General features: G+C 56.5%; 56 protein-coding genes (1 of these 56 running past the window's edge). 27 read left to right on the top strand and 29 right to left on the bottom strand.

All coding sequences use genetic code 11. The features are described from left to right. From BR48_RS0102100 to BR48_RS23595, 4 genes are all read right to left on the bottom strand, one after another. Positions 1-596, bottom strand: the 5' portion of a protein-coding gene (locus tag BR48_RS0102100) for a peptidylprolyl isomerase (RefSeq protein WP_027229795.1). 358 nt of this gene lie to the left of the window's left edge; 596 of the gene's 954 nt are visible here — the first part of the coding sequence; its start codon is at positions 594-596; the stop codon falls past the left edge of the window. Positions 597-728: 132 nt separating this feature from the next. Further along, positions 729-3,089, bottom strand: coding sequence for an LPS-assembly protein LptD (locus tag BR48_RS0102095; RefSeq protein ID WP_027229794.1), 2,361 nt, complete (start codon positions 3,087-3,089; stop codon positions 729-731). Between the two features lies 1 nt (position 3,090). Next, on the bottom strand, positions 3,091-4,179 hold the full coding sequence (lptG, locus tag BR48_RS0102090; protein ID WP_027229793.1) for an LPS export ABC transporter permease LptG: 1,089 nt from the start codon (positions 4,177-4,179) through the stop codon (positions 3,091-3,093). After that, a complete protein-coding gene (locus BR48_RS23595) occupies positions 4,176-5,378 on the bottom strand; it encodes an LptF/LptG family permease (protein WP_036813177.1) in 1,203 nt (400 codons plus the stop codon). The genes lptG and BR48_RS23595 overlap by 4 nt, the downstream gene beginning before the upstream one ends. A gap of 286 nt (positions 5,379-5,664) precedes the next feature. On the opposite strand from BR48_RS23595, the gene BR48_RS0102080 reads away from it, so the two are divergent. Genes BR48_RS0102080 through BR48_RS0102060 form a run of 5 tightly spaced genes read left to right on the top strand, consistent with a single transcriptional unit; the run spans position 5,665 to position 9,392 of the window. After that, complete coding sequence (locus BR48_RS0102080; protein ID WP_027229792.1) at positions 5,665-7,161, top strand: leucyl aminopeptidase; 1,497 nt, start codon at positions 5,665-5,667, stop codon at positions 7,159-7,161. A gap of 4 nt (positions 7,162-7,165) precedes the next feature. Further along, positions 7,166-7,792, top strand: coding sequence for a glutathione S-transferase family protein (locus BR48_RS23590; protein ID WP_051614483.1), 627 nt, complete (start codon positions 7,166-7,168; stop codon positions 7,790-7,792). A 13-nt stretch (positions 7,793-7,805) separates the two neighbouring features. Beyond that, positions 7,806-8,255, top strand: a complete 450-nt coding sequence (locus BR48_RS0102070; RefSeq protein ID WP_027229791.1) for a DNA polymerase III subunit chi — start codon at positions 7,806-7,808, stop codon at positions 8,253-8,255. 10 nt (positions 8,256-8,265) lie between these two features. Further along, positions 8,266-8,853 carry a hypothetical protein gene (locus BR48_RS0102065; RefSeq protein ID WP_027229790.1) on the top strand — a complete coding sequence of 196 codons (588 nt, stop codon included), beginning with the start codon at positions 8,266-8,268 and terminating at the stop codon, positions 8,851-8,853. After that, a complete protein-coding gene (locus BR48_RS0102060; protein WP_036813738.1) occupies positions 8,853-9,392 on the top strand; it encodes a GNAT family N-acetyltransferase in 540 nt (179 codons plus the stop codon). The genes BR48_RS0102065 and BR48_RS0102060 overlap by 1 nt, the downstream gene beginning before the upstream one ends. Here BR48_RS0102060 and BR48_RS0102055 read toward each other — a convergent pair. Further along, positions 9,371-10,000 (bottom strand): metalloregulator ArsR/SmtB family transcription factor, encoded by a 630-nt coding sequence (locus BR48_RS0102055; RefSeq protein WP_234576077.1) that lies wholly within the window; start codon positions 9,998-10,000, stop codon positions 9,371-9,373. The two genes, BR48_RS0102060 and BR48_RS0102055, sit on opposite strands and share 22 nt — an antisense overlap. Before the next feature lie 116 nt (positions 10,001-10,116). Here BR48_RS0102055 and BR48_RS0102050 point away from each other — a divergent pair, with 116 nt between their 5' ends. Together BR48_RS0102050 and BR48_RS23585 are read left to right on the top strand one after the other, a co-directional pair. After that, on the top strand, positions 10,117-11,553 hold the full coding sequence (locus BR48_RS0102050) for an MFS transporter (RefSeq protein ID WP_027229787.1): 1,437 nt from the start codon (positions 10,117-10,119) through the stop codon (positions 11,551-11,553). Positions 11,554-11,560: 7 nt separating this feature from the next. Continuing rightward, complete coding sequence (locus BR48_RS23585) at positions 11,561-12,223, top strand: GNAT family N-acetyltransferase (RefSeq protein ID WP_051614481.1); 663 nt, start codon at positions 11,561-11,563, stop codon at positions 12,221-12,223. Between the two features lie 7 nt (positions 12,224-12,230). Here the strand turns inward: BR48_RS23585 and BR48_RS0102040 are convergent, their stop codons facing one another. Further along, positions 12,231-14,135: an ABC-F family ATP-binding cassette domain-containing protein gene (locus BR48_RS0102040; RefSeq protein ID WP_027229786.1), complete on the bottom strand. Its 1,905-nt coding sequence runs from the start codon at positions 14,133-14,135 to the stop codon at positions 12,231-12,233. 81 nt (positions 14,136-14,216) lie between these two features. Then, complete coding sequence (locus BR48_RS0102035) at positions 14,217-14,729, bottom strand: DinB family protein (protein ID WP_027229785.1); 513 nt, start codon at positions 14,727-14,729, stop codon at positions 14,217-14,219. A gap of 223 nt (positions 14,730-14,952) precedes the next feature. Here BR48_RS0102035 and ndk point away from each other — a divergent pair, with 223 nt between their 5' ends. Next, positions 14,953-15,375 (top strand): nucleoside-diphosphate kinase, encoded by a 423-nt coding sequence (ndk, locus tag BR48_RS0102030; RefSeq protein WP_027229784.1) that lies wholly within the window; start codon positions 14,953-14,955, stop codon positions 15,373-15,375. 59 nt (positions 15,376-15,434) lie between these two features. On the opposite strand, the gene BR48_RS23580 is transcribed toward ndk, so the two are convergent. The 6 genes from BR48_RS23580 to BR48_RS0102000 all read right to left on the bottom strand — a co-directional run bounded on the left by BR48_RS23580 (position 15,435) and on the right by BR48_RS0102000 (position 20,166). After that, positions 15,435-15,866: an META domain-containing protein gene (locus BR48_RS23580; protein ID WP_051614479.1), complete on the bottom strand. Its 432-nt coding sequence runs from the start codon at positions 15,864-15,866 to the stop codon at positions 15,435-15,437. Beyond that, complete coding sequence (locus tag BR48_RS0102020) at positions 15,863-16,342, bottom strand: molybdenum cofactor biosynthesis protein MoaE (RefSeq protein WP_027229783.1); 480 nt, start codon at positions 16,340-16,342, stop codon at positions 15,863-15,865. Before BR48_RS0102020 ends, BR48_RS23580 begins: the two co-directional genes overlap by 4 nt. A 1-nt stretch (position 16,343) precedes the next feature. Beyond that, positions 16,344-16,598, bottom strand: coding sequence for a molybdopterin converting factor subunit 1 (gene moaD, locus BR48_RS0102015; RefSeq protein ID WP_027229782.1), 255 nt, complete (start codon positions 16,596-16,598; stop codon positions 16,344-16,346). Between the two features lie 12 nt (positions 16,599-16,610). Further along, complete coding sequence (pgsA, locus tag BR48_RS0102010; RefSeq protein WP_027229781.1) at positions 16,611-17,195, bottom strand: CDP-diacylglycerol--glycerol-3-phosphate 3-phosphatidyltransferase; 585 nt, start codon at positions 17,193-17,195, stop codon at positions 16,611-16,613. A 98-nt stretch (positions 17,196-17,293) separates the two neighbouring features. After that, a complete protein-coding gene (gene uvrC / locus BR48_RS0102005; protein WP_348625683.1) occupies positions 17,294-19,324 on the bottom strand; it encodes an excinuclease ABC subunit UvrC in 2,031 nt (676 codons plus the stop codon). Between the two features lie 62 nt (positions 19,325-19,386). Next, positions 19,387-20,166 (bottom strand): SDR family oxidoreductase, encoded by a 780-nt coding sequence (locus BR48_RS0102000; RefSeq protein WP_051614477.1) that lies wholly within the window; start codon positions 20,164-20,166, stop codon positions 19,387-19,389. A 479-nt stretch (positions 20,167-20,645) separates the two neighbouring features. Between BR48_RS0102000 and BR48_RS0101995 the strand changes: the two genes are divergently transcribed. Next, the gene (locus BR48_RS0101995; RefSeq protein ID WP_027229778.1) at positions 20,646-21,290 is read left to right on the top strand and encodes an outer membrane protein; all 645 of its coding nucleotides are present in this window, start codon (positions 20,646-20,648) and stop codon (positions 21,288-21,290) included. Positions 21,291-21,345: 55 nt separating this feature from the next. Here the strand turns inward: BR48_RS0101995 and BR48_RS0101990 are convergent, their stop codons facing one another. The 4 genes from BR48_RS0101990 to BR48_RS0101975 form a co-directional block, all read right to left on the bottom strand. After that, the gene (locus BR48_RS0101990) at positions 21,346-21,942 is read right to left on the bottom strand and encodes a glutathione S-transferase (protein ID WP_027229777.1); all 597 of its coding nucleotides are present in this window, start codon (positions 21,940-21,942) and stop codon (positions 21,346-21,348) included. Positions 21,943-22,015: 73 nt separating this feature from the next. Then, a complete protein-coding gene (locus BR48_RS0101985; protein WP_027229776.1) occupies positions 22,016-22,762 on the bottom strand; it encodes a ribonuclease in 747 nt (248 codons plus the stop codon). A gap of 22 nt (positions 22,763-22,784) precedes the next feature. Next, entirely contained in the window at positions 22,785-23,222 is a 438-nt protein-coding gene (locus BR48_RS0101980) for a hypothetical protein (protein WP_027229775.1), read from the bottom strand. A 53-nt stretch (positions 23,223-23,275) separates the two neighbouring features. Continuing rightward, entirely contained in the window at positions 23,276-24,136 is an 861-nt protein-coding gene (locus BR48_RS0101975) for a 23S rRNA (adenine(2030)-N(6))-methyltransferase RlmJ (RefSeq protein WP_027229774.1), read from the bottom strand. A 305-nt stretch (positions 24,137-24,441) separates the two neighbouring features. On the opposite strand from BR48_RS0101975, the gene BR48_RS0101970 reads away from it, so the two are divergent. Next, the gene (locus BR48_RS0101970) at positions 24,442-25,284 is read left to right on the top strand and encodes an EamA family transporter (protein ID WP_027229773.1); all 843 of its coding nucleotides are present in this window, start codon (positions 24,442-24,444) and stop codon (positions 25,282-25,284) included. A 1-nt stretch (position 25,285) separates the two neighbouring features. Here BR48_RS0101970 and BR48_RS0101965 read toward each other — a convergent pair whose 3' ends face one another. Further along, positions 25,286-25,933, bottom strand: a complete 648-nt coding sequence (locus BR48_RS0101965; protein ID WP_027229772.1) for a glutathione S-transferase family protein — start codon at positions 25,931-25,933, stop codon at positions 25,286-25,288. A gap of 128 nt (positions 25,934-26,061) precedes the next feature. Here BR48_RS0101965 and BR48_RS0101960 point away from each other — a divergent pair, with 128 nt between their 5' ends. Next, positions 26,062-28,167, top strand: a complete 2,106-nt coding sequence (locus BR48_RS0101960) for a molybdopterin oxidoreductase family protein (RefSeq protein ID WP_027229771.1) — start codon at positions 26,062-26,064, stop codon at positions 28,165-28,167. 30 nt (positions 28,168-28,197) lie between these two features. Here the strand turns inward: BR48_RS0101960 and purN are convergent, their stop codons facing one another. Together purN and purM are read right to left on the bottom strand one after the other, a co-directional pair. Continuing rightward, positions 28,198-28,809: a phosphoribosylglycinamide formyltransferase gene (purN, locus tag BR48_RS0101955; protein ID WP_027229770.1), complete on the bottom strand. Its 612-nt coding sequence runs from the start codon at positions 28,807-28,809 to the stop codon at positions 28,198-28,200. Positions 28,810-28,817: 8 nt separating this feature from the next. Beyond that, on the bottom strand, positions 28,818-29,894 hold the full coding sequence (purM, locus tag BR48_RS0101950; protein ID WP_036813171.1) for a phosphoribosylformylglycinamidine cyclo-ligase: 1,077 nt from the start codon (positions 29,892-29,894) through the stop codon (positions 28,818-28,820). A 173-nt stretch (positions 29,895-30,067) separates the two neighbouring features. On the opposite strand from purM, the gene BR48_RS0101945 reads away from it, so the two are divergent. Genes BR48_RS0101945 through hdaA form a run of 3 tightly spaced genes read left to right on the top strand, consistent with a single transcriptional unit; the run spans position 30,068 to position 32,521 of the window. Next, positions 30,068-30,610 carry a CDP-alcohol phosphatidyltransferase family protein gene (locus BR48_RS0101945; protein WP_027229768.1) on the top strand — a complete coding sequence of 181 codons (543 nt, stop codon included), beginning with the start codon at positions 30,068-30,070 and terminating at the stop codon, positions 30,608-30,610. Continuing rightward, on the top strand, positions 30,597-31,796 hold the full coding sequence (locus BR48_RS0101940) for an AI-2E family transporter (protein WP_027229767.1): 1,200 nt from the start codon (positions 30,597-30,599) through the stop codon (positions 31,794-31,796). The genes BR48_RS0101945 and BR48_RS0101940 overlap by 14 nt, the downstream gene beginning before the upstream one ends. A 32-nt stretch (positions 31,797-31,828) precedes the next feature. After that, entirely contained in the window at positions 31,829-32,521 is a 693-nt protein-coding gene (gene hdaA / locus BR48_RS0101935; RefSeq protein WP_027229766.1) for a DnaA regulatory inactivator HdaA, read from the top strand. 65 nt (positions 32,522-32,586) lie between these two features. Here the strand turns inward: hdaA and BR48_RS0101930 are convergent, their stop codons facing one another. Next, positions 32,587-32,988 carry a hypothetical protein gene (locus tag BR48_RS0101930; RefSeq protein WP_027229765.1) on the bottom strand — a complete coding sequence of 134 codons (402 nt, stop codon included), beginning with the start codon at positions 32,986-32,988 and terminating at the stop codon, positions 32,587-32,589. An 18-nt stretch (positions 32,989-33,006) separates the two neighbouring features. Then, positions 33,007-35,454, bottom strand: a complete 2,448-nt coding sequence (locus BR48_RS0101925; RefSeq protein ID WP_036813168.1) for an arylsulfatase — start codon at positions 35,452-35,454, stop codon at positions 33,007-33,009. A gap of 612 nt (positions 35,455-36,066) precedes the next feature. On the opposite strand from BR48_RS0101925, the gene BR48_RS25370 reads away from it, so the two are divergent. From BR48_RS25370 to BR48_RS0101880, 8 genes are all read left to right on the top strand, one after another. Beyond that, a complete protein-coding gene (locus BR48_RS25370) occupies positions 36,067-36,753 on the top strand; it encodes a hypothetical protein (RefSeq protein WP_155810790.1) in 687 nt (228 codons plus the stop codon). Further along, a complete protein-coding gene (locus tag BR48_RS26560; RefSeq protein ID WP_245273342.1) occupies positions 36,753-37,208 on the top strand; it encodes a hypothetical protein in 456 nt (151 codons plus the stop codon). The genes BR48_RS25370 and BR48_RS26560 overlap by 1 nt, the downstream gene beginning before the upstream one ends. Before the next feature lie 368 nt (positions 37,209-37,576). Continuing rightward, positions 37,577-38,002: a hypothetical protein gene (locus tag BR48_RS23570; RefSeq protein ID WP_036813164.1), complete on the top strand. Its 426-nt coding sequence runs from the start codon at positions 37,577-37,579 to the stop codon at positions 38,000-38,002. A gap of 2 nt (positions 38,003-38,004) precedes the next feature. Further along, positions 38,005-38,301: a hypothetical protein gene (locus BR48_RS0101905; protein ID WP_197030325.1), complete on the top strand. Its 297-nt coding sequence runs from the start codon at positions 38,005-38,007 to the stop codon at positions 38,299-38,301. Continuing rightward, positions 38,298-38,657, top strand: coding sequence for a hypothetical protein (locus tag BR48_RS23565; RefSeq protein ID WP_051614475.1), 360 nt, complete (start codon positions 38,298-38,300; stop codon positions 38,655-38,657). Before BR48_RS0101905 ends, BR48_RS23565 begins: the two co-directional genes overlap by 4 nt. A gap of 7 nt (positions 38,658-38,664) precedes the next feature. Then, positions 38,665-38,883, top strand: a complete 219-nt coding sequence (locus BR48_RS26525; protein WP_036813721.1) for a hypothetical protein — start codon at positions 38,665-38,667, stop codon at positions 38,881-38,883. Next, entirely contained in the window at positions 38,883-39,248 is a 366-nt protein-coding gene (locus tag BR48_RS0101890; protein ID WP_197030324.1) for a DUF1515 family protein, read from the top strand. The genes BR48_RS26525 and BR48_RS0101890 overlap by 1 nt, the downstream gene beginning before the upstream one ends. A 588-nt stretch (positions 39,249-39,836) precedes the next feature. After that, positions 39,837-40,697, top strand: a complete 861-nt coding sequence (locus tag BR48_RS0101880) for an NAD(P)-dependent oxidoreductase (RefSeq protein WP_348625681.1) — start codon at positions 39,837-39,839, stop codon at positions 40,695-40,697. Here BR48_RS0101880 and BR48_RS23560 read toward each other — a convergent pair. From BR48_RS23560 to BR48_RS25700, 3 genes are read right to left on the bottom strand one after another with little or no spacing between them, the layout of a single operon-like run. Next, positions 40,694-42,538 (bottom strand): methyltransferase domain-containing protein, encoded by a 1,845-nt coding sequence (locus BR48_RS23560; protein ID WP_081815730.1) that lies wholly within the window; start codon positions 42,536-42,538, stop codon positions 40,694-40,696. The genes BR48_RS0101880 and BR48_RS23560 overlap by 4 nt on opposite strands. After that, entirely contained in the window at positions 42,535-43,425 is an 891-nt protein-coding gene (locus tag BR48_RS0101870; protein WP_027229756.1) for a glycosyltransferase family 2 protein, read from the bottom strand. Before BR48_RS0101870 ends, BR48_RS23560 begins: the two co-directional genes overlap by 4 nt. Positions 43,426-43,476: 51 nt before the next feature. After that, the gene (locus BR48_RS25700; protein WP_027229755.1) at positions 43,477-44,532 is read right to left on the bottom strand and encodes an acyltransferase; all 1,056 of its coding nucleotides are present in this window, start codon (positions 44,530-44,532) and stop codon (positions 43,477-43,479) included. Between the two features lie 456 nt (positions 44,533-44,988). On the opposite strand from BR48_RS25700, the gene BR48_RS0101860 reads away from it, so the two are divergent. The 4 genes from BR48_RS0101860 to BR48_RS0101845 all read left to right on the top strand — a co-directional run bounded on the left by BR48_RS0101860 (position 44,989) and on the right by BR48_RS0101845 (position 51,839). Further along, complete coding sequence (locus BR48_RS0101860; protein WP_245273341.1) at positions 44,989-46,386, top strand: class I SAM-dependent methyltransferase; 1,398 nt, start codon at positions 44,989-44,991, stop codon at positions 46,384-46,386. After that, the gene (locus BR48_RS0101855) at positions 46,383-48,239 is read left to right on the top strand and encodes a sulfatase-like hydrolase/transferase (protein ID WP_027229753.1); all 1,857 of its coding nucleotides are present in this window, start codon (positions 46,383-46,385) and stop codon (positions 48,237-48,239) included. Before BR48_RS0101860 ends, BR48_RS0101855 begins: the two co-directional genes overlap by 4 nt. Before the next feature lie 466 nt (positions 48,240-48,705). Beyond that, positions 48,706-50,817, top strand: a complete 2,112-nt coding sequence (locus BR48_RS0101850) for a sulfatase-like hydrolase/transferase (protein WP_027229752.1) — start codon at positions 48,706-48,708, stop codon at positions 50,815-50,817. Further along, positions 50,817-51,839 (top strand): class I SAM-dependent methyltransferase, encoded by a 1,023-nt coding sequence (locus BR48_RS0101845; protein ID WP_245273340.1) that lies wholly within the window; start codon positions 50,817-50,819, stop codon positions 51,837-51,839. The genes BR48_RS0101850 and BR48_RS0101845 overlap by 1 nt, the downstream gene beginning before the upstream one ends. 476 nt (positions 51,840-52,315) lie before the next feature. On the opposite strand, the gene BR48_RS25360 is transcribed toward BR48_RS0101845, so the two are convergent. Further along, the gene (locus tag BR48_RS25360; protein WP_197030323.1) at positions 52,316-52,612 is read right to left on the bottom strand and encodes a helix-turn-helix transcriptional regulator; all 297 of its coding nucleotides are present in this window, start codon (positions 52,610-52,612) and stop codon (positions 52,316-52,318) included. A gap of 338 nt (positions 52,613-52,950) precedes the next feature. Between BR48_RS25360 and BR48_RS0101830 the strand changes: the two genes are divergently transcribed. Next, complete coding sequence (locus tag BR48_RS0101830) at positions 52,951-55,698, top strand: autotransporter domain-containing protein (RefSeq protein ID WP_027229750.1); 2,748 nt, start codon at positions 52,951-52,953, stop codon at positions 55,696-55,698. 103 nt (positions 55,699-55,801) lie between these two features. Here the strand turns inward: BR48_RS0101830 and BR48_RS23545 are convergent, their stop codons facing one another. The 3 genes from BR48_RS23545 to BR48_RS0101805 form a co-directional block, all read right to left on the bottom strand. Next, positions 55,802-56,044 carry a hypothetical protein gene (locus BR48_RS23545; protein ID WP_036813160.1) on the bottom strand — a complete coding sequence of 81 codons (243 nt, stop codon included), beginning with the start codon at positions 56,042-56,044 and terminating at the stop codon, positions 55,802-55,804. A gap of 143 nt (positions 56,045-56,187) precedes the next feature. Further along, positions 56,188-56,457, bottom strand: a complete 270-nt coding sequence (locus BR48_RS23540; protein WP_051614461.1) for a helix-turn-helix transcriptional regulator — start codon at positions 56,455-56,457, stop codon at positions 56,188-56,190. Between the two features lie 679 nt (positions 56,458-57,136). After that, positions 57,137-57,425, bottom strand: a 289-nt coding sequence (locus tag BR48_RS0101805) for an SOS response-associated peptidase family protein (protein ID WP_027229748.1), incomplete at its 5' end; no start/stop codon positions are given.

Genomic DNA, 57,425 nt, shown 5'->3' with positions numbered 1-57,425 from the left:
GCGTTGGCTTCCGCCCGCCGTTTCGCGAGTATGCCGCGATTATTCGCCGGCACGACGAAGATGACTTGCTGCAACTTGTACTCGGTCGAAACCGGTTTCTTGCCGCCATCCTTCAACATGCGTTGGACGGCTTCCTGCTCCGATACGCGAACGCCGCCCTGGGATTTATTGCGCGTGGAAAGCGCGCGGCCCCAGCTCATTTGAATGCGGATATATTCCTTGAAGTGAGTGGAAGTGACGCCAGACTTATCGAGAATAGTATTGAGCTGATCGAGCGACATCTTGTTGTTGGTGGCAAACCGCGCATAGGCGTCGTTGACTTCACCGTCTGAAACGAGAAGATTGAGCCGCTTCAGTTCCTGGCGCTTGAGCGCTTCGGTTGTCAATTCGTCCCGGGCTTCCTGGTTGAGGTTGCCCTTTTTCTTCTGCAGTTTGAGGAATGCGGCCCGCTTGGTGATGTCGTAATCGGTGATCGGATTACCGTTGACGATGACCTTGACCTCGCTCGCCGCGGCAGGCAGGGCCAATCCGCCCAGGAGCGTAGAGGTCAAAGCGGTAGCAATAAGTGCTACAAGTAGATGTTTCCTCGCCATCATGTTCCACTATATCCGATCATAGGCCATTCTTGACGAATGGATGGTAGTCTTATGGGTTCTCGTGACACTCTATTGTCGCTCTAGTAAGGCAAAAGCATGACTGGCTGCAAGTACAGCCCGTCATGCGAGCGATCAGATACCGCCGATATCAACCGGCTTGCCGAATTCCCACAACGTCCGGAACGAAATATTGAAGCCGAACTTCGTCGTTTCGTCGCCCTTATCACCCGTCGAGGTGATCGGTTGTTCCTGCTGGTAATACATCATGTAGGTGAAGCATTCGTCGTCATAGGCGAGGGCCGCCGTACGCTTGACCAGCGCTTCATGGAAGATGTCGTACGTGCCGGATCCGAGAACCCGCCAGTTCGGTGTCATCTTCAACGATCCACCGACGGTTGCCTCATGCCTGTCGTCAGTGAAGCCATAGGTCGGCTGCGCGTCGATGAAAGCATATTTGACGAAGAGCGAGCCGTATTTACCCGTTTCGGTGCTGGCAACTTCAGCGCGCCGAACTGCAAACGAGTCCTTGTCGAAACGGCCGCCGGTTGTCAGCGTGAAGCCACCGCGATTGGCGCCGATCATTGCCACGTAGTCGGAGCGCGCCGAATCAAGTCCGGATTCGGCACCTGCATTGACAAAATCGGGCCCGGCAAAGGAATTCAGGCCACCAAGCTGGAAGGATTGGCCGGCGATACCGTTGAGCGACCAGCCATTGTTGAACGTGCCGGAATAACGGAAACCGAGATTGGCGCGTGTGCCGCCTTCGATGCGGTCATAACCGGAATATTTGTCGCGGTCGAAAAGGCTGGAGGCGTCGAAGACGAAGCTCTGCGCGTCCTCGTTCGGCATCTCGCCATTATAGGGCTCGTCGTTGCGCACGAAGAGCTGCGCAGTGGGCTCGAGAATATGCGTCGAACTCGTCGTGGAGAAGAGTATCGGCCATTTGGTTTCCATGCCGGCTGTCGCCATGCCCCGGAAGGCCTCGGATCGCGTCACGCCGATCGAGTCGGAATCGACGTACATGCCATCGGCGCGCAAAGCGAGAATTGGGGTGATCACCAGGCCGTTATCGGCGATGAATGTGCGTTTCCATTCAGCTTCGCCAGTAATGCGGCCGTCATTGCCCTCGATACCGGAGAGATAACCGGCACGGTTCAAGCCGATGGGCGTCGTGCCGTCCTCTTCATCGCGATGCAGATTCTGCAAGTTCACGTCGAAACTAAGTTCGCCGCCGGCCACTGATTGTGGCAGGTAATAGGCATAGTCGACGACGGGCAGGACGTATGGCTGCTTCGGCTGCGAGGAACCATTCGGCGTTCCGTCGGGGTTCTGGTCCGGAATGCTTTCCTGGACGTGGAAGCGATAGAGCCGCGCATCGAAATAGTTACGATCGTTAAGTCCAGTCAGATAAATCTGGTCGGTGATGTTGTAACCCGAATAGCCTTCGATGCCATAGCGGTACGCGAACGACTTGTCCGACTGGGCCATGAGATTCCAGCCGTAGGACCAGCGTGGATTGATCTGGAACGCGCCCGTCGACCCGATCATGCCGCGATTCGTTTTTTGATCTTCGGGCTCGCTGTCGGAGAATGTACCTGGATCCTGCTGGCTGATGCCGGCGAGCCTTAACGTATAGGCGCCGTTGGCCAGCCTGTGCCGCCACTCAACATCGCCCAGAAAGCCCTGCTTGGTATAGTAGGTGCCAGTCGTCGTCAGGTCGTAGTTCGGCGCAAGGGCCCAGAAATAGGGAACAGAAATGCCCGAGCCAAGCTCGGTTTCATGCTGATAACTCGGCATGAGGAAGCCGCTCTTGCGCTTCACGGTCGGGTCGGCAATTTCGAATGATGGCAGATAAGCCAGGGGCATGCCGAACATTTCGAAGCGGCCGCGTTCGAAGCGGATGGTTTTCTTCTTACCGTTCCATACGATCTTCTGGGCGCGAACCTGCCAGATCGGCGCACGATCGGGCTTGGCGCGGCACGGTTCGCACGCCGTATAGATACCATTGTTGAAGACGGTTAGCTCACCGCCGATACGTTCGGCGCTCTCCGCTGCAAAACGGGTATTGTCGGCTGCTTCAACGCGCAAGGCATTGACGAAGCCTTCGCGAAAATCGTCGGTGACGTCGAGATTTTCGGCATAGATGCGATTGCCGTCTTTTTCGACGAGTTCGACCTTGCCCATCGCCTTGAGGCGCCCGGTCTTCTGGTCATAGGTGACCTGACGCGCAACTAGCCTGTTGCCGTCATAATCGATCTGTACACCGCCGACTGCGGAGATGGTCTTGGCGTTGATGTCATAGACGAGTTCGTCCGATTCCAGCAGAAGCTGGGCATTCGGGTTGGTCTGGACATTTGCGGTAAGCGCATCAGCGCCGCCCATCTGGGCATAGGCTGGGAGTGAAATCCCGCCCGCAAGGCATAGAACCGCCGTCCCGCACGCCAGCCGTGCGAACCACGTCGGCAACACCGAGCGCGTTACATTCAATCCCACTCTAACCATCCTCCTTGTGCAACAGAAAGGAGACCCCAAAAAATGTTGCAATCAGCACGGGTGTCCATGCGGCGACGAAAGGCGGGACGAATCCTGCGTTCCCGAATGCCTTGACCACAACAGTGACGACATAAAGCACGAAGCCTGCGAGGACGCCACCCAGAATCATCGTCCCCGATTGTCCGAAACGAACAAATTTCAACGAAACGGTTGCAGCGATTAAAGTCATCGCCATCAGAAGAGCCGGCAAAGCCAGCAAAGACTGGAAATGCATGTCAAAAGCGTTGGCCGGATAGCCAAATGAGCGGGCTGCGGCAATTTTGTTACGCAGCTCAAAAAAAGGAATGGTCTCGGGCCGAGCGAGGCTTTCTTCAACAAATTCAGGGCGAAGATGCGTCGGGATCCGAACCTCGTCCTGCGCGACAGGGGTCGAGCCAAGGACGAATTTGGTAACGTCGGCGAGCTTCCAGTAGCCCTCTTCAAGGTCGGCGACCTTGGCGTCGAGCCGCTCGAGAATATCCTGATTCTTGTCGAGCCTGATGAAGGTCGCATCGACCAGCCGCAACCCACGATTGACCACTGACTTTGCACCGATAATGGTCTCGCCATCTTCCGTCTTTTGCCGCAGCCAGGGCACCCGATCGGCCTGCACGTCATTGGCCTTGCCGGCACGCCAGTTTGCCGTGATCTGCTCGCTGCGGTCGAAGCCCCAGGCGGCGAGGGGATTGACGACCAAAATAGCGACGAGGCCGAACAGGAGTGCGCCGGTGCAGGCGGGCAGCAGGAACTGCCAGGCGGAAACGCCGACCGAACGCGCGACGACCAACTCATATTTGCGATTGAGCGAAATCAGCGTCGCCATTGCCGAGAACAAGGCGAGGAAGGGAAACACCTGCTGCATGATGTAGGGAACGCGCATCACCGAAAGGCCAAAGGCTTGGATTGCCGAATAGTCGGGGAGCGACGAGAGCTTGCCCGAGAGTTCGGTGAAGTCGAGAATCAACGCCAGTGCGAAGCTGCCGAAAAGGAAATACATCGTGATCTGCACATAGCGCAGGAAGAAGTAGCGCCCGAGGGTCCAGCCGATCATGAGCGTCCTCCGCGTCCGCGACGGAAGAGCCTGGCGCCGGCCCCGGCAAAGGCGGTCTGCGGCGTCGCAAAGGCATCGCGAACCCAGTTGCTCCATTTTACCGGCACGCCGATCTGGCGGTTGGTAACAAGTGCATAGGTCGCCAGCAAGGCCGCGCCGATCGGGAATGCAAAGAGCAGGGGCAATACCGAGGCATTCTTGTCGCTGCTCTGCCCGGCGGAATAGCCGAGCCAGAACACGATCAGGCTAAGCGTGATCGCCGTAAACGATGCCGATACCCGGGCTTCGCGGTGCGAGCGCGAATCCGCCGCGGCTGCGAGCGAGATCAACGCAAAAACAATGGGATACATCCAGTCGGTCAGCCGCTTGTACAGTTCGGACTGGTAGCGCAGCGGGTTCTGCTGGAAATATTTGTCGTTGGGATCCGGGCTGAGGAGATAGGTCAGCGGCCGGTCCTTCGGAAACAGCGTGACATTGTCGTCGTCTGCCGGCAGCATTGCTGCAAGATCAAGCGCGTAAGTGTTGAACTTGATTATGGAGACGTTGCCCGTCTGGACGTCGCGGCGATCGATCTCGCCATCCTTCATGATCAAAAGGTTCTGCTCGCCCGTATCGAACACCAGGCCGTCCTTGGCGTAGTAGATGAGGTCGGTCGTCTTGTCGCGTGAATCGGAAACGAAAAGCCCCTTTATCGCGCCATTCGCGTCGCGGTTTTCGATCTGCAGATAGAGGTCCGTGTCGATCTCCTTGAACGTGCCCTGTTGCACGACGAGGTTGATGACGTCGGAGCGCGCTTCGGCAACCATCTGCCGCATGTTCATCGATGAGTAGGGGACGATGAAATTGTTGATGAGGAAAGACGCTGCCGAAATGACGACCGCAAACAGCAAAACGGGGCGGATGACGGCGGAGCGTGGCGCACCGGCGGCATTGATGACGACGAGTTCCGAATCCTGATTCATGGTCGAGAGCGTCTGCGCCACCGCGATCACGAGTGCGAACGGCATCACGATCGGAAATGCTGCCGGCAGCAGGTTCGAACTGAATTTCAGGATGTAAAGAAAACTTTGGCCGCTGGTGGTCAGGAAGTTGATGCGGTTCAAAACCTGAACGATCCATGTGATCCCGACCGCCGATAGCAGCACGGAAAAAAACATGACGACGATCCGTCGCAAGATATATATCTCAATCAGGCGCATGTCATGTTTCGCAAAAGAGTACCGCCACTTTGTTCGACCGACCGGCGACAAAACACCGGTTGCTTAATCCATGCCATGAACTCCATGGCATTATTTTTGCCGCACTATGGGACGAACCCGTTACATGTTCAATAAACCCGACATATGTTCACTCTAGTCAGGCTTGGCTAAAAATAGGCGAAGAAAGCTGGTTAACAAGGTGTTAGTCAAGGTTCTTCGCAACCATCCCTTCTTTCACCGCTCTGGTGAATAGGAAAATCACGTTTTTGTTCGATCTGGAGATATCATGTCCAAACGCCCATCCATCGGTTTCGCCAAATTTGCAGCCGTCGAAAAAGGTACTGCCATCGTGCTTGTCGCCGCAGAGGGCAAGACCGCTGCAGAGGCCGAATCTATCGTCGGGCCGGCGCTGCTCTCGCGTATCATCGGTGTCTCGGATTTCAAGGGAAAACTCGCTGCAACCCTGTCGACTGTAGCGCCCTCCACCGAACTCGAAAGTCTCGTCCTCGTCGGCACCGGCGACCCGGCCAAGCTCAAGGCGGACGACTGGTTGAAGATCGGCGGCGCGGCGTTCTCCAAATTGGGCAAGGCAAAGGATGTGTCGGTGATCCTGGCTTTACAGGCCAGCGAGATTTCCGCCGAAAATGCTGCCGAGTTCGCGCTGGGTATGCTGCTGCGCGCCTATACCTTCGACAAATACAAGACGAAGAAGGGCAAGAACGAGGATGAGGCCAAGGAGAGCAAGTCGGCGGCCAGCATCACCATTCATGTTGCCGATCCGCAGGCCGCAAAGAAGGCTTTTTCGGACGTCGAGGCCATCGCTGACGGCGTGACCCTGGCGCGCGACCTTGTGAACGAACCCGCCAACATTCTTGGCCCGGTCGAATTTGCCGAACGTGTCGAGGAGTTGAAGAAGCTCGATGTGAAGGTCGAAATCCTCAGCGAGAAGGACATGAAAAAGCTCGGCATGGGCTCGCTTCTGGGCGTTGCCCAGGGCTCTGTCCGTCCGGCGCGCCTTGCGATCATGGAGTGGCACGGCGGGAAGGGCAAGGACAAGCCGATCGCTTTTGTCGGCAAGGGCGTTACCTTCGATTCCGGCGGCATTTCAATCAAGCCCGCGGCCGGCATGGATGAAATGAAAGGCGACATGGGCGGCGCCGCTGCCGTGACCGGTCTCATGCACGCCCTCGCGTCGCGCAAGGCCAAGGTCAACGCGGTCGGCATCATCGGTCTCGTCGAGAACATGGTGAATGGCGAGGCGCAGCGCCCCGGCGACATCGTCACGTCGATGTCGGGCCAGACGATTGAAGTGCTGAATACCGACGCGGAAGGCCGTCTCGTCCTCGCCGATGCGCTCTATTATTGCAACGACCGGTTCAATCCGAAGTTTATGGTCAACCTTGCAACGTTGACCGGCGCAATCATGGTGGCGCTCGGCGTCTACCGCGCCGGCCTTTTCTCCAACGACGATACGCTTGCCACGCAACTCTTCGATGCAGGCGAGGCGACTGGCGAGAAGCTTTGGCGCATGCCGCTCGGCGATGAATATGACAAGCTGATCGACACCAAGAACGCCGACATGAAGAACATTGGCGGGCGTCACGGCGGTGCGATCATCGCCGCGCAGTTCCTGAAGCGCTTTGTCGGCGATACGCCTTGGGCCCATCTGGACGTTGCCGGCACGGCGATGGGCTCACCGGCAACCGAATACAGCCAGTCCTGGGCCTCGGGCTTCGGCGTTCGGCTCCTCGACCGCCTGGTAAGGGACAATTTCGAAGGCTAGTCTGGTGGACGTCACACTCTACGGTCTCGATGAAAGCGTCTATACGCGGATCGTGCGGCTCGTCCTTCACGCTAAGGGCTTGGCGTTCGATCTGGTCGAGACCGATCCGTTCGAAGGCGGAACAGTGCCGGGGGGTTACGATCTACGCCATCCCTTCAAGCGCATTCCGGCCATCGAGATCGATGGCGTTCGCCTCTATGAGACGGACGCCATAGTCCACTATATCGATGCCATCGTAGAACCATTGAGCCTCACTCCGACGGACGTGGAAATGGCGGCGCGCATGCGCCAGCTGATGCGCATCATCGACAATTACGGCTATCGGCCGCTCGTGTGGGGCATATACGTTCCGCTCTGGTGGCGCGACGGCGAGCAGCCTTCGAGCGAAAGCATTGAAGACGGGCGGCGCGTCCTGCGGGCTCTTGAGGGATCTGTCGCCGCATCGCCCGGTGCCGCGTTTGCCGACCCGACGCTGGCGACGTTTTATCTCGCAAGCGTGCTTGCTGCGGCCGACAGCGTGGCGATCGGCTCGAACCTCATTGACGAACAGCCGCGCTTGCGTGAATGGTGGAACGGTGTTCGAACGTTGCCGATCTTGGCGTCCACGCGTTCGCAACATACGAAATTCTGATCGCCGAGACCCCATGACCGAGATCCTTTTCTACCATCTGACGGAATCGACGCTCGAAAACGCGCTTCCCGGCTTGATCGAGCGATCGGTGGAGCGCAAGTGGAGGGTGGTTATCCAGACAGGGTCGGAAGAGCGCCGCGACAGCCTCGACAACCATTTATGGACTTGGTCAGACGCCTCGTTCCTCGCTCATGCCACCGATCTGGAGCCACACCCGGAAGAACAGCCGATCATCCTGACGACCGGCGACGGCAATCCGAATGGCGCAACGGTGCGCTTCCTTGTCGATGGCGCCGCACCCCGCAACGTGGAGAAATACGACCGGCTGGTGCTCATGTTCGATGGCCACGACCAACAGCAACTCGAACAGGCGCGGGAACAGTGGAAAGCGTTGAAGGCCGAAGGTCACACGCTGACCTACTGGCAGCAGAACGCAGAGGGCCGTTGGGAGAAGAAAGCATGAGCGCTGTCAGATGCGGCTGATTCTGTTTCTCATTCTCCTGGCCGGAATCGCCCTTGGCGTAGCCTATCCCTGGGCGACCACCAATTTTTCCGGTGAAGAGATCGGATCGTGGCGCGTCTACGACCGGCCCGGTCCCTACAAGCCGGTTACGGTCCGCCTCGACGTTAACGATGCGCCGGTGCGCGCTTTTGTCGATATGCAGCCCTTGCGCAATTTTGTGCCGACGCAGGGGCGCACGGCCCTGACGGCAGTGGTGACGCGGAACGGCAAGGACATTCTCGTCAAGACGCTGGATTATCTGAACGGGCGGGTCGGCAACAAGGGCTCGCCGCAGGGCCCTCAGTTCTATCGCGCCAGCATCGGCGATATCGATCCGGTCGAATCGGGCAATTATACCTTCACCATCGGTCCCGGCGATTTTGACGGGCTCGAGGTCGCCGGGGTCGATCTGATCCTGCGCCGCGGTGCAAGGAGCATAGATTGGCGTATCGTTTCGGGCGGCGTTGCCTTGATCGCGATCGGTGTTTTCGGCCTCATCCGGTCGCGCCGCCGCAAATCCGTTGAACAAGTACCGACGCAGCCGAAATGGGGCCGGTGATGGACCGGTCGTTTCCGGTAATTACGACGAAGCGGCTGCGCTTGCGGCAGTTCGAGGCCCGCGACGACCGCGGTCTCCACGCTTGCCTCGGCAATGAACGCCTCATGCGCTACTGGGATTTCGTCGCCTGCGAGGATATCGACGAGACGCGGCGCTGGGTGCGTATTCTTGCGAAGACGACATCGCCCTATGACGCGCTTGCCTGGGCTGTCGCCGATGCCAAAACCGATGAATGCATCGGCATGGTCAATTATCATCATCGCGAAGCGCGCAACCATCGCCTGGAGATCGGCTATATCCTCAACGCAAATTGGCATGGGCGCGGACTGATGCGCGAAGCCGTGCAGGAACTGGTGGCGCACTGCATCGAAAACCTCAAGACAAGGCGGATCGCTGCGATCATTCACCCGGATAATGCCCCTTCGATCCGGCTGGTGACCAAGCTCGGTTTTGAATGCGAGGGCGGTCCATTGCGCGACTACTGGCGAACTGGGACCACCTATATGAGCCCGATGCTCTACAGCTTCATCGCCAGCTGACCCTTGCTGGTTGGCCTGATCCGGTAGGCGCAGCGGCGAGCGCCCTTGAGGATGTGCTCGAACCTTTCGACCGTGACATCGGGCCCAAGCGCGGCCTGAAACACCTCGAGCTCCGATCTGCACAGTTTCTGGCAGGCCTTGGCCGCAACACAGATCGGACAGTGATTCTCGATGAGTATCAAATCGCCATTGGGGTCGCGCCTGGCTTCCGCCATGTAGCCCTCCGCCGAGCGGATTTCGGCGAGCTGCTCGACTTTCCCTTCGATAGAGTGAATTGGGTCAAGTGCCGCGCGGTACTGGCTCAACGTCGCCTGCTCGCGGTGCGAGATCAGCCGGTCAAGGCCCGCTTCGCCGAACACGGATGAAACCGAGGCCAAGAGATCGGCGGTAAAACCGGCATGATTGTCGGGGAATTGCGCATTGCCGGCATCGGTCAGGTGCCAGAAGCGCTTGGGCCGTCCGACGCTTTCGCGGCTGTCTTCAAAGGCGACAAGGCCGCCCTCATGCAATCGCCCAAGCATTTGACGGACAGCGACGGCGGTAATATCCAGTCGGTCGGCGAGGGCGGCGGCGGTCTGCGGACCAGCCACTTTCAGTGAATATAGCATGCGGTTTGTCGTACGGTCCTGCATGGCTTGAGCTTATGGAAAAAAATTAAAAAAGCTATTGCTTGTTTAATTGGACGGAATATAAAAATATAAAACTTATTAAATCAGGAATTGCCATGTCGGAAGTAAAGGAAAATGCCGGCGACGCTGGCTGGTCGGAACTGCTGGATCCGCGCTACTCGGCTGCAACGACGACGCTTTGCCTCGGGGTTGCGCTCTTTGCGTTCAACGGCTTCCTCGTCTCGACATCGCTTCCGACCGCTGTTCGCGAAATCGGCGGTCTGGAACTGATTTCCTGGGCCTTCACGCTTTATCTGGTGCTTTCCATCGTCGGCGGCGCCAGCGGCGCACTTCTGAAGGGAAGGTTCGGCGCGCGCACGACACTCGTCGGCTCCGGGCTGATTTTTCTGCTCGGCACGCTCATCGCCGCCTTTGCGTCTTCAATGCCGGAGGTGCTCCTGGGCCGCGCCTTGCAGGGACTGGGCGAGGGCATCATCGCCGCCATCTGCTATGCGCTCATTCCCGAACTCTTCCCGTCGCGGCTGGTCGCCAAGGTTTTTGGTGCCGAGGCCCTGGTCTGGGCCACCGCGGCCTTTGGCGGCCCGCTGGCATCCGGGCTTTTGACCGAGCATTTTTCCTGGCGCGCCGCCTTCCTCGTCAATGTTCCGCTGGGGCTGATCTTCATCGCCCTTGTTTTGCGTATCGTGCCAAAATTTTCGGGTGAAGTATCACGCCATTCTGTGCCGATCTTTCGCCTCGCGGCGATCGGTACTGGTATCATGCTCGTTGCTCTAGCCGGCATCGCCAACAATCTCGGGCTTGAGGTCGTGTTCGTTGCAGCGGCCGGCCTGGTGCTCGTCTGCGTTATCATCCTCGACCGCCGCAGCCACACGCCGCTCTTTCCTTCGGACGCCTTTGCTTTGAATTCGACGGTCGGTATCGGCCTCTGGGTCGTCCTGCTGATGCCGGTGGCACAGGCATCGACATCCGTCTACCTGGTTATGACGCTACAGGACCTCTGGTCCTACGGTCCGACCAAGGCAGGTGCCTTCAGCGCGACCTTTGCCATCGCCTGGAGCACCTGCGCTATCCTCGTGGCCAATATTCAGAGTCCGTCTCGCCGCGCCTTCCTGATCCGGCTTGGGCCGGCCCTGCTTGTTACTGGCCTCGCCGTCATTGTCGTCGGCTTCTCGCTGGATATTCCGCTCGTCGTGATGCTCGGACAGATGAGCATTGGCACCGGCTTTGGTGTAAGCTGGGGGTTTCTGAGCCAGAACGTCATGGAGGCTGCCCGCAGCGGTGAGCGTGACCGCGCCTCGGCGCTGCTGCCGACGTTACAATCGGCGGGCTATGCGATCGGCGCAGCAGTGGCGGGTCTTACCGCCAATGCCGCCGGTTACCCCGAGGCGACGACGCCCGATGGCCTACGCGATGCAACGATTACCATATTCACGGTTTCGGCGATCATTGGCCTCGGCGCAATGATCGCGGGCTTTGCCCTGCCGCTTCGCAAGAAGAATCCGCTGGCGATCGAATTGCACAAGCCGCTATAGACAGCGCATGGCGAATGAAGACGATTTGAAAGCCGATCCGGCGATTGTCGGGATTTGGGCGAAAGGATGGGCGCTGACACGGCAGGTGGCGGCGCCCGTTTTCGAGCATGGCGCTTACCGCATCGAGGTCGGCTTGCCTGACCAGAAGCGGCGGCACTTGTTTCCGGCATATTCCGACCATGTCCTGGAGCACGCTGAAGCCATCCGCGAGCCTTTCGTCTTCCTTAAAGTTTGCGCGCCCGCGAAAACGGTCGGGTTAAATCTGCCGCGCCGATGGCACATCGGGCCGCCGGGATACATGATGCTGCTTTCCGGAGAAATGGTCGGGCAAGATGCGTCGCTGCCGGACGGCTATTCCTTTTCCCGCGAGGAGCTTGGCGCGGGTGTAACGCTTCTCAATATTCTGGACGGTGGCGGTGAGATCGCTGCGACCGGGCGCATCGCATTTCCCGGCGAACTCGCCGTTTATGACCGCATCCGCACGCATGAAAACCACCGCCGCCGCGGGCTCGGCCGTGCGCTCATGAAGCAGCTGGAGCGTCTTTCGCACGAGAACGGCATTCGCCATGCCGCTCTCGTCGCAACGCCGGAGGGACGGGCGCTCTATCAGACCTTAGGCTGGCAATTGCACTCGCCCTATACGACCGTGCTGATCCCACCCGAAGCTTAGGCACAGTTTACTGCGCCAGTTCCGCCATCGCTTCCTCATATTCGCCTGACAGCGTCAGCCATTCCTCTTCGGCGCGGGCGAGCGAAGTCTTGGCATAGCCGATCTCCTTGCCAATCTGCGTCGCCTTGGCAGGTTCGCGCGAATAGATGACCGGATCGGCGAGCTGCGCCTGCAACGTGTCGATCTTCTTCTGGAAGCGCTGAACCTGCGCCTCCGCCTCATGGATCTTCTTCTGCAGGGGCTTCAACGCTTCGCGCCGCTGCGCCGCCAGCTTGCGTTGCTCGGCCTTGGTCAGCTTCTGCCCTTCATCGACGGTCGCCTTGCCGCTACCGGAGCGTTCCGCCTTTGCATCGGCAAGCACGAGTGCGCGATAAGCGTCGAGATCGCCATCATAGGGCGCAACCCCGCCGTCACGAACGAGCCACAGCCTGTCCATCGTCGCCTCGATCAGGTGGCGGTCGTGGGCGATGAGGATGACCGCGCCGTTGAAATCGTTGAGCGCATACATCAGCGCCTCGCGGCTATCGATGTCCAGATGGTTGGTCGGCTCGTCGAGGATGAGCAGGTTTGGACCGTGGAAGGTCGCAAGGCCCATCAGGAGGCGCGCCTTCTCGCCGCCGGAAAGGTCCTTTGCCGCCGTGTTCATCTTGACCGTCGCAAGACCCATCTGCGCGACGCGCGCGCGTACCTTCGCTTCGGGCGCATCCGGCATCAGTTTGCGCACATGCTCGATCGCATTGTCTTCCGGCACCAGATCATCGAGTTGGTGCTGGGCGAAGAAAGAGATCTTGAGATTGGGCGCAACGGTCATGCGACCGCTCTGCAAGGGCAGGCGACCGCCGATGAGCTTTGCGAGCGTCGACTTGCCGTTGCCGTTCGAACCAAGGAGGGCGATGCGGTCGTCGGCGTCGATGCACAGATTGAGGTGCCGCAATACAGGCTTGCCCGGCGTGTAGCCGACTTCGCCGTTCTCGATGGCGATGATCGGCGATGCCACGACCTTTTCGGGCTCGGGAAAATGGAACGGGCGGGCATGATCCTCGATGACGGCGGCGATGGGCTTCAGCTTTTGCAACGCCTTCAGGCGCGATTGGGCCTGCTTTGCCTTGGATGCCTTGGCCCGGAAGCGCTCGACAAAGGATTCCATGTGCTTGCGCTGGGCTTCCTGCTTGGTGCGCTGCTTTTGCTGCAGCTCCAGCGCTTCACTGCGCAGGCGCTCGAACTGGTCATAATTGCCCTGCCACAGCGTCAGCTTGGTCTGGTCGAGATGGATGATCGCGTTGACCGAGGAATTCAAAAGGTCGCGATCATGGCTGATGAGGATGACCGTATGCGGATAGCGGCGCACATAATCTTCGAGCCACAGGGTGCCTTCTAGGTCGAGATAGTTGGTCGGCTCGTCAAGGAGCAGAAGATCGGGTTCGGCGAACAGCACTGACGCCAGGGCAACGCGCATGCGCCAGCCGCCCGAAAAAGACGAGGCGGGCCGCTTCTGCGCCTCCGCGTCGAAGCCGAGACCCGAAAGGATCGCGCCGGCGCGCGCTTCCGCCGAATGCGCGTCGATATCGGCAAGCCGTATATGAATATCGGCGATGCGATGCGGGTCCGTTGCGCTCTCGGCTTCCGCCAATAGGGCGCTGCGCTCAGTATCGGCGGCCAGCACGATCTCGATCAGCGAGTCTTCGGTGCCCGGCGCTTCCTGCGCCACCTGGCCGATGCGCACGTTCTTCGGCAGCGAGAAATCGCCCGTCTCGGCGTGAAGCTCGCCGGTGATGACCTTGAACAGTGTCGACTTGCCGGCGCCGTTGCGCCCGACCAGTCCAGCCTTCGTGCCCGAAGGCAGGTTGAGGCTGGCGTGATCGATCAGCAAGCGGCCGGCCATGCGCACGGATATATTGTCGAGAATAAGCATGGACGCGCTTTTGCACGGGAAATGCCGATTTCGCAAGCCGCTCCTGTTGCAGATATGTTCCGAACGGACCGGAAAATGCCGTCAGGCGTAGGGGCGACCTTCTTCCGTTCGCTGAAACTGGATCAGATCGAAGGATGGAGCCGTCTTGCCGAGCGCCGTCAGAATGGCATGCGCCTGGCCGCGATGATGCGTCTGGTGGTTGAACAGATGCGCCAGCGCCGGGGCAAGCCTTTGGCTGATCGTGCGCATATCGCTCACGGTAGTATAGGTGAAGCGCCCGCCGATGGCCGCTGCATCCAGGCTGCTGACCCAGTCGATGATGCGGGCATCTTCCTTTACGCGCGCAATCCTGAGATCCTCGAACGTGTCGAAGAGGATCGCATCGAGTGCCTTCGGCGCTTCGCCTTCACCAGTGAACCTGAAAAGCCAGATGCGGTCGGTGACGAGAAGATGGTTGAGCGTCCCATGCATCGACGAAAAGAAAGCGCGCATATCGCGGCAATACTCCTCGTCACCGAGTTCGGCCGCTACCGCGTATAGCCGCTCGTTCGCCCAGCGGTTATAGGCTGCGAACATGCGAAAATGCTGTTCCATGACGTTGACGTTCCGCCGATAAGAGTCAGTCCTGCTGACACATTATCCAAACGATGGCGTCTTTCCACGCGATTTTATTCTGCGCCAAGGATGGGCGCGCCCGAGCATGGCAGGCAGCGATGAGTTTGGCGCCTTTCGCCTTTATCGCGGCGAGCCCTTGGCAAAAGCACTGCCTGCCGCTATAGGGTCGCCACCAATTTCCCTCATGACAAGGTTTACTCCCATGGCGATTGAACGCACTTTCTCGATGATCAAGCCCGACGCGACGCGTCGCAATCTCACCGGTGCCATTATCCAGAAGTTCGAAGAGGCCGGCCTTCGTGTCGTTGCTTCGAAGCGCGTTTGGATGAGCCGCCGCGAAGCCGAAGGCTTCTACGCCGTTCACAAGGAACGCCCGTTCTTTGGCGAGCTCGTCGAGTTCATGTCCTCCGGCCCAACGATCGTTCAGGTTCTCGAAGGCGAGAACGCGATTGCCCGCAACCGTGAAATCATGGGCGCGACCAACCCGGCCAATGCCGACGAAGGCACGATCCGCAAGCTGTTCGCCCTGTCGATCGGCGAGAATTCGGTACACGGCTCGGATGCTCCCGAAACCGCTGCCGAGGAAATCTCCTACTGGTTCTCGGGCACCGAAATCGTCGGTTGATACCTGATAATCGAATTGAAAAAGCCGGGCCAGTGCCCGGCTTTTTTGTTTCTGGAGGTCTATCGCGACAGGCGGGCGGCGATCTTGCCGTCCTTGTCGTATAGAAAGAGCTTTCCCGTAGCGGCCTCGACCGAATAGGTCCGCGCCTCTTCCAGGACAGCAAAGAATTTCTGCTCCTGGTCCATCACGGCAGGCGCACACATCATACGCGTCGCCGCAGCTGGCTTGAAGCTGATCTTCGCCCCGTTGATCGTCGCAGTCGTTGCGAAACGATTGCACCCTCCCGAGCCGCTCGCGGCGCCCGACGGCCCGATGAGCAGCGTCGTCTGCGCATAATCGATGACGCCGCCGCCATTGAGATCTTCCGCAACCCAGTTGATGTCGGTCAATTGCCTGGCGGCTTCCGCACTGCGCGCTGTCAGCGACAGTCCAAGAAGTACGACGGCGGCGATGAAGCCGATGACGAGCGATCCGATTGCTATCCGGTTCATTTGGTTTTCTTCTGCCAGCGCCTTAGCGCTTCCTTGTCCGTTGCCTTGGCTTCCACCCAGCTGTTCTCGCCATCCCTGCCCACGAGATGCTGTTTTTTCCAGAAAGGTGCGGCATTTTTTAGGTAATCCATCAGGAACGACGCGGCTTCGAAAGCCGCCTGCCGATGCGCCGAGGCCGCCACCACGAGGACGATGTTTTCGCCGGGCTTGATGAAGCCATAGCGATGGATGACCGTCAGCCCGTCCAGGCTCCAGCGCGCCAGGGCCTCGTCGGCAATGCGGGTGATCTCGGCTTCAGCCATGCCGGGATAATGCTCGATCTCGAGCGCGGCGAGCGTTCCTGCCTCGTCGCGGCAAAGGCCGCTGAATGTTACGATGGCGCCTATGCCGCGGCGGTTTTCGGTCAGGCGGGCAATCTCGGAGGCTGTATCGAAATCCTCACCCTGAATCCGGACGAGGGGCTTGACCGAACCCATTTCATCCCCCGGTCATCGGCGGGAAGAGGGCGATTTCGCGCGCACCCTGGATCGGCGCGTCGTGCTCGACATGCTCCTGGTCGATAGCGACCCGGATGACCTCGGGATATTCGAATGCCGCCTCATATTCGTCGCCGCGTTGCTTCAGATGCGCGAGAAGGTCGCCCACGGTCACGATCGATGGAGCAAGTTCGAGTTCTTCCTCGCCTTTGCCGATCCGCTCGCGTACCCATGCGAAATAGACGAGCTTGGTCATATCGAAACCTTTCTAATCGACGACGTGTTTCAGGCCGGCGCGGAAATAGTCCCAGCCAGTGTACAGCGTAATGAGCGCGGCAATCCACAATAGAATAATGCCGGTTATAGTCACGATCGGCACGATCTTGTCGCCGGCCGGGCCGGTCAGCAAGAACGCGATTGCGATCATCTGGATCGTCGTCTTCCATTTCGCCAGCCGGCTGACCGGCACGCTGACCTTGAGTTCGGCAAGATATTCACGCAGGCCCGAAACAAGAATTTCCCGGCAAAGGATGATGATGGCCGCCCAAAGGCTCCAGCCTGCTATCGTTCCGTCCGCAGCGAGAAGGAGGAGGACGGCGGAAACCAGCAGTTTATCGGCGATGGGATCGAGCATACGCCCGATCGTAGAAGTCTGTTGCCAGATACGGGCGAGATAACCATCGAAAAAGTCGGTAATGCTGGCGATCAGGAAGATGGCCAGCGCGCCCCACCGCGCAGCGTCGCTCGATTGCAGCCTGCCTTCGAGGAAGAAGCAAATGACGACGAGGGGAACCGCGATGATACGTGCATAGGTTAACAGGTTCGGCAGTGAGTAGGCGTTGTTTCTGGGCATGTTTCCAACCAATCAAATCAGTGCCGATCAAAGTGGCTCGACCGTCAAACGTCAAGCCAATCAATAAGAAGTCAGGCGCATTTATGTCCGAAAATCAGCTATGTACGGAAATGGTCGCGAATTGTAATCGCCATCGCTTCAGATATGCCGTCGACCTTCATCAAATCTTCGACAGCGGCGCGTGAAACTGCCTTTGCCGTGCCGAATTGATGCAGGAGCGCGCGCTTGCGCGACGGACCGATACCGGCGATCTCGTCGAGCGGATTCTTCACCATTTCCTTCTTGCGCTTGGCCCGGTGGGTGCCGATGGCAAAACGGTGTGCCTCGTCGCGCAGGCGCTGCAGGAAATAGAGAACAGGGTCGCGCGGCGGCAACGTGAACGACGGCTTGCCTTCCATGAAGAACCGCTCGCGTCCGGCATCGCGGTCGACGCCCTTGGCAACGCCGATAGCGGTCACCTTGTCAGCGATGCCCATCTCGTTGAGGATGCCGCGCACCGCGCTCATCTGCCCCTGTCCACCGTCGATCAGGATGATGTCCGGCCAGGCGGGGAAGGCATCGGTATCTTCCTCGAATTCATCGACCTCAAGGTCCTCGGCCGGTGCATCGCGGTTCTCGGGCGTTCCGTGCTCTTTGACCAGCCGGCTGAATCGCCGCTCGATGACTTCGCGCATCATGCCGAAATCATCGCCCGGGGTAATCTCGGTCGAGCGGATATTGAACTTGCGATACTGGTTTTTGACGAAGCCCTGCGGCCCGGCGACGATCATCGCGCCGATCGCGTTGGTTCCCATGATGTGCGAGTTATCGTAGACCTCGATGCGACGGGGCGTCTTTTCCAGTCCGAACGTATCGGCGACGCCCTTGAGCAGGCGCGATTGCGATGAGGTCTCCGCGAGTTGCCGTCCCAGCGCCTCGCGAGCATTGCTCAAGGCGTGTTCGACCAGATCCCTCTTTTCGCCGCGCTGCGGCACGGTGATCGAGACCTTGCGGTCAGATTTTGCGGTGAGGGCAGCGCAGAGCAGTTCCTGGTCTTCTACTGTTTCCGACAGCATGATCAAGGCGGGGCATGGCTTGTCGTCATAGAACTGCGCAAGGAACGCGCCGAGAACCTCTGCGGCGGACAGCGAAGAGTCTGCCTTGGGATAATAGGCGCGATTGCCCCAGTTCTGTCCGGTGCGGAAGAAGAACACCTGAATGCAGGTCACGCCGCCATCCTGGTAGATGGCGAAAACGTCGGCTTCCTCGACGGATTGCGGATTGATGCCGGAATGCGATTGCACATGCGAGAGAGCCGAGAGGCGGTCGCGATAGATGGCGGCGCGTTCGAAGTCGAGTTCAGCCGACGCCTCGCGCATCGCGTCGGAAAGGTGGGTTTTGACCGCCTGGCTCTTGCCCGAGAGGAACGCCTTCGTTTCGCGCACGAGTTCGTCGTAGTCGCCCTCGCTAACTTCGCCGGTGCACGGGCCCGAGCAGCGCTTGATCTGATAGAGCAGGCACGGCCGGCTGCGGTTCTCGTAGAAGGAATCAGTGCAGGTGCGCAAAAGGAAGGCACGCTGCAACGCATTGATCGTGCGTCCTACCGCCCCCGCCGAAGCGAAGGGGCCAAAATAGTCGCCCTTGCTGGAGCGCGCACCACGATGCTTGAAGATGCCGGGCGCCAGCCATTTTTCGCCGCGCTTCGGGGCGGTGAGCAGGATATAGGGGAAGGACTTGTCGTCGCGCATCAGCACGTTAAAACGCGGCCGTAAGCGCTTGATCAGATTCGCTTCAAGGAGAAGCGCCTCCGTTTCGGTGCGTGTGACGACGAACTCCATTTTGACCGTCTCGCGGATCATCCGGGAGATGCGGTTATTGTGCCCCTGTCCGCGCGCATAGTTGGAAACGCGCTTCTTCAGACTGTGTGCCTTGCCGACATAAAGAACGTCGCCGCTCGCATTGAACATGCGATAGACGCCGGGCTTGTTGGGAAGCCGCTTGACGAGGTCCGCAATCACGTCGGAACCGCTCGAGCCTTCTGAAACGACGCTGGTATCCCATTCGATCGCGCTGATCAGCGCGGCGACGTCGCGGACGGGCTCATTGCTTTCCTCGACAGGCTCGTCTTCCTCGTCGACGCCAAGGATGATGTCGTCATCGTTGGTATTGTCGGCGTGAAGCTCGTTCTTCTGGTTCTGATTGGCCGGGTCGCTCATTCAATAATTCCTGATACATCGGGCGTTTCCCACGCCAGATGCTGTCCGCCGTCAAGGGCGATCATCTGCCCTGTGATCGAGCGGGTCTCCCAGAGGTAGCGGATTGTGCGGCCAAATTCTGACAAATCGGGGCCGCGTTGTAACAGGAGCGCGTGAACCTGCTTGTCGAACGCGGCGGCATCCTGGCGGGAGCTCGGCAGGGTAGGGCCTGGGCCGATGCCGTTGACGCGAATACGCGGCGCCAGCGCCTGCGCCAGCGTTTGCGTCGCGGCCCACAGTGCCGCCTTCGACAATGTGTAGGATGTAAACGTCGGCATGAGCTTCAGGACGCGCTGGTCGATCATGTTGACAATCAGTCCTTCGGCTTCCGGTGGAAGGGCCGCGGCCATGGCGTCGGCGAGCAGCACCGGCGCTTTGACATGTACCGCAAAATGGCTGTCCCAGGTCTCGTCATTGCCGAGATCGCCGATGCCGTCCGCGTGAAACACCGAAGCGTTGTTGACGAGGAGTTGAACCGGGCCAAGCGCGGTTCCAACATCGCCGATCAGCCGGCGAACTGCGTCGCTGTCGCTGAGATCGGCTTTCACCACGCAGCCCTTGCCCCCTTGCGCCTCGATTGAACGGAGCAGATCGCGCGCTTCATCAAGGCCGTTATGGCCATGAATGGCGACGGCAAAGCCATGCGCCGCCAGGTCCTCGACAATCGCCTTGCCGATCCGTTTCGCGCCGCCGGTTACGAGAGCAACGGTTCGGTCAATCTTCAAGGTCCACTCCATCCATGCTGTGATTCAGGTCCGAATATAGGGTTCGGCGACGAAAAGCGCGAGGGTGAAAGGTCAGCAGTGAACAGAAGCAGTCGAACGGTGTTCTTTCGCTACGGATTGCCAGCCGAAAGTTGCGTTATTTGGCGGCGGCAATGTCTCTCCGTCGATCTGTGCAAATATTAAGTAAATATTAAGTATTCTAATCGGAATTTAACCATTACCAGCGAGATAGTTTTGTTTATTATCAAATGTTTGTGAGCAATTCTTTCACAGCTAGACTGACATACTATTAAGTTTGACCGCAACGCAAAATGTTGCGCAAAAAGCACATCGCATTTCGGCCACGATCTCGTCGGTTTCTTATCACAGTGCCGCGCAAGTGCCGCCACAATGCGGCGCGAATGTCCGCCTCGTTAAGCGGACGCAATCCATGGTTTTCCCCCCGACCAGTGCCCGCTCCGTGTAAAAGAGTTTAAAAAAAGGAGATTGCCATGCGCACTCTTAAAACAACCTTCCTCGCGTCGGCCGCTGTGCTGATGCTTTCCGCTCCCGTATTTGCCGCCGACGCTGTCATGGAACAGCCGCCAGCACCGGCGCCTGTCGAAGCAGCGCCTGTCGCATCCGACTGGTCAGGCGCTTATCTCGGTGCCTATGGCGGCTACGGCTGGAACAAGCACAAGACCGATGACGGCAAAATCAATGCCGACGGTTTCAAAGGTGGTGCTTATGGTGGTTACAACTTCCAGAACGGCCAGTTCGTATACGGTGGTGAAGCCGATCTCGGCTATTCCGGCGGCGATGAAACCCGCAACGGCATCAAGGCCAAGCAGGGCGTAGAAGGCTCGGTACGTGCCCGTGCCGGTATCGCCCTTGACCCTGTGCTGCTTTATGGCACCGGCGGTCTTGCCGTGACGAACAGCAAGCTCTCGGCCGACACCGGCAGCGATTCCAATACGCTGCTCGGCTGGACGGTCGGCGCAGGCGCCGAAGCCAAGATCACCAACAACATCGTTGGCCGCGTCGAATATCGCTACAACGATTTTGGACGCAAGGACTACGATCTTGGTGGCCTCAGCGACGTTTCGAGCAAGCTGACCACAAACGAAGTCCGGGTTGGCGTTGGTTACAAGTTTTAAGCCAGCCGGATGAAGAAAGGGGTCGGACAGGCAACTGTCCGACCCTTTTTTTGTGCTATTTCGGCAGCAGCGCCGCAAGTTCGGGGTGCAACTCCTCGAAGCGCTTCTGCCAGCGCTTCAATTTGGAGCGGCCCTTTTCCCATTTGCCCTCGAAGCGCAGGCTTGCATAGGCGAGGGCCGCCGCGAGCGCGATATGCCCGCCATGGATCTTCTTTCCCAGGCGCGGCGGCGCTGCATTGAGATGATCGAGCACACGCACCGCCTTGCCCCATTGGCGATCGAGCCATGGCTGATGAATTTTCTCTTCCGGATGAAACCGTCTTTCATAGACATGTGCGAGCAGTACATCGCAAAGCCCGTCGGCTATCGATTCGAGCTGTTCGGCCTCAAGGCGCTTTTCCGCGTTGCGGGGGAAAAGCTTGTTGCCGGACAGGCGGTTGAGATATTGCGTGATCACCCGGCTGTCGAAAATCGCCTTGCCATCATCGAGGATGAGCGTCGGAATCTTGCCGAGCGGATTGGCGTCGATCAGTTCGGCCGGCTCGGCATTGCTGTCGACGAGTACGCTGTCGATCGGCACGCCGGAATAAAGCGCGGCCATGCGAACCTTGGTGCTATAGGGCGAGGCGGGGGAATAGAGAACTTTCGTCACGATGACGCTCCAGCGTTTTGCGATTCGATGGTGAAACGTAAACGCCGCGAGCGTTTTCGCAAAGCGGTCCCGATTATTGCGCAGCGGGCATTGCGACGGCGCGTTGCCGGCAACTCGAGCGGTCAACCTCAGGGCACGCCCGGAAATTCAGATCCTTGGTCAGGCAGATGCGCACTTCGCGAAGATAATCACGGTCGCATGTCACGGCGACGCCCGCTTTCGGCATGCCGGGATTGGCGGATATGAATGCCTGTTCGATAACGAGAGGATTGACTTGCGGGCGCGCCGTCGGCTGGCGATATGCTCCGGGGATCGACACCCGGTCCACCGCGCTGCGCATCACGGCGAAATAATCCTGCTGGCTGAGGCCACTGCAAGCGCCATGCTTGCGCCATTCGTACGTGACGAGCCCGACAGAAGGCATGATGTCCGAAAGCTGCTTCGCTAACGCGTAAGGCACATCGCGTGGCCCGGTAGTGTCGCAATCCTCGGGATAGCCTTGCTCATATTGCGGCCACAGTCCGTGCACCACGAAGCCGTAGGGGCGGCCGGAACTGCATTGCTGCCGGTTGGCCTTCGCGCCCTCCGCCGCGCAGTAGCTCGGCGACCAGGAGAGGGCAAGGACATAGAAATCGAACCCCGAACCTATGGGGACTGACTTTGCATCCGTAGGGGTGGATCGTTGCGCGTCCTCCGAGATTTCGGGGACCGGCGCAGCCTCGGTGATTTGCGGCGCATTCTGTTCGCGCAGATAGGTGAGAACTGAAATCGCGAGCAGTGCCGCAAACAGCGCGTAGCCGGCCCATTTGCCGATCGGCATCACCTAACGGGGTTTCGGCGGCTCAGTACAGCGTGCGGCACTGGCCGTCATAGACGTGCCAGCGATCGAATCCGGCTACGCAGAACTCGACATTGTTGCCGATGCCGACAAAGCCCATGCCGTCTTCGACCACGTACCAGACCGGGCGCTGGACGCCATCGCTGAGATGCGCGGTCGCCTTGCAATAGTGGCGCTCGACGGCGGCAAGTTCGGGCTCGCGACTCGGCTCAAAGCGCGTCATGCGAACATCACTGAAATTCTGGATGCCGACCTGCGGCAGGTTGGGCACGTGCCGCACCTGATAGGCGAACCGGTTGACGATGCGGTTGAGCACACTTGCCTGGCCGCATGTATCGTCGTAGCCGCCCTGAACGTAGTCCGCTGCCCTAACCGGGATCCCTGAGGACAATACGACGCTGACCGCAAAGCCAACCGCAAGGAGGGGTGATAGGCGTGCCATGTATGTACTCTCCACTAATCTTTGCCGCAATTTCGACCAGCAGTTGCCTCCGGTCAAGCGTCAACTTGTTCCCCGCGTACCCAATCGACTGTAAAGCCTGCATTTTTTTCCTCAGTGAGGATTTTTGACAACGCCGGGAAGAGAATGCGCAGTTCCGCTTCCAGCGTGAAAGGCGGGTTGACGATCATCATGCCGGTGCCGTCGAGCCGCGGCTCGGCCGACGGCGCGCGAATCATAAGCTCCGTGCGCAGGATCTTGGGAATGCCGGTATCGCGCAGCGCTTCCGCGAAACGCCTGACTTCCTGGCGGTCCTTGACCGGGTACCACAGGGCAAAGGTTCCACCGGAAAAGCGCTTGTGCGCCTTGGCAAGGCTGTCGACCAGCCGGTCGAACTCGCCCGCAACCTCGAATGGCGGATCGACGAGGACGAGGCCGCGCTTTTCCTTCGGCGGCAGATGCGCGCCCATGGCGAGCCAGCCGTCGAGCTGGGTTACGCGCACCTGCACGTCGCCGGCAAAGAGGTCGCCGAGCTGCTCTGCATCCCGTGGGTGCAGTTCGAGGGCGGAAAGCCGGTCCTGACGCCGCAGCAAGTGGCGCACGATGAGCGGTGAGCCGGGATAGTGCCGCATCGCTCCATCGGCATTTTCGGCCCGGACGATGTCGAGGTAAGGAGACACGAGCGCGGCGACGTCGGGATCGAACTTTGCCTCCAGCAGCCTGCCAATGCCGTTCTGCCATTCATTGGTCTTGCCGGCCTCGACACCCTTAAGGTCGTAGCGGCCGACCCCCGCATGGGTATCGATGACGCGAAACGCCTGTTCCTTGCGCTGCAGGTAAAGCACCAGCCGCGTCAGGATGATGTGCTTGACCACATCCGCGAAGTTGCCGGCGTGATAGGCGTGGCGATAGTTCATGCGCTGCTTGTTTCACGATGTCCCGCCGCTCGCAAGTATCCGGTGTGACCGCTGCCTTATTTTGATGCTGCGCGTGGACTGGGGCAGGGCCCGCACCCACAATCATTGCCGTAATCACCCACCACCATCCACCCACCACTACCGTCATCCACGGGCTCGTCCCGAGGACTCGGAAAAAGGCCGAATGCAAACCTTCAATTTCCCTGAACCTGTGCTTTCAAGCAACCAATTTGCCAAATGTCATAAATCTGTCCTATAGGGCCGCAGGGCACACTCGTATCGCTGGCGTGCTACGGGTTAGCAACATGTCCGGGACTGTCATTCTCATTGTGCTCTTTGCCGCGTTCATGCACGCGAGCTGGAATGCCGTCGTCAAATCCGAAGGCGACAAATTTCTCAACACGGTCGTCGTTGTCACGTCGGCAGGCCTCATCGCGGCAGTATGCCTGCCATTCCTGCCGCCGCCCGCGCGGGAGAGCTGGCCGTTTCTCGCCGCATCGGGCGTCGCGCAGGTGATCTACCTCATCCTCGTCGCGGCTGCCTATCGCAGCGGCGATATGAGCCAGGCCTATCCGATCATGCGCGGCACGGCGCCGCTTATCGTGGCGATTGCCAGTGGGCCGCTCATCGGCGAGGTGCTTTCGCTGCAGAAATGGGCAGGCATCGCGCTTATTTGCGGCGGCGTCCTCGCTCTGGCGCTGGAGGCGAGGCGGCGGGCTTCCGCCAATCGCGCCGCCACGACGTTTGCGCTCGTGAACGCCTTCGTCATAGCCACCTATACACTCATCGATGGCATCGGCGTGCGCCATTCCGGCGCGCCCGCCTCCTATACGATGTGGGTTTTCGTCCTGAATGCTGTACCGCTCTTCTTGTGGACCGTGGTGATGCGTCGCGGCGAACTCTGGCCGCATTTCATCAGGCGCATACGCCTTGCCACCATCGGCGGCGTCGGAACGCTTGGCTCCTACGGCCTCGCGCTCTGGGCGATGACGATGGCGCCGGTGGCGACGGTCGCGGCATTGCGCGAGACCTCCATTCTTTTCGCCGTTGCAATTTCCGCGCTGGTTCTCCACGAGCGCGTTGGACCGAAACGTATTGCCGCCGTGGCGTTGATCGCGGCTGGTGCGGCAGTCATGCGGCTCGCCTGACCTATTCGGGCCGCATATCGAAATAAGGCCTTGCTTCCGCCACGGCGCGCGCGAAAGATGGGCGCTGCATCAGCCTGTCGAGATAGGCCGACACACCCGGATATTCGGCGCCGAACGGCACGGACAGGTTGGCATAGAACAGCGCCGGCGAGGCCGCGCAATCGGCCAGTGTGTAACGCTCGCCCGTCGCCCATGTTTTGCCACCGAGTTCCTTTTCAAGCACGCCGTAGGCCGTGTTGAGCTTCGCTTTTGCCTCCTCGACGCCGAAACTGTCATTCTGGCCCTCGGGGCGAAGCTTGTCCGTCACGGTCTTTTGCATCGGTACCTGCACGTGCAGATCGAAGAACCGGTCAAGTCTGCGCGCCTCGAAGGCTTCCTCGCGATCCTCCGGCAACAGTTGCATTTTGCCGGGATAATGCTGGTCCAGATATTCGATGATCAGGCTCGACTCCGGGATTATCCTGCCGCGCGCCGTATCGCGAAGCACTGGAAATTGGCGGATCGGCCAAATCTCGGTGAAGCGTGCGTTTTCCGCTGCATCCATGAAATTGACGACGTGCTTTTCGAAGGCGATGTCCTTCTCGTAGAGGGCCGTCAGAACCTTCTGGCAGAAGGATGACAGGGGGTGAAAATACAGCGTCAGCGACATTTCTTCCTCCGCTTTGATCATTACTAAAGTAGTTGCTTAACTAACAACGATGATGGGGCGCGGTCAAGCTTGTCACCAAGACAAAAAGCGGCATTTGTGCCGATGTGATTTTGCGCTATGGATCGGACATGAACAAAGCTGTCCTTCTTCGCACCGGCCATTCCGCATGCCCCCACGACTGCCCGTCGACCTGCGCGCTCGATGTGGAGGTTCTCGACACGGGCCATATCGGGCGGGTGCGCGGCGCCAAGGAAAATACCTATACGGCCGGCGTCATCTGCGCCAAGGTCGCCCGCTATGCCGAGCGCATCCATCATCCGGAGCGGCTTTTGAAGCCGATTATCCGCGCCGGCGCAAAAGGCGAGGGGCTGTGGAAGGAGGCGAGCTGGGATGCTGCGCTCGACCTCGTCGCCGAACGGTTCCTCAAGGCTGAGGCAAAGTACGGCTCGGAAACCGTGTGGCCCTACTACTACGCCGGCACGATGGGGCTTGTGCAGCGCGACTCGATCCATCGCCTGCGCCACGCCAAGAAATATACCAACCAGTTCGACAGTATCTGCACCAATCTCGCCTGGAGCGGCTTTTATGCCGGCACCGGCAAGCTTGGCGGCGTCGATCCGCGCGAGATGGCAAAGTCGGATTGTGTCGTCATATGGGGCACGAATGCCGCAGCGACACAGGTCAATGTCATGACCCATGCCGTGCGCGCCCGCAAGGATCGCGGTGCAAAGATCGTCGCCATCGACATCTATGAGACCGCGACGGTGCGGCAGGCCGATCTTGGCCTCGTGCTCAAGCCCGGCACCGACGGAGCCTTCGCCTGCGCCGTCATGCACGTGCTCTTTCGCGATGGCCTCGCCGATTGGGACTATCTCAATACCTATACGGACGATCCGAAAGGACTTGAACAGCATCTCAAGGATAAGACGCCGCAATGGGCCGCGGCGATCACCGGCCTTTCAGTTGCAGAAATCGAAGAATTCGCCCGTCTTGTCGGCACGACCAAGAGGACGTTCTTCCGCCTTGGCTATGGATTTGCCCGCCAGCGCAACGGCGCAGTCAATATGCATGCGGCGCTGTCGATCCCTGCCGTCACCGGCGCCTGGAAATTTGAAGGCGGCGGCGGCTTCCATTCCAATTCCGGCATTTTCCGTATGGACAAGCGCGAGATCGAGGGGCGGGCCTTTGCCGATCCCTCGATCCGCCACATCGACCAGTCCCGCATTGGCCCCGCATTGACTGGCGACGCATCGGCGCTCTATGGCGGACCTCCCGTCACCGCGATGCTGGTGCAGAATACGAACCCCGCCAATGTCGCGCCCGAGCAGCGGCTGGTGAAACAGGGCATGCTGCGCGATGACCTCTTCATGGCCGTGCATGAGCAGTTCATGACAGATACGGCAAAGCTCGCCGATGTCGTGCTGCCAGCGACGATGTTCATGGAACATGACGACATTTATCGTGGCGGCGGCCAGCAGCACATCGTGCTTGGGCCAAAACTGATCGACGGACCCGGCGAGACACGCCCCAATCTTTTCGTCATCAACGAACTGGCCACGCGGCTCGGCGTCGCACACCTGCCGGGCTTTGATCTCGATGCAAAGACCCTAATCGACAATATGATGGCGGCGAGCAGTCTGCCGAGCTTTGACGCACTCAAGGCCATGCGCTGGCTCGACATCCAGCCCGACTTCGAGACCGCGCATTACGAAAAGGGCTTTGCCTGGCCGGACGGCAAGTTTCGCTTCAGGCCGGATTGGGTGAATGGACCGTCGCCCAACCGTCCGCCGCAATCTATGGGGCTGCAGGGGCCTTACAGCACGCTGCCGACATTTCCGGACTATTGGGAAGCGATCGAGGTGGCCGATGAAAAGCACCCGTTCCGGCTGGCGACATCGCCCGCGCACAACTTCCTCAATTCGACTTTTTCCGAAACACCGACCTCGACCGCCAAGGAACAGCGTCCCGAACTTCTGATTCATCCGGAAGACGCTGCGGCGCTCGGCATTATCGATGGCGCGCGCGTCGAGATCGGCAATGAACGCGGCGAAGTCATTCTGCGCGCTCGCGTCGAAGAGCGGACGAAGCGCGGCGTCGTTATCTCGGAAGGTATCTTCGCCAATTCCGCCTTCGAACGCGGCGAGGGCATCAACGTGCTGACCGGCGCCGATTCACCGGCTCCCAACGGCGGCGCGGCTTTTCACGACAACAAAATCTGGGTGCGGCTGGCCTGAACCGGCCGCGCGCTTGCGGAAAAGCGAAGCCTAGTCGCTGAAAACGGTGCGCCCTTCGTGCATCGTAGCCTTGCCGCTGGCAACCAGCGCAAGCGCACGAGCATAGGTTTCGTGCTCGACGGATAGAACGCGCTCCGCCAAGGTCGCCGGCGTGTCGCCGGACTTTACGGCAACTGCGGTCTGGGCAATGGCCGGACCCTCGTCCATGCCTTCGGTGACGAAATGCACGGTGCACCCATGCACACGCATGCCGGATGCGAGCACCTGTTCGTGGGTGTGAAGCCCCCTGAAGAGCGGCAGCAAGGAAGGGTGGATGTTGAGCATCCGGCCTTCCCATTGCCTGACGAATTCCGGCGAGATCAGCCGCATATAGCCGGCAAGGCAGACAATATCGGCGTTTGCCGCATGGAGCGCGGCGGAGACCGCGGCCTCGTGCGCTGCCTTGGAGATAAAATCGCGATGTGGGATGGCGGTCGCTTCGATCCCTTCGGCCCGCGCGGCCGCGAGCCCGGCGGCCTCGGCCTTGTTGGCGATGACGACAACGATTTCCGCCGGATAGTTGGGCACCTTTGCTGCTTCGATGAGGGCGCTCATATTGGAGCCGCGCCCGGAAATCAGGATCGCCACCCGCTTCTTCTGCATTCCGGCGCTCACAGCGCCAGCTTACCCTGGTAGACGACGCCCCGATCGGCACCAGCCACCATGGCTCCGAGGCGCACCGCATCTTCGCCCTGTGATTTCAATGCGGCGAGTACCGCGTCGACATTCTCAGGCCCGACGACTGCGATCATGCCGATCCCGCAATTGAAGGTGCGCAGCATTTCATCGCGCTCGACGCCGCCGGTACTGGCGAGCCAGGAGAATACGGACGGAACCTTGATCGCGGAAAGATCGATGCTGGCGGTCAAGTGCTTCGGCAGCACGCGGGGAATATTGTCCGGGAAGCCGCCGCCGGTAATATGGGCGAGCGCCTTGATCGCCTTTGTTTCGCGAATGGCTGCAAGGAGCGGCTTTACGTAAATTCGCGTCGGCGTCAGCAATGCTTCGCCAAGCGGCGTACCGGATTTGAACGGTGCATTGTCATCCCAGCCGAGCCCGGAAAGTTCGACTATGCGGCGCACCAGCGAAAAGCCGTTGGAATGAACGCCCGAAGAGGCAAGTCCGAGAATGACATCGCCTTCGACGATGTCGCCGGACGGCAGCAGTTCGTTGCGCTCGGCCGCGCCGACGGCAAATCCAGCGAGGTCATAGTCGCCGTCGCGATACATGCCCGGCATTTCCGCCGTTTCACCGCCGATAAGTGCGCAGCCGGCCTGCAGGCAACCTTCGGCGATGCCGCTTACGATCGCGGCGCCCTGATCGGGGTCGAGCCTGCCGGTGGCGAAGTAGTCAAGAAAGAACAGCGGCTCCGCGCCCTGCACGACGAGATCGTTCACGCACATGGCAACGAGATCGATGCCGACCGTGTCGTGGACACCGGCATCGATGGCAATCTTCAATTTGGTGCCGACGCCGTCATTGGCCGCCACCAGGACCGGATCGGTGAAACCTGCCGCCTTGAGGTCAAAAAGGCCGCCGAAGCCGCCGATTTCACCGTCGGCGCCGGGCCGCCGCGTCGAGCGCACGATCGGCTTGATCTTTTCGACGAGCAGATTGCCGGCATCGATGTCGACGCCTGCCTGCGCATAGGTGAGGCCATTCTTGCCGGCTTGGTTCTTGTCACTCATCGTCAGCTCCGGATTTTGATGGCGAAATGGCACGACTCACGCGTGGCTGCAAGAACTTATGCCGGCAGCGACGGAGAAAACGCCACTTATTGACACTTTGCCCCGCGCAAGCACTTGAGCGTCAGCTTTCATCGCTCCATGTAGAGCAGAGAAGCATGCCTTGAGGAAGACGCGTGACCATTCCCAACTACATCACCATCTTCCGTTTTATTCTGGTTCCGTTCATCGTCATGGCGCTGTTGTCCGGCTACGTCGGAGCAGCTCTTGCTGGATTTATCGTTGCCGGTGTTTCGGACGGTGTCGACGGGTTCATCGCGCGCCGCTACAACCAGAAATCCGACCTTGGCGCCTATCTCGATCCGATTGCCGACAAGGTATTGCTCGTGTCGCTGTATGTGGTCCTTGGTTTCCTCAAGGAGTTGCCGGTCTGGCTCGTCGTCATTGTCGTTTCACGAGATATCTTCATCATTGGAGCGGTGGTGCTCGGCACTGTCATTGACAGGCCGGTCGCAATGCATCCATTACTGGTCTCAAAGGCGAATACCGTATTTCAAATCATACTCGTCGCGGTGACGCTTGCCGATATTACATTTGATTATTCATTTACTGGCATCCGCGCCGTGCTCACCTGGGGCGTTGCCCTCTTGACCGTAGCTTCCGCGACTGCCTATCTCGTCGCCTGGACAAAACACATGGCTGGATATGACAAAGACTGAAAGCAAGGGCGTAGTCACGACCAAGACACAGGCGATCCCGGTCGAAATTCCCGATCGTGACATCCATGTGGAAGTTGAGGTCAATACGCTTGCCAGCAGCGTGCGCCGTCAGGCGGTGTTCTGGACAGCCGCTCTCCTTTTCCTCGGCCTTTTCCTCTATATGTTCTCCTCCATCCTGCTGCCATTTGTGGCAGGCATGGTGCTGGCCTATTTCCTGGATCCCGTGGCGGACCGGCTGCAGCGGCTCGGCCTGTCGCGACTGCTTGCGACGGTGGTCATCCTTGTTCTTTTCATCGTGACATTCGCGCTGCTCCTTATCATCCTCGTGCCCGTTCTCGCTTCTCAGATGAGCGATTTCATCGCGCGCCTGCCAAGTTACGTGGCGCGCCTGCAGGAATTGATCGCCAACCGCGATTCGCAATGGCTGAAGAATTTCATCGGCGTAGACGCCTCGGTCATCCGCAACAGCCTCGATTCGCTGCTGCAGCAGGGCGCGGGTTTCCTGACCACGCTGCTGCAATCGATCTGGAGTTCGGGCAAGACGCTGATCGATGTCTTTGCGCTCTTCGTCGTCACGCCCGTCGTGGCATTCTACATGCTGCTTGATTGGGACCGGATGGTTTCCAAGATCGACAATCTGGTCCCGCGCCAGCACGTCTATACGATACGTGCCATTGCCCGCGACATGAACAAGGCGATCGCCGGGTTCGTTCGCGGCCAGGGCACCGTCTGCCTCCTGCTCGGCGTCATCTATGCCGTCGGTCTCACCATTGTCGGGTTGAACTTCGGCCTTCTTATTGGCCTCTTTGCCGGCCTGATCAGTTTTATTCCCTATGTCGGATCGCTGGTCGGCCTTGTTGTTGCGCTCGGCGTGGCCATGGTTCAGTTCTGGCCCGAATGGGGCCATATTCTCGGTGTTGCCATAGCGTTTGGCGTCGGCCAGTTCATCGAAGGCAATATTCTTCAGCCGAAACTCGTCGGTTCGTCCGTCGGCCTGCATCCGGTATGGCTCATGTTCGCGCTGTTCGCATTCGGCACGCTCCTTGGTTTTACCGGTATGCTGATCGCGGTACCGACAGCCGCTGCCATCGGCGTTCTCGTGCGGTTCATGATCGGACGCTATCAACAATCCCCGCTCTACACAGGCGACTACCCCAAATCCGATGAGCCCAAACAATTGAGGTGACAGGGCAGGAGAGCTGGCTGTATTTCATCGCCATGACCAGCACTACTTCGCCCCGCCAACTCCCGCTCGATCTCGGCCATGAGCCGGGATATTCCCGCGACGACCTTATCGTGTCCTCATCCAATATGGCGGCCGTGGATATCGTCGATCGCTGGCCGGAATGGATTGCGCCCGTCGTGGTGCTCGCAGGGCCGACCGGTTCAGGCAAGACGCACCTTGCGGCAATCTGGAAGGCCGAGGCCAATGCCCTCGTCGTCGATCCGCGACGGATTGGCGCGGCCGCGGGCGAGGCAGGTCCATTCCTCATCGACGATATTGGCGACGCCCCAATCGACGAAGCCGGTCTCTTCCACCTCATCAATAACGTCCGGCAGAGCGGCTCAAGCCTGTTGATGACATCGCGCAAATGGCCGGCCAACTGGCCGGTGACGCTGCCGGACCTTGCCTCGCGCCTGAAGGCGGCGACGACGGTGGAAATCGGCGAGCCCGACGACATACTGTTGTCCGGCGTCCTCTACAAGCTTTTCGCCGACAGGCAGATTGCCGTCGAACCCAGCGTAATCGGCTTTCTTGTAAGTCATATCGAGCGATCGCTCTCGACGGCAAATCGGATCGTTGAGCGGCTGGACAGGGCAGCTCTTGAGCGCAAATCGAAGATAACGCGCGCGCTCGCCGCCAGCCTGGTGACGGCTATCGACGAAGGGCAGGCCGCTTTCGATCTTTAGGGTCGAAGATGGTCTTACCGAGCCCGGACACGATCGATAAACGCATTATCTGTTGCCCACGACCCTCAAGCGGTGTCGCGGGAAGGTGCCAAAATAAATGCGAGACACCAGCCAGCGATCGCAAGGTGGGCGATAGCGACTGGCCAGAGGCCGATGCCGGATAGTCCATGGCGGAACGCCGCCAGCATCAGAACTGCGGAGACACCGAAATTATAGACAAGCATGGCCGCGACCAGCCCGCGCGCGGCATCGCTCGCCGCGTCGGCGCTTACCCGCCAGCAAGCAATGCCAAGGGCGAGCAGCGCTACACCGGCTACACGTGCGACCGTGGCAGCGGTCGCATCGAGGCCGGTGCCGAGGAGCAGTTCGACGAGCATTGCAGGCGCAACCAGCAGCGCCACTCCGGTCGCGCCCTCGGCCGCAGCCATCACGGAAAGAAGCGGCTTCGAATCTACGAGCCCCGGCATTATCGTTTGCCCCTTTCTCTACTGCCCGAGCTTGAAGGTCACTTTGTCGATCGTTCCCGTAAACTTGAACGGGGAATCGTAGCGGTATTCGATGAGCGCAACTCCGGTGCGGGTATCGAGGCCAACATCAAAACTCTCATCCTCGGGGAAGGTAACCGGAATGGTGTGATCCATGGTGTTGCTGGCAACTTCCTTGCCATCTACTGAAAGGACGCCGGTCCCGCCCGTGCCGAGACCTTTACCGTCCGATTTGAAATCAAAGACAATTGTGTGCTTGCCGGGTTCCAGTTCCGGGCCTTCCCACATGGTCCGCTTGAGGTCGAGAAGGTTGTAGAGAAACACGATCTTGCCGCGACCGACGCCGAATTCGCCTTTGCTCAGGAACAGACCGTAGCCGCCGAACCTTCCGCCCTCGGTGACGATCATGCCTTCGGCACCGCCTGCGGGTATCTCCACGTCAGCACTGATGGTGTAGGACTTGTTGAGCGTGCCTGGCGCGGCACTCGCCGGAACGCCGCTTAGTTCGCCAGAGTAAGTAAATTCCGTTCGGCCGGCCGTGAGACTTGGCCGCGGCGTGTTCCATCGCGAAAGCGTCGAATTGTCGAGCGGCAGGACGTCATACTTCGTTGCCTCCGCATAGAACAGGTCCTGGAGTTGCTTGAGCTTGTCCGGCATGGCTGCCGCAAGATCGTTGAACTGGGTCGGATCCTCGTCGACATTGTAAAGCTCCCATTTATAACCGGATATCACATCGGGCGGCGTTGCGGTGCTGAGCTCCCATGGCCGGGTTGCAGGCGTTGTCGCCGCGACCCAGCCATTGTCGTAGATGGCGCGATTGCCGAGCATTTCAAAATACTGCGTCGTGTGCCGGGTCGGCGCGGTGGCGTTTGCCTTGTCCCACGTATACAGCATGCTCGTCCCCTCTATGGGGCGCTGCTCGATCCCGTTGACCGTTTCGGGCGCTGAGATGCCGGTTGCTTCGAGCAAGGTCGGCACGATATCGATGACATGATGGAACTGGCGTCGGATACCGCCGACGTCCCCAATGTGGCCGGGCCAGGACATGGCGACGCCTTGTGAAGTGCCGCCGAAATGCGATGGCACCTGTTTGACCCATTTGAATGGCGTATCCATCGCCCATGCCCAGGCTGCCGCATAATGCGGGAACGTTCGCTCGGATCCCCAGAACGGATACCAGAGATACTGGTCCTTTACGGGCACGTCGACGCCGTTGAAGGTGGTGAACTCGTTGGGCGTGCCGTTGAGCATGCCCTCGGCACTCGCGCCGTTATCGCCGCCGATATAAATGATCAGCGTGTTGTCCAGTTCGCCGAGGTCTTCGACCGCCTGGATAACCCGGCCAATCTCGTTGTCGGCGTAGGCAAGGTATGCTCCATAGACATCCGCTTGCCTGATGAAGAGCTTCTTCTCCTCCAATCCAAGCGAATCCCATTCGGGCAGTTCCTTCGGCCAGGGCGTCAGCCGGGCGTTGTCAGGCATGATCCCGAGGCGCTTCTGGTTGGCGAAGATGGTCTCGCGAAGCTTGTTCCAGCCCTCGTCGAACAGGTGCAAGGCGCTGATCTTCTTGATCCATTCCGGCGTCGGGTGGTGCGGGGCATGCGTGGCGCCGGGCACGTAATAGACAAAGAACGGCTTTTCGGGCGCGATTTCCTTCAACTGCTTCATATACTGGATGGCTTCGTCAGCCATTGCCGTTTCGAGGTTCCAGCCGGGGTTGCCTTCGAACGGATAGATGGCCGTGGTGTTGCGAAAGAGGTTCGGCTGCCATTGACTGGCGTCGCCGCCGACGAACCCGTAGAAATAATCAAAGCCCATCCCTGTCGGCCACTGTGTAAACGGGCCTGCCTGACTCGACTGGTAGGAGGGCGTGTTGTGGTTTTTTCCGAACCACGACGTCGCGTAACCGTTCTCCTTGAGGATTGTGCCGATCGTCGCCTTCTCGATTGGAATGATTGAATCATAGCCCGGATATCCGGTGGCTATTTCGCCGACCACGCCCGCACCGACCGAGTGGTGGTTGCGGCCCGTTATCAATGCCGCGCGTGTCGGCGAACACAGCGACGTCGAGTGGAAATTGGTGAAACGCAGTCCCGCATTGGCGATCCGGTCCATCGCCGGCGTCGGTATGACGCCACCAAAGGTGCTTGGAGCGCCAAAGCCCTGGTCGTCCGTCATGATCAGGAGGATGTTGGGCGCGCCTTTCGGGGGTACGACGCGCGGCGCCCACCAGGGTTGCGAGTCCGCAGCCTTTTCCTTGATGATACCGCCGAATTGGGGCGGTGGTGGGGGAAGTTGCTTGCCGTCGATCGTGGTCGTGGCCGCCGGCGAACCCGCTTGCCCGCCCACCGATTGCGCGAAAGCTGTCGGGTAACCAATTCCAGTCAGGGCGGTAAACCCAATGGCGGCAATGAAGGCGCGAGAGACGTGCAGATAGCGAGAGCGCATGGAACCCTCCTCTTGGCCACGCGAAGCAAGGTCCTCGTGAGGGCGCAATCACCTGAAGCGATTGCGCCACAGGGCCGCACCCCATTCCGTGATACTTGCAACGCGTGGAGTGTCAGCGTCGCCAAGTGGCCTGTAAAGTACATTACTGTAACCTACAGTTCGACGTCGTAGGCGCTGTCAGGTTTAGAATCCATTGCCTGATTTTGTGCATCAGGCGGACGGTGGGTTGAGACTTTTGGCGGCACAACGCGCCACTGCAACCCGTTAATTTCGTTTGCGGACACGTCCGGTAAAGTACTGAAGGATGCAGGCTACACCTATGCGTCTTTAAGCGGCGGCTGGCGCAATAAAATCCGTAATGGTCGTTTCGATCTTTGGGATGTTGGTTTGTCCATGACGTCAACCGGCTACTTTGCTGACAATGGGTGGAGCAATGACCACGCATTGGGATCGAAGACTGTCAGTCGCCAATCGTTTCCGATCGGACAAACTGACGTCCCCGGTAACCCCAGATACTTCTCTCGTACGGTGCGAACGTCCGCGGGTTCGGCCGGGTCCTATTGTATGAAACGTCAAGCGATCGAGAACGTTTTTACATGCCAGGGTCAAAAGGTGACCATCAAGTTTTGGGCAAAAGCCGATGCACCCAAAACAATCGCGTTCCAGTTGTCGCAATATTTCGGGACCGGCGGTTCACCGTCATCGCTGTTGAGTGTGGATTTGCGTCCGATTGCACTGACTACGGCGTGGCAAAAGTTCGCCTTTACAGTCAACGTTCCCAGCATTACCGGCAAAATCCTCGGAACGAACGGCAATGACGCTTTGATGCTCGATTTTTGGTTTGATGCGGGCACAGGGTTTCCCGGACCCAATGGCATTGTCGGCAATCTTTCGGGCACCTTCGATATTGCCGAAGTGGAATTGGTCGAGGGTGACGCCACCGACGAATTCGGGCCGCTCGAAGTCCGCCCGCTCGGTATCGAGTATCTAATCGGCCAGCGTTACATGCACTGGATGGATAGTTCGGAGTCGGCGTTCAAGAACTTTGCGTCGGGGTTCTTTTCGGCGACAAACACCGCAATTTTCCAGCTGATCCACCCTGTAAAGATGCGTGCGGCTCCGTCATTTTTCAGCGGTGGCGCTGCCTCATTTGGTGGGACGGCTCTTTCACAGGACGTCCCTGGTCGCGATGTTTCCCGCCTTAATCTCACTACGACCGGCACCGTTGGGCAGGGCATTAATCTTCAGGCCAACAACACAACCGGAACGTTCCTCTACTTCCTTGCGGAGATTACATGATGGGTATTGAATTTGCGCGGTATATGGAAGCCGGTCAGATTTTCGCGATCATCGAAGGGATGGAGTGTTCTTTCCCTGACGATGTGAGCGAACAGCAAGTGCGGGATCCAGAAACCGACGAGCCGACAGGCGAAACCATTCGAGTTAGCGCCAACCCACAGCGGCAAATGGTGCTCGATTGGGAAGCGGAGGGCAACACCATAGAGCCCTACTCGGCCCCCGTCACCATCCCCGATCGCGTCTCGCGCCGGCAGTTCCGCTTGCAATTAATTGACGTGTGCCTGCTTTCAACGGTCGAAGGGTGGATTGCGACACAGGACGAGCGCACGCAGGCTGCCTATGCCGATAGCGGCACATTTCTGCGCAGCGATGAAATGCTGCAAGCGGGTTTCTCGGCGCTAGGGTTTACGACCGAGCAGATCGACGCGTTTTTCACTGAAGCGGCTGAGCTTTGACAAATGGCCCAACCTGCCGACTACGCAATACATGAGCAGGTCGGGCCGGTTGACGTTGGCCTATCAACCAATGGAAGCGTGCGCTGCCATGGTTAAAATATGGTGAAGCCTCGTTTGGGATCCTAGTAGCGCGCCAGCCATCTTGGTTGGATTTTTTGAGCCCTTGCTCGACAAACCTCGTGCCTGCGGCGTGAGGCTCGACGTTGACGGGGTACAGCGCTTTCTCGCCAAGCCTCGGGCCAGAGGTTGGGCTCTCCGACTTTGCCCAACGCCACCAACCTTCGCAAGTTCGGCTCTAAATCGAACTGCCTAGTCGGCCTAACGTGCGCATCGCGCCGCTGAATCACCTCAATACTAAGGAAACTGAAATGCCCTTCTTTGGATCAAAATCCAAAGCGGCTCTGGCTAAGTGCCATCCGCTTTTGCAAGACATTGCCAATGAAGCAATCAAAGAAATCGACTTCATGGTGATTGATGCCACGCGCGGCCGGGTTGAGCAGGAGCGGGCCTTTGCCGGCGGCAAGAGCAAAGCTCGGTTCGGACAGTCGGCGCACAACTACGTTCCGGCCATCGCGTTCGATCTCTTCCCGGCTCCCTACGATTGGAACAACAAACAGGCGTTCATCGACCTTTATCGGGTGATGATGCGGATCGCCAAGGCAAGGAATATCCCGCTGCGCAGTGGTCTTGACTGGAACGGTGACGGCAACTTCGCCGACGGATGGGACGCTCCGCATTACGAACTCGACCCTTGGCGCAAGTGGGCAAAGAACTCGAAGCTGTACGAGGGTTGATGATGATCGATCCTGACGCATGGCGTGTTCGGCGCAGCCTGGTCATCGGCACCATTCTTTGGTGCGGTGGCATTGTCACCTACATCACTCTTGCCGGCGGCGAGAGTTCGCTTCGCGAGACAGTTGCCGTGGGCGCGCTCACGCTGGCTGGCAGTACGCTCGGCTCCTATGTCTTCGGCGCGATCTGGGATGACCAGAACAAGCGGCGGTTCGGTGCTGGCGGCCGCCGGGTTGAAACGCGCGTCGAGGAGGTCACTCCAGCGGCACCAGTAGCTCCGATCGCGGAGGAGGGGCCATGACAATCCTCGAAGCCATCAAAGCCGCAATCTATGCGCTGGCCGGGGCAGCCTTCGCGTCAGCATTCTATTCGCTCGTCATCATTCCCATGGAACGAAACGACGCCCGGCGCGGCTATGTAGCCGAGGCCCGGGCAACTGCTGCAGAAGCGAAGGCCGACAAGATGGAGCGGGAGCGCAAGGCCGATCAAATCGTAATCGACGCCTACCAGGTCCAATTGAAAAACGCTCGGGCCGCCGAGGCGGAGAAAGTCCAACAGCATGAAACGGAGATTGCGGATTATGAGGCGAAACTTAGGGCCGCTGGCCGCTCCTGTCTTGTTGACGATGCTGATCGCGACTGGTTGCTCAAGCCTTGACAAGCAGGTGCACGATGCAGCGACGGTGCAAGGTGAAGCGCGAGCCGATCGCAACCTCCCGACTTGGCCGGACGATTGCCGCAAGATCGAACCACATGCGCCGGTTGTTGTCGGCGCAGAAGCCCTGTCAGGCTGGAAGAGGGAACGACAGGCACTCGACAGGGCAAACGCGCGGGTGAAGCGCTGTGCGGGCTTCTACGACGATTTGGCGGGAAAGCCGCGATGATGGGCGAGCTCAACCTGAACGATATCTACAAATCCATCGGCATCCTGACCGCAGAGGTTCAGGGCCTGCGCCGCGATATGGAAGCCTCGGAGCGACGGGCCGCACTTGAAAATCGCGAAGCCGACGAGAAACGCGCCATTGTTCATCGGCGGATCGATGAGATGGTCAGCGAGGTAGGTGATATCAAAACCGATATTGCCACGATTACCGAGCAGGTGAAGGACAGCAAGATTGTGACCGACGAGGTTCGCAAATGGAAACTGATGGGTCTAGGTGCACTTGGCGTCGTTGGGATCGGCGGTACCGCGCTCGGGGTAAGCATTGCCAATTCGTTTGAATGGGTCTCGCGGCTGTTCCATAGATAGAAAACGTTCTGCCGGTATTGGAGCTATCTATGAGATCGATCCATCTGTCCCCATCCGAAATCCCCAAATCGCTGACGGCAAATCCCTGCGCTTGCTGTCCCTAGAAGGATGGCGCGTAATGGGTTTGGCGGCTATCCAAGCTGTGAGGTTCGGTGGTTGACGAAACGCAGTCTAAGACACTGCCTACGAGCCTTTACCGCTTTTCTCGCCTGAGGCAACTATGGGTTGTGAAATCGCTGAATCGCCTTTGTGCATCTTCACCCATTCGTCCCGAGGATACAACCTCAACGGCTTTTCGATTACAGGCTTTAGACCCTTTCTGATTATATCGTTGAATTCTTTATCAAAAGGATCGGTATCACTTGTCATAGTTCCTCCAACCGATGGCTTTCCTACTACCTGGGATTGTATCGGAATGATAAATTCCACGTGTGGGGAAGTCTATAGCCGCTATTTAAGCCCTTACAAATTATTAGGATAGAGAAACGCTGTATTGAGCGCTGAAATCGCGACCCTTAATGGCAGAACGATGGGCACGCACGGCACGGTTGACACTTACTCTGTAGAGTGTGATTGATCGCAGGATTAGTGTTTCAGAGGAATTCCAGGGTGAGATATCTCGTAACGGGTGGTTGTGGATACGTTGGGCAGCACGTAGTCAGCGCATTGATCTCAAGGGGGCACGAAGTGGTCGTTGCAAGCCGAACTGTCGCAGATGGAGCAGTCGGCGCGGAGTACCTTCAAGTAGATATTCTCAATGATAACCGGAACTTATATGAAATCTCGGGAAAACCCGATGTTTTGATTCATCTCGCTTGGGAAGATGGGTTCAATCACGCTAGTTCGAAGCATCTCTCCAATATTCCGCAACACGTTGCCTTCTTGCGCCGCATGCTAGAAGCAGGCCTGAAGCACATCGTTGGCGTTGGAACAATGCACGAAGTCGGCTATCATATTGGTCCAGTCGATGAAGCGACACCCACGTTTCCTCTGCATGCATACGGGATCGCAAAAAACTATCTGCGGTCCGTCCAGACTCTGATGTGCAAAGAATTCGGCGCTGTCGATCAATGGATTAGGTGCTACTATATTTACGGCGACGACATATTAAACAACTCGATTTTCACCAAATTGCTTCTGGCGGAAGCTGAAGGAAAAACAGAATTCCCGTTGAACACCGGCGAACTCCTGTACGATTTTATTCATGTTAACGAACTAGGACTGCAAGTTGCGGATGTCTCTGAACAATCTAGTGTGACTGGCATCGTGAATTGTTGCTCTGGTGAGCCAGTTACACTCAAAACTATGGTCCTACGGTTTATCGAAGAAAACCACTTACACATTAAACCTGTGTGGGGCGCTTTTTCCATGCGGCCATACGACTCACGTGCACTGTGGGGGGACCCGACAAAGATTCAGAGAGTTCGTGAGCTTAGACTGGGCAGTTAACTTTTGAATCTGCGCAGCGGAGACGTGATTCGCCAAGACGTCGATCGTTTCATGTCTGCGTGTATTCTCGTCAGGTCTTCTGCGGGAAGGTTGACATAATCTCGAAAAGTTGGAGACCTAACGCCAAAAATTCGCTTCAGGAACCGAATTGGAGTAGTAATTCGCCAAGATCGCGAACTTAAGATATCAGCCACTTCGGTTAATTTTTGCCTTTGTTCCAATAAACTATCGAGTTTTAAATCTTCATGTCGCGCTAAGGGCCGGGATGTGCCATTCATCGCACTCAAAGCTTGTTTAAACGTTCCCGGCGCAAGAAGTAATGCTTGCCGATTAAGTTTGTTTTGGATTCTTTGAGCATTGGCAATCCATTCGTCTTGTTGATGTTCCGCAATGGAGTTTTGATCGCTCCATTGATAAATTCCGGTGATTTCCTCTGTGGAAGCCACGCCAACAATCGAAGCCGTACGCATCAAAAAATCCCAGTCTTCAGCCGTTGTCAAATCTTCATCAAAATGAATTTTTAGTTCGTGATAAACTCCACGTGGAAATGCTAGCGTATTATTCGGGGAATGATTATCCCTGAAGTGTTCTAGGAAGTTAAAGGTCTGGGGATATGGTTTATTGTGCTGACTGACCGCGCGGATCGCTGTCTTGCCGTTCACATTAACGGTCTTAATAGATTGCGTCACGGACACACAGCGCAATATGCAGCCGTATTTTTTGCCAGCCGCAGCCTTAAAAGTCTCCACCCAATGCCCCAAGGGGATGTCATCATCGTCGTGAATGGCGATGTATTCACCCTTAGCGGCAGCAAAGCCCGCGTTTAAGGGACGAGTTCTATTCCCTTCCTCGACTCTTATGAGCCGGACCCTGTCCTTGAGCCAGGTTGGAAGGTCCTCGATGATAATCTCTACCGCGATTTGATCGTCGACGGACAGATTGTGCCCGACGATTAGTACCTCGAAATCTGTGCACGTTTGCCCCGCAAGACACGTGAGCAACTCGACCAGAGAGGCGATACGCTTGCCTTGAGTACGCGTGACGATCGTTAGAAATGGCCTCGCTTCGGGCGCCGGCCGTTCAAAGGGAGCTTTACTAATCTTCTCACCGGGAAGACAGGAAACAATTATTTGATTGATTGTTCCTCTGTCATCAACATTCGACCTCAACTGATTAAGAAAGGTCCTAATGGTCGTTCCTTCTTGGAGAACGGGATGACTGGAGGGAAAGAATTGGTCGCTTTTCGCCTTACGCACATCGTTCCGATCGGTAATGTAGAAGCCAGAATGTCTGAGTGTTTCGGTTAAAAAGTTATCATCAAACATTCGAACGTGCGTATGATCTAGTAAACCCGCTTCAGTGTGATTGATTTTGCCTAGCGCTAGTTTAAACCCCACATCGCGGTGAGCAATGTTTGGTACACTAACGATCAGTAATGCATTGTGAGCCTTAGATATCTCGTATAACGCTCCCAATATGGCTTCGCTGTCCGGTAAATGCTCAAGAGTGTCAAGCAGAGTTATCGAGCCGACAGTTCGCGGACCGACTATTTCACGTAGCATGTGTATATTTTCTTCAAGACTCGACAGAACGTGTCGATGCGTTTCAAAGCCTCTGCTTGCCAGTGAGGACAGCCCCAACTGATTCGCATCAACCCCCACGTAAATCCGACCCAAATGGGAAATATGTTCCGCGATGCTTCCATAGCCACATCCGATGTCAAGGTGAATAAGCCCCTTATCGTTGTGATCGATGTTCCGCTTTAATAGATCCACCGTGTGTCCGTAGACGTTGTCGAACGCGTAATCATTTTTGTATTCGTGGAAGGAGTTCGTTATCACAGCGCATACCTATGTTGTGCGTAATTACCGTTTATAAATTGGGCGATGAGGTGATTGAAGTCTCGCTTTGCCGGCAATAAATTTTCGCCTTGACGCCGTCTGAATTCTGCTGCCGCCTTGGCATAAAAAGGCTCAGACGACTTGGAAAAGCTATCGAGGATTTTTTCAGTAAGATCCTCCCGAGACCACTTGTACGACAAAAGGAGTGCTGCCTCCGCAGAATAGTATTGTTCTGTTGGCGTGGTCTTCCACGTACCTGATTGAGTAAGCCGCTTGTCATGGAATACAATCGCAGATGGCTGAAAAATGACCCGAAGGCCGAGTTCCTTAACCCGCCAAGAAAAATCGACATCGTCGCAATACAGGAAGAATGTTTCCGAATCGAATCCGGCCAATCGTTCAAACGTGTCCCGGCGGACGATAGCGCATGCGGTGCTGGCCCAGGACGTATCGCCGGTTACTGGGTCATATTCTTTAGGATGCTCGATCGGCAATTGCTTAGCCTCGACCATGCCAACCGAAGGGTTCGAAAAAGGCGCAACGAGATTTTCAAGCAAACGAGGCGATGGAATCACGTCCGGATTCTGAATTAGAATGAAGTCGGCTGTAGCGGATGCCGCGAGGCGATTGTGCCCCCCAGCCGAACCGAGATTGGTGTTAAAAAAGTCATACCCAATATTGAGTGCCGGAAATCGTTCTCTGAAACTCTTCAACTGTTGGGTGCTAAGTGAAGGTACGGGCGATGAATCACCGTAACTCACGGTGTATTCGTCGATACCGAACTGCCGTCCCAACAGAGCCGCCCTTGCAATGCTTTCTAACGATCTCTCAATCGATTCGACTTTGTTCCCATAGAGGATTGACTGTTGAACTACCGATGTTGGCATTGTGTCTCCAAACGTGAGATGGCATGCAATGGGGCGACCAGTTGCGCTCCTTTACATAGGCTTGAGCGCAATATTGTTTTTCTTTGCAGGTAAGGCGTAGCGCTTCAGCTTTAGCGAGGGAGCTTCAACCAAATGCCAAGAGGCGACGGCGAACGCAAGAGCCAAAACAAACGAGAAAAGGAACATCGGCACAGCTGACAGTCGATTTTCGGTAATGAACCCAAGCGTCTGCTGGATAGGAAATGAATACAGGTAAATTCCGTAGGAGAAATCACCGGGTTTTCCCCAACTGTTGAGCAGTGGGGTTGATTTAAAGCCAAATGCCAAGACGAAATAGCTAACTGTTATCCAATTAACGGCTGGCCCCAGGCTTGAGATTTGTGATGGAAGCCAAAAATTTAAAGCCAATCCAGCAACGGCGATCGGGACATTCAATGGTATCTTCAGCAATCGAATCAATGCTCCAACCATGAAGTATATCATTACATTAGCTGCTTGGAAAATATCAGTTCCATAGAATACTAGTTGTGGGCCGCGGTAAATTGGGTAATAAAAGCACATAAACGCGATAATAATAGCTAAACAAATATATGCATGTATTCGATATTTTATCGTAATCGTTCCGATTAGACTGACAATGACGTAACAAAGAAATTCAGGGGGCAAGCTCCAAAGCGAACCATTTACAGCGTGTGGCGCAATGTTATGCTCAAACACGCCAGGTAGAGAATAGGTCACATATAGTAGAATGTTCCAAAAGTATTCCCACGTCCCTATATTGGAGAAATAATCCTTAGGTGAGAGGCTTGTAACTAATGCACCCAAAACCAAGGAGGATAAGATAGTTACTATTACCAGAGCGGGAAATATTCGCAAACAGCGACTTGAAAAGAAAGTAATGAGAGATGGTCGTCTTTCCCAGCTGTCAGTTATTAGAAAGCCGCTAATTGCGAAAAAAATCATCACGCCAACTGGAGCTATCGAGCCACGTAATACCTGAGTCTGGACATCTCCTACTAGGGCTTGGCTATGCCCAAAAACAACGATAGTCGCTGCGACGAATCGCAAAAAATTCAAATTATTCTCTCGATTGTGACTTGCTTCCATCCGCGGTTCTCCCAATGGCGTGCCATAACATTTGGCGCGGTACCAAACAACCTGGTTAGCCTATCCCCTGATTTTCTAGGCGACTGCCAATTTGGTATGTGACATATTTGTGACAAACCCGTAGGTTTTATCAAAAATCAATCGCTGTTGAATGCATTGGCGTGTTTTTTTTGATACGCCCACACCACGACGGCCAGCTTGGCCCATTTCGATAAAGGGACGGACGATGTTTAGATACTCCACGTTAGCAGCTCTATCTGCATCCTATTTTGTTTTGTTAAGCAGCAGTGCTTATGCCTATTTGGACCCGGGTACCGGCAGTATGATTTTGCAGGGAATTATCGGAGGGGCTTTGACGGTTTCGGTCGTAGTATCCGGATACTACTATCGCTTGAAAGGCTGGTTCACAGGCGCCAAGGCTAGCAAAAAAAAGAATCAGACTAAAGGCGAATAGCTTTGGAACAAATCGCAGGCTCGTTCCGTGACCCATCGGGCCACGTGTTTTCGCACAATGATCAAATATTCCGGACTGTCCAGGCAACAGCTAAAGCGAGTTACGAAAAGTTTCGCGATAGCCCCGTCGTCAAGTTGTTAGCAGAGCAAGGGAATCTCATTGGGTTTGATGAGGTCCCTCACAACAACTGGCCGGAAAATATACCATCTGCAGAGTACGTTCTGCGCCACCCCAAGATACCATATATTTCGTATGCATACGAATGGACATTTAGCCAATTAAAAGCTGCCGCTTTATGTCACTTGGCTGTTCAACTCGAGCTTTTTGACGAGGGGTTTGTTCTTACAGACGCATCCGCGTACAACGTGCAATTCCAAGGTCCAGATCCCATTTTTATCGATCTCCTCTCGATACGTCCATATAGAGATGGTGAATTCTGGTTGGGGCATCGACAGTTTTGCGAGCAGTTTCTGAATCCACTTTTGCTGCGGTCACTCACAGGTGTCAGTCACAATAATTGGTTTAGAGGTGCTTTGGAGGGAATTTCCACTGCGGATATCGCGAAGTTAATCCCTGTAGCAAAGCGGTTATCATTCAACGTTTTGTTACATGTGATGATGCAGGCAAGACTTGAGAGAAGATCGGTTTCCGACCCCGCGGCTGCGGTTTCCTCGGTGAAAAATCGACATACATTAAAGAAATCCAATTATCGGGCATTACTGCAACAGATGCATAATTGGATTTCGAAACTCCAACCTGCCGGTGAAAAGCAAACGGTCTGGGGTGAATATGCCAAAGAAAACACGTATACTGGTGACGAAGCTCAACTTAAAGCTCGCTTGATTTCGGAATTCACCAATCGTTTAAAGCCACGGCTGCTTGTGGATATAGGATGCAACTCTGGCGATTATTCTGTCGCGGCTCTCAACGGTGGGGCTGAATATGTGGTCGGATTTGATTTCGATCAGAACGCGTTGGAGCTAGCATTCGCGCGAGCTCAAGCGGATCAGCTACAATTTTTGCCCTTATGGCTCGATGCATCTAATCCTAGTCCTTCCCAAGGTTGGCAGCAATCCGAGCGGTTGGGGTTCGATCAAAGGACAAAAGCCGACGCATTGATAGCTCTTGCTTTCGAACATCATTTGGCCATCGCAAAGAACGTTCCGCTCGATCAGGTCGTCCGTTGGTTAACTGCAATTGCGCCGCGCGGCGTGATCGAATTTGTCCCCAAAGATGACCCAACAGTTAAGCGCATGCTGGCGTTACGGGAGGACATTTTCCCTAACTACTCTATAGAAGAGTTTGCTGGGCATTTATCTAAATTTGGTCGGATAGATCGCACAGAAACTATATCCACTTCGGGTCGGACGCTGTTCTTTTTCGAAAAAGAGAACAAATGAATTCCTTGGCACAAGATAAAACTGCCTCAAGAAGTCAAAGTAAATTCACAGTGGCGAGATTTGGCTTTTGGGTCGTATTGTTTGCCGCGTCGATTTTCACCTCTTATAGCTTTGTCTTTGAAGTAACCAAGGTTTCTTTTTTAGCAAGTTTACCATTGGTGGATAAACTTTCCGTTTTGGCAGGAATGTTTGCGTTGACTGTTGTTGTCGCGCTCTTGGCATTTACATTCAGTAGTTTATTAGCGGGTATTTCGGGAAAATTGGAATGGACGCAGAATGCAGCTGCTCTTGTTGCATATATTATTCTCGTGGTGGCTTTAATAACAATTGGAGAAAATTGGTCTTATACGCTTTTCGGCGTGGGTCTAAAGGTGGGTGACAGCTTCGTACTGAAACTCACCTTCCTCCTAATTAGCGCTTTAGGGGCGAAGATACTACTTTCGCCTCTCAGTGCTTTGGCATATCGAGCAACAAATCTCGGAATCATTCCCTTGTACGCGCTTTCAGCCGTCGCAATCGCCTACCTTATATTTCTCACCGCGGCGCCGAGTGCTGAGGCCAAAGTATCACGCCAAGATGTGAAACATAAATTCAACGTTCTCATCCTCTCCTCAGACGGGTTGGATGCTTCGAGCATGGGAATCTACGGGTATAGTGCCGATACAACGCCGTTCCTAAGCAAGCATAGTGATGAATTCACAATTTATACTAACGCTTATACCAACAATGGTAACACGACCGGATCAATCGTTTCACTTCTGAATGGAATATCTCCCCTCACCACCGGCGTGGTGTATCCCCCTGATGCGCTCGACACAAACTTCGCGGAGCGCACGTTGCCACATTTGCTGGGGCAACTGGGATATTACCGGGCGAATTTGGCAGTGCCGCATTTTGCCGATGCTAGGGACCAAAATCTTACGAACGCCTTTGACGAAAACAACGGTGAGGACGAGCAATATCACAATTTGACAACAAACTATTTGGGGGACGCACCCCTGGGACAGTTCGTGATGCACACCGTTGGAAACGCGGTGGAGCTAATGATGGACGCTACTTTTATTAAAGAATACAATAATCCAATGGATCAAATAGAGGGAACGAGCTCAACTCTCACGGATGTTGATCGCATCGAGGCAATAAAACGCATTGCCCGGAATCATCGGCCTTTCTTTATCAATACGCATTTCATGGGCTCGCACGGTCCAATGTTCAACCCTAGTTCACGAGTGGCGTCGGCAAATTTGAAGCAAGAGCGTCCTTGGCAGAAGGAATTCTACGAAGATTCTATTCGAGACTTTGATAATACTATTGAGGCTGCTTACACCTATTTGGCCACACAAGGAATCTTGAACGACACCTTTATTGTAATCACATCGGATCACGGACAGGGGTACAATGCACGTAAGCGCATACCCTTGATGGTTCGATTTCCAAGCGTTAGTCCAGGCGTCGTCGCCCAATCTGCCCAGCGGATTGATATAGCCCCGACGATTCTTTCTGTCCTAGGCGTGCAAAAACCTGATTGGATGGAAGGTGACAGCCTGCTTGACGTGCCGTTCCTCGAGCAACCGCGGATGATATTTAGTGCAAATGTTGTGAGCTCACAAAACACGAAAAGTGGTTGGGTTCGATCCAGCGAGACTAACGACGGACGAAATCTGATAACGGGCGTTGTTTGCAATAGATACGCCGTGTTTGGCGGTAGTGACAAATTTAGTTCCGGAGTGCTCGATGCGCCCAATCCGCCGTGTAGGCTTACCGAGTTGGAGGCGCGGGTAATGTTGACGAACGCGTTGCAAGTGCGAATTGAGAATACAAAAAATGTTGTAGGCCTTGTTTGGGGATCCTGAATTGTGATCGCATGCAGAGCCGACAAGTTAGAGCGAAGCAACTCTGTAAGCAGAAATGCTAAGGCGGATCGACAAGGCGACCTCTGACGCGAACGGCTAGGGCGCAAAATGTAAGCACTCCGCGCGTAGTCCGGCTTATTCGGCCAGCGCGATCTCAACATGCAACTGTTTGATCGGATGGAGCGCATATAGCGCGAGCGGGGCCCGGAGCCGCGGCTCAATAGTTTATCGGTCCCGGCGGTTACGGCAGCCGGGGAAGGGCTGTTGTTCAATCTTGGCCCAGTGGGAAGGCTTGTCTCCATGTAGCCAGCCCTTGTGATTTATCGGATGATGAAATTACGCGCCCCGCTATCCTTCGGATGGTAGGGCGTTTTTTTGCGTTTGGTCACTATACGCCGGTCCGGTCTAGCTTCGTTGCCGATATTCTTGTAACCCTCACGCACCTTTCCTTATTGCGAGACGTTGTATGACACGGGTGTCTAAGTCTGATCTTATCTATGCACTGATGCTGCCGATCTTCGTGTTCTACACGGTGCCGGTCTATATAATCTTCAACAATTTGAACGACTTTGAGGATATCAGCGCGCCATTTACCTTGGCGACACTTGCCGTGACGACCGTGGTATTTGTCGGTCTGGCCTTTGCCATAGCGATGCTAATCCCGGACAATAGGTTCGGCCGAGCCGTTTCAGTGGTTGTGCGCTACATCTTTTTCTTCCTGATGCTCGCGGGTCTGGTATTTCCGTTGACCAAAGTGGCTGGCCAGATTGAGGTCAGTTCTATTCCGCTCAATACCCTTAATCTCGTCTTCGTCGCTGTCGGTGCGGCAGTATTGACATTCATCTCCACCACCAGCCACGCTAGTAAAATTCTGCTCGCGGCAATCGCGTTCGTTGCGATTAACGCAATCGTCGGAACCGCCATCATTCTTTTCACCATTGGCCCAAAGGTCGTCGACAGCATTCATATCGCATCCCGCACCAAGAACGTCTTCGTGTTGAGCTTCGATGGGCTATCCAGGGATATCTCGATGGAGGTGCTGCGGGAAAATCCAGAGTATGCGTCCGCGTTGAAGGATTTCACCTTTTTTCAAAACGCACTTTCCAGCGCTCCGGCAACGATACCCTCAATCACATCCGAACTAAGCGGTATCGCAAATGTAAAGGTCTTCGAGACCGAAAAGAATATGAGAGAGACGATTGATCCAAATATTCTGATCACCAATCGCCTCAACCAGGCAGGCTTCGTTGTCTCTACCTATGGTCCCTACAATGGCGGATTCGAAGTGAATGCCCGCAAGTACTCGTACCGGACGCTGGATACCGACTTTACGCCGAGGCAGCGGATAGACCGCGTGGTGGAACTTCAGCAGTACGCACTTGCTCGAATCCTGTCCGGCCCTCTGGTCTTCAAGCGAGAGAGTTTGGATCCTGTCATTTCTGCTCTCGGGTTCGAAAAGACAAAACCATCGAAGGATAATCTGCGCTCGCTGGTTGAGTATCATAAAGGGGTCGACTGGGATCGGGGAAGCTTGCTAACAATGCTCGACGTGGAAAATTACATCGAGAAAATGCGTGTTGATACCGACAGGCCGGTTGCTCATTTCGTGCACTTCCTCCAGACGCACTTTCCCGTCGATTTCGATGAGATCTGTGGCTATCGCAGCGATGATGCCGCCTGGTTCCGCGCGAACCAAAACAGGACGGGGGCGAAGAACGAAACGAAATGCGCCTTTTCCCAATACTCCCGCTTCATAAAACGTCTTCAGGAACTGGGTATTTATGACAATTCGCTGATCATCATAAAAAGCGATCACGGTCAGCCGGTCGCTTACAACGATCCCGATCAACTTGAATCTTTCAAGGTCAGGGAGCATCCCTATTGGGGCTTCTCGCGATATACTCCACTTCTGGGTATCAAAAATTTCAACACCAGAACTGATGAGCCAACGATCGACAATCGGGTGGCGATACTTACCGATCTGGCTAAAACCCTATGCTTGAATGCGCTGACGCCCGCACATGGGTGTGACACCTATAGCGGTTATGATCTCTTGGATAACCTCGGCATACCTGCGGCCGCGCCTACGCACCTTTACCTGGTCAAAGATGCTTCCTCGACTTTCTACCTCGATTCTCAGGAAGTCATCGACTGGCCACGGCAGCCCGAGTTCTACAACCGGTTCAACGATATGCTATCTTCCTCGCTGCTCACCTCAGCGTTGCCGTGCAGCAGTGCAACCGATCTTTCGCACGGTAACACCTACAGCAACGGTCTCACGGATGGCGCAACGTGGGTCGCGTGGCATGAAGGAACCACCGTATTTATCAAGACGCGCGCGCCCAACTGCGACGCCATAGGAGCATCTATAAAGCTTGCCGGTACGGATCGTGACGGTTTCTCCGTTAAGATGAACGGATCGGACCTCTCTTCCAGCGCCCGCGTCCAGACCGATGGGAAGGCGATTTCGATAGATATTCCAGTTAAGAATATTTCAGGCGGTGAGATTGTTATATCGGTTCAGGGTCTAACCAAGTTGATACCAACCTCCATTCAATTCGCCGGGAGCGAACCTTGATGCCAAACACTCTGAAGCGACTTGCCATGAAGATACCCGCGATCGCGCGGCTGAGGGAGGGTAGAAGCGCTGCTTTAGCTGAGAATGCACGGCTTGCAGCTGGGCTGAAAACTGCTGAAGACCTTGTCCAACTTCTTCGCGCTCAGATTTCCCGGGCACAACCGACGCTCGATCATCTTGAAGATTTCAAGGCCTACCATATCGGGCGTCGGGAAGCAGGCTTCGTAGCCGAACTTGACTATCCCTACTTCCCACGGGTCATGAATTGGGATCTCGAAGCTGGGAACCCATGGATGACTTTGATCGCGGCAAGGCGCGAAGACTACAAATGCCTATTGGCTTCATTTTGTGAATTCCAGCCTTCTCTTAATCGCATATCGCTCGATGAACCTGCCGATGTCGAGCAGCCGTACTGGTCCAATAATTGGTTGCCTATTCTCGATAGCATCAGCATTTATTGTTTTCTGGCGAAGAATAATCCAAAGCTTTATCTCGAAGTTGGATCGGGAAATTCGACTAAATTTGCGAGGAGGGCTGTCCGTGATCACGGGCTACAAACCAAGATAATATCGATCGATCCTATGCCAAGAGCTGAGATCGATAAGATTTGCGACGAGGTTGTTCGGGCCGGCCTGCAGGATACCGATCTGTCCGTTTTCGATCGTTTACAACCCGGCGATATCACCTTCATTGACAACTCACACCGCAGTTTTCAAAATTCTGATGTAACCGTATTTTTCACAAAGGTTTTGCCGTCGCTAAAGGCGGGTTGCATCTACGGCATCCATGACATTTTTTTGCCCAGGGATTATCCTGATCAATGGACCGATCGTTATTACAATGAGCAGTACTTGCTCATGATGTATTTACTCGGCGGCGCCATGGGCGACGAAATTATGTTGCCGGTCGCATACACAGTGACTGAGAAAGACATATTGTCAGCGCTGAATCCCTTGCTTAACAGTGGCACGCTTGTAGGGATTCGACCAATAGGTGGCGCATTCTGGATGACAAAGCGATAACGCTGGGGTGGCGGAGGTTCTTTATCCCATCGGTGGTGGATCGGAAGCACGATCGTCATTCACCGCCTAGCTGCCTTCCGCTTGCCCCACTTTGGGTCAGGCTTGCCTGTGTAGGCGCTCCGCAGAGGTTCCGCTTCCATGTAAATACCAGCTTCCCTTGCAGCCTCAACAAATGCGACCCTGGCCACGGCTGCAGCGCAACCGCCCTCTAAGCATTTCAACATTATCTCACGCGCCAAGCGATGCTTGGGACCGGTCTCCTGCGGCCATTCGCTGAGTAGGAACACCGCCGCGTCATAGGCAGACGTGACGTTGACAAGCTGGCCCGGCTTGCGGCCGAAAATCTGCACGCTCTTAAACGTCCGATAATCTTCATACATGGCCGCAATGTAGGGGACCGATTCCCAGAATCCGAATCAATAAAATTATGTATTGAGACATTTCGCAGCCCAACCCGTGGGATCAGCGTTTGCTATTCAATGATTGCCATTCGACCTGGAGGCCGCTCGCACGTCGATTTTGCAACTGTTGTCGGGGAAATACTCGGCCATGAATGCCATCGGGTCTCGCTTAAGTGCGTGGCACAACATGATAAGCATCGAGGCGGATATCCTGTTGCTGCCATTTTCGTATTTTTGAAGTTGCGTGCCGCTAATCCCCACCGCCGCGCCGAGGGCGATTTGGCTCTTGCCAGCTGCGATGCGAAAGGCCTTAAGCTTCGCGCCAAGCTCTTTGTCGATCTGGTCCAACGTATCGGGCGTCGGTAGTGCCATGACTAGAAGAAACCACGTGGCGGTTAAGGGATGTTGAATGCCCCGCTCGAATGGGGGCTGCAGTATGGTTGTGGCCATTGTGCATCTAATTCAAGAAAACGGCCCCGCTCTACGCCTTTGATGCCCAAAGCGATTGCTCGTTAATTCTTTGGTGATGTAGTTTGGCCTTATAGATGCCGCCTGCATTTGAAGTGAGTAGGAAGCTGAAAGGTCCGATACTTCATATCGCTCAACTCTCTACTGATCCAAAAAATCCACCACTTCGTATCCATCCAAATTTCATTGCAATTCGCCAGACGACAGTCCTGACCTACAGCCTTGAGGCACGAGGATAGTTGATGACACGAAGAACAGCGTTCCTGCGTACTTTTATCACCAGCGGTATAGTCGTTCCTGCATCCTTTGTTGTTATGCAACAAGCGCAAGCTGCCTGTGTCTTTACGCCGACCCCAGGTAACGATTCATTCATTTGTGACAGCGGTACTGCCGCCTCCCTCACCGATACGGCAGGGAACAACAGCCTTAATTTTCCCGTGGGAGGAACTGGTCAGATAACCGGAAACGTCACGTTCGGCGCAGGCGCTGATCAGGTCTTGATGAATTCAGGCTTCATTGGGGGTGTCCTTGATCAGGGGGCTGGTCAGGACAGGCTTGAAATCAATGCGGGGCAGATTGCCGGTACAGTCCAGCAAGGAGCCGGTATCGATGACTTCAGGATGACGGGCGGGACAATTGCGTCGCTCAGTCAAGGTGATGGGCTAGATACATTCTTTATGTCGAGTGGACGCATCATCGACTTTTTCGAGGATGGTGACTATGCGGTCATGACCGGTGGACGCATCGGCCGCGTCAACATGAAACTCGACGACAACACGTTCGACATGTCCGGCGGCATCGTCGACCGCAATGTGGTGACAGGCCTTGGCCGCGACACCATCATCATATCCGGTGGCGAAATTGGGGGTAACATAAGCACAAGCAGTGGCATCGATAGCGTCACTGTCACGGGTGGCAGCATCGGCAATGGTATCAAGACCGGCGAAGGAGACGACAGCTTTAGCTGGAGCGGCGGTATCATCTACAACTCCATCATTTTGGAGGGTGGAAACGATACGGCTCGCGTGACAAACCTTACTAACGCGAACATGGGGGGCATGACTCAGCTTTCGGGAGGCATTGGCAGCGACAGCCTTACATTTAGTAACGTGTCTACCGATGGCTTGGCGCGATATGACAGCTGGGAATCGATTGCTGCGACCAACGATACCGAGCTTACATTCGGTGGCAATCTTACCCTCGGTGATGCATCGACGGGCACCGGCAGTCTGTCCATCGACTCTACCAGCACGGTCTTTGCCGGACAATCGAATTCGGCCGTTTTGGCGTTCACGGCGGGGCAGCTTGCATCAGTAACCAACGCTGGGCGGATCGATCTCACAAATGGAGGTGGCGGGACCTCCGACAGCTTCACAATTAATGGCAACTATACGGGTAACAACGGTCTACTCTTCCTGGACACGGTTCTTGGGGCCGACGCCTCCCCATCTGATAAGCTTGTCATATCCGGTGGCACCGCATCCGGAATAACGGGAATGACGGTTGAAAACCGTGGTGGGCTCGGAGGCTTAACTGCGCTTGACGGTATTATGGTTGTACAGGGCATAAATGGAGCCAACACTGGAACTGGCACGTTTGCGCTCAACAATGCGGTAGCTGCGGGCGCTTACGAATATTTCCTCTTCAAGGGAGGCGTCAGCGGTGGGTCTGCCGAAAATTGGTATCTCCGCTCGGCGCTGGTGAATGTGCCAGAACCGCCGGCGCCAGCTCCTGCGCCGTCGCCCGTCGAACCGGGTCCAGCTGTCGATCCGGTACCGCCGGAACCCGAGCCCGCCGCTCCACCTCCCGCGCCACCACCACCGCCGGAAACTCCACCTGACGGTTCGGGCATAGTCGAGCCGCCGGTACAGGCAGCAGACCCCGCACCGGTCGCCCCGCCACCGCCGCCAGCCGCGGAAGCGCCGACGCCCCCTGTCAATCCGACCTCTATTCCGGCAACTGTCGCACCTGTCCCCGTGGGCGCAGCCTCAATCCCGCCGACGCCGGGCGCGACACGCGTCATCGCTGATGTGGTCCCGTTGTACCGAATCGAAGTACCTACCTACTCGGTCATTGCGCCAGCAGCGCGGATCGCCACGATGGCGACGCTTGGCACCTTCCACGAGCGACGGGGTGAACAGGGGATCGTTGATTCTGGCAATAATTTTTCTGCCGCGTGGGCCCGCGCATACGGGCAATCGACAGAACAGAAATGGTCAGGCGATGTCGACCCTTCGCTCGACGGCGACCTCTATGGCATTCAAGCAGGTTTGGACATTCTGCGCCGCGAGGGCGAAAGTGGTCATCGCGATATTGCGGGATTGTTCTTCGGCTACGCCAACTTCGATGCCGACATCAAAGGGCAAGCCCTTGGCTGGAACGACTTAAAGACCGGCAGTCTCAATCTCGATGCAACGAGCTTCGGCGGTTATTGGACACACATTGGCCCCCAAGGATGGTACCTTGATGCCATTGTGATGGGCACATGGTACGGCGGTGACGCCACCTCAACCCGTGGTGTAGGTATTGATGTCGACGGCACCGGCGTCACAGCCTCGCTGGAGGGTGGATATCCCATCGGTCTTTCCGACAATTGGAACATCGAACCACAGGCGCAATTGATTTGGCAGCATCTATCGCTGGACGATCAATCCGATACATTCTCGGACGTTAACTTTGACGCTGATGAAGCCGTTACGGGACGGATCGGTATGCGGCTTCAAGGAGCTTATGCGACCGCTTCAGGATTGGTCAAACCTTATCTTAAGGCCAACCTTTGGCACGGATTTGACGGTTCGGACACTGCCACCTTTGGGGTTGACCCAATTGTCACCGATTTTGGCTCGACGTCCATCGAACTCGGAGGTGGCGTCACCTATGACTTCAGCAAAAACTTAAGTGCGTTCGCTACGGGCGATTACACATTCGATGTGAGCGGCGATAAGATTGAAACTTGGGAAGGGAACATCGGGCTGCGCGTTAAATGGTAGTGCGATATATCCTTCGATTGAATGCGAGACCGTGGTTTTTGATTGACGCAGATACCATCACCTGACGGTCTACAGTTTGGTTGCTCCCATCCGCAGGAAATCGTCAATCAGTGCGTTTCGTCATTGCCCTTCGCAATTGTGTCTCGACCGAAAGGAACTGGTCACGATGCATCGCAAGCTGGGTGGTGTCGGCAACCGAAACGATGGCAGCAAAGACTTCATCCTCGGCCCAACCAGCCGCAACCGCTTCACCGAAGAGTTCAAGCAACCTATCCTCGATCGCCCTCTGGCAGTCGCTCAATCGATCCTTGTGGCCGGCCGGCTCGCGTGGTCGTTCGATCGCCATTTAAGCGCTCCCATCGTCGCCGGCAGTACGGCGTCTTTCTCGCACGCTGCCGAGCCAATTCCCGTTTGCGATTTTTAGCATACCAGGCGTTTTACTGCTCCAGAAATTTCTCAAAATTCGCTTTCACCAGGCTCGCAATCCACTTACGCATCCGGGGCGTCAATGGTGTGGCTGTTATCGGGGAAATGCCCGGCCAGGAATACCATCGGGTCGCGCCGGAGGATATTGCAAATGGCGATGAGCGTGCTGACGGCCAGCCGGGTCTCGCCCCGTTCATATTTTTGGATTTGCGTCCTGGAGACGCCGAGGGCCGCGCCTAGACCGCTCTGGCTTATTCCAGCAGCCACGCGCAAAGCCTTGAGTTTTCGGCCAAGCTCCTGCTCAATACGGTCGTCCCAGTTAGCGGCCACCATCGTCAATCCCCTCCTGTTCGCGTCGCATCCGATGCTTTGCTTTCGCTGCTGCTTGTAGGATCTGCTGTTTCTACCATTTCCGCAGATAAGCGCGGTGCCGCTCAGGGTTTTCTCACGTCCTAGGCGTATGCGCTCGTTCTCCTGGCCCTCGGTTCTGGCTACAGCGGATTTTTGGCACGCCACTGCCTCATCTTTTCGGCATTCTTGGTTTTGCGGAGCGCAGCTTTTTCCTCAGTACTTTTGCTCATGTTTTCCTGCCCTCGACCCGTCGTTGCGAAGATCGATCCTATTCTTCTCCATCCAGCTTGTGCTCACCGCAATACCATTCCTGTCCATATCGTTTTTCAAATCCGAATGAGCCCCACGATCTACAACCATGATGCATGCAATAGTGCTCGACGATGGTCGCGGGGGCTTTGTCCACATTTTGCGGGTAGGTGGGCTTTGGCGGTCCTATCTCAGACATCGGTTTTCTTTATAAAAGCCAAGCAAGAAAAACGCCCAACATAATGCCGAGGAGGACAAGCGCGAGGTACCTGTTTGTCCTCTCAGCTTGGCGCGCCTCTTCGGACGACATCACGCGAAGCGCGTCAGCCGCGTTCTTTTCAAGGTCGTTTAACTCAAAGTGCCGATTGGTCTCGTTTTGATGGTACATTTTGGGTTCCAGATGAACTCGCGCTTAAAGCAATGAGGGCTGCTCTTCTTCGGCAACCGGTTGAGGCAGCAGGATCAACTGCTCGTCGGGCAGCGGTCGCTGCAGTTTCAGCGCCTCTTCGGCCGGAGCATTCATCCATACGTCGATTTCATCAGTACTGGTCAGAATAACCGGCATTGCCTTTGGGTGAATGGGCGCAACGATGCTGTTGGGATCAGTGGTTAGGAAGGCAAAGATATCAGCTTGAACCGGGCCTTCCTTCTTCTTGCGGACACTGTACCAACTCGTCCAAATGCCGGCGAACCAGAAGAGC

Source organism: Phyllobacterium sp. UNC302MFCol5.2 (assembly GCF_000686005.1).
Lineage (GTDB): Bacteria > Pseudomonadota > Alphaproteobacteria > Rhizobiales > Rhizobiaceae > Phyllobacterium > Phyllobacterium pellucidum.
This window is presented reverse-complemented; position numbering and strand designations above follow the sequence as displayed.

Coding starts and splice junctions, on each gene's coding strand:
- moaD (WP_027229782.1), bottom strand. CDS start 16,598: ATGACCAAGCTCGTCTATTTCGCATGGGTACGCGAGCGGATCGGCAAA.
- BR48_RS23565 (WP_051614475.1), top strand. CDS start 38,298: ATGACAATCCTCGAAGCCATCAAAGCCGCAATCTATGCGCTGGCCGGG.
- BR48_RS0102020 (WP_027229783.1), bottom strand. CDS start 16,342: ATGGGTTCGGTCAAGCCCCTCGTCCGGATTCAGGGTGAGGATTTCGAT.
- BR48_RS25700 (WP_027229755.1), bottom strand. CDS start 44,532: ATGGAAGCAAGTCACAATCGAGAGAATAATTTGAATTTTTTGCGATTC.
- BR48_RS0101985 (WP_027229776.1), bottom strand. CDS start 22,762: ATGCCGATCGGCAAATGGGCCGGCTACGCGCTGTTTGCGGCACTGCTC.
- purM (WP_036813171.1), bottom strand. CDS start 29,894: ATGAGTGACAAGAACCAAGCCGGCAAGAATGGCCTCACCTATGCGCAG.
- BR48_RS23585 (WP_051614481.1), top strand. CDS start 11,561: ATGGCGAATGAAGACGATTTGAAAGCCGATCCGGCGATTGTCGGGATT.
- BR48_RS0101845 (WP_245273340.1), top strand. CDS start 50,817: ATGCCAAACACTCTGAAGCGACTTGCCATGAAGATACCCGCGATCGCG.
- ndk (WP_027229784.1), top strand. CDS start 14,953: ATGGCGATTGAACGCACTTTCTCGATGATCAAGCCCGACGCGACGCGT.
- lptG (WP_027229793.1), bottom strand. CDS start 4,179: ATGATCGGCTGGACCCTCGGGCGCTACTTCTTCCTGCGCTATGTGCAG.
- BR48_RS0101870 (WP_027229756.1), bottom strand. CDS start 43,425: ATGCCAACATCGGTAGTTCAACAGTCAATCCTCTATGGGAACAAAGTC.
- BR48_RS0101925 (WP_036813168.1), bottom strand. CDS start 35,454: ATGCGCTCTCGCTATCTGCACGTCTCTCGCGCCTTCATTGCCGCCATT.
- BR48_RS0101940 (WP_027229767.1), top strand. CDS start 30,597: ATGACAAAGACTGAAAGCAAGGGCGTAGTCACGACCAAGACACAGGCG.
- BR48_RS23545 (WP_036813160.1), bottom strand. CDS start 56,044: ATGGCGATCGAACGACCACGCGAGCCGGCCGGCCACAAGGATCGATTG.
- BR48_RS23580 (WP_051614479.1), bottom strand. CDS start 15,866: ATGAACCGGATAGCAATCGGATCGCTCGTCATCGGCTTCATCGCCGCC.
- BR48_RS26560 (WP_245273342.1), top strand. CDS start 36,753: ATGGGTATTGAATTTGCGCGGTATATGGAAGCCGGTCAGATTTTCGCG.
- BR48_RS0102065 (WP_027229790.1), top strand. CDS start 8,266: ATGCGGCTGATTCTGTTTCTCATTCTCCTGGCCGGAATCGCCCTTGGC.
- BR48_RS0102000 (WP_051614477.1), bottom strand. CDS start 20,166: ATGGAGTGGACCTTGAAGATTGACCGAACCGTTGCTCTCGTAACCGGC.
- BR48_RS0101830 (WP_027229750.1), top strand. CDS start 52,951: ATGACACGAAGAACAGCGTTCCTGCGTACTTTTATCACCAGCGGTATA.
- BR48_RS0102080 (WP_027229792.1), top strand. CDS start 5,665: ATGTCCAAACGCCCATCCATCGGTTTCGCCAAATTTGCAGCCGTCGAA.
- BR48_RS0101975 (WP_027229774.1), bottom strand. CDS start 24,136: ATGAACTATCGCCACGCCTATCACGCCGGCAACTTCGCGGATGTGGTC.
- BR48_RS0101970 (WP_027229773.1), top strand. CDS start 24,442: ATGTCCGGGACTGTCATTCTCATTGTGCTCTTTGCCGCGTTCATGCAC.
- BR48_RS23540 (WP_051614461.1), bottom strand. CDS start 56,457: ATGGTGGCCGCTAACTGGGACGACCGTATTGAGCAGGAGCTTGGCCGA.
- BR48_RS0102070 (WP_027229791.1), top strand. CDS start 7,806: ATGACCGAGATCCTTTTCTACCATCTGACGGAATCGACGCTCGAAAAC.
- BR48_RS0102060 (WP_036813738.1), top strand. CDS start 8,853: ATGGACCGGTCGTTTCCGGTAATTACGACGAAGCGGCTGCGCTTGCGG.
- BR48_RS0101930 (WP_027229765.1), bottom strand. CDS start 32,988: ATGCCGGGGCTCGTAGATTCGAAGCCGCTTCTTTCCGTGATGGCTGCG.
- BR48_RS0101995 (WP_027229778.1), top strand. CDS start 20,646: ATGCGCACTCTTAAAACAACCTTCCTCGCGTCGGCCGCTGTGCTGATG.
- BR48_RS23595 (WP_036813177.1), bottom strand. CDS start 5,378: ATGCGCCTGATTGAGATATATATCTTGCGACGGATCGTCGTCATGTTT.
- BR48_RS0102040 (WP_027229786.1), bottom strand. CDS start 14,135: ATGCTTATTCTCGACAATATATCCGTGCGCATGGCCGGCCGCTTGCTG.
- BR48_RS0101905 (WP_197030325.1), top strand. CDS start 38,005: ATGATCGATCCTGACGCATGGCGTGTTCGGCGCAGCCTGGTCATCGGC.
- BR48_RS0101960 (WP_027229771.1), top strand. CDS start 26,062: ATGAACAAAGCTGTCCTTCTTCGCACCGGCCATTCCGCATGCCCCCAC.
- pgsA (WP_027229781.1), bottom strand. CDS start 17,195: ATGCCCAGAAACAACGCCTACTCACTGCCGAACCTGTTAACCTATGCA.
- BR48_RS25360 (WP_197030323.1), bottom strand. CDS start 52,612: ATGGCACTACCGACGCCCGATACGTTGGACCAGATCGACAAAGAGCTT.
- BR48_RS23570 (WP_036813164.1), top strand. CDS start 37,577: ATGCCCTTCTTTGGATCAAAATCCAAAGCGGCTCTGGCTAAGTGCCAT.
- purN (WP_027229770.1), bottom strand. CDS start 28,809: ATGCAGAAGAAGCGGGTGGCGATCCTGATTTCCGGGCGCGGCTCCAAT.
- hdaA (WP_027229766.1), top strand. CDS start 31,829: ATGACCAGCACTACTTCGCCCCGCCAACTCCCGCTCGATCTCGGCCAT.
- BR48_RS0101980 (WP_027229775.1), bottom strand. CDS start 23,222: ATGGCACGCCTATCACCCCTCCTTGCGGTTGGCTTTGCGGTCAGCGTC.
- BR48_RS0101890 (WP_197030324.1), top strand. CDS start 38,883: ATGGGCGAGCTCAACCTGAACGATATCTACAAATCCATCGGCATCCTG.
- BR48_RS0101855 (WP_027229753.1), top strand. CDS start 46,383: ATGAATTCCTTGGCACAAGATAAAACTGCCTCAAGAAGTCAAAGTAAA.
- BR48_RS0101965 (WP_027229772.1), bottom strand. CDS start 25,933: ATGTCGCTGACGCTGTATTTTCACCCCCTGTCATCCTTCTGCCAGAAG.
- BR48_RS0101850 (WP_027229752.1), top strand. CDS start 48,706: ATGACACGGGTGTCTAAGTCTGATCTTATCTATGCACTGATGCTGCCG.
- BR48_RS0102050 (WP_027229787.1), top strand. CDS start 10,117: ATGTCGGAAGTAAAGGAAAATGCCGGCGACGCTGGCTGGTCGGAACTG.
- BR48_RS0102035 (WP_027229785.1), bottom strand. CDS start 14,729: ATGGAACAGCATTTTCGCATGTTCGCAGCCTATAACCGCTGGGCGAAC.
- BR48_RS0102055 (WP_234576077.1), bottom strand. CDS start 10,000: ATGCTATATTCACTGAAAGTGGCTGGTCCGCAGACCGCCGCCGCCCTC.